The 57671-nt window shown below is 44.5% G+C and carries 39 protein-coding genes and 1 pseudogene (2 of these 40 running past the window's edge); 24 read left to right on the forward strand and 16 right to left on the reverse strand.

From position 1 onward, the window contains the following. Positions 1-814, reverse strand: the 5' portion of a protein-coding gene (locus R7F07_RS11885) for a DUF3360 domain-containing protein (protein WP_017635762.1). 644 nt of this gene lie to the left of the window's left edge; the window shows 814 of its 1458 coding nt (coding positions 1-814); its start codon is at positions 812-814; its stop codon lies off the left edge, out of view. Positions 815-1232: 418 nt separating this feature from the next. Here R7F07_RS11885 and R7F07_RS11890 point away from each other — a divergent pair, with 418 nt between their 5' ends. Then, on the forward strand, positions 1233-1649 hold the full coding sequence (locus tag R7F07_RS11890; protein ID WP_005375544.1) for a VF530 family DNA-binding protein: 417 nt from the start codon (positions 1233-1235) through the stop codon (positions 1647-1649). A gap of 151 nt (positions 1650-1800) precedes the next feature. Here the strand turns inward: R7F07_RS11890 and R7F07_RS11895 are convergent, their stop codons facing one another. Then, complete coding sequence (locus R7F07_RS11895) at positions 1801-3051, reverse strand: DEAD/DEAH box helicase (RefSeq protein ID WP_005375545.1); 1251 nt, start codon at positions 3049-3051, stop codon at positions 1801-1803. 576 nt (positions 3052-3627) lie between these two features. On the opposite strand from R7F07_RS11895, the gene R7F07_RS11900 reads away from it, so the two are divergent. Together R7F07_RS11900 and yidZ are read left to right on the forward strand one after the other, a co-directional pair. Beyond that, complete coding sequence (locus R7F07_RS11900; RefSeq protein WP_318110497.1) at positions 3628-4833, forward strand: MFS transporter; 1206 nt, start codon at positions 3628-3630, stop codon at positions 4831-4833. Further along, positions 4808-5764 carry an HTH-type transcriptional regulator YidZ gene (gene yidZ / locus R7F07_RS11905; protein WP_033907131.1) on the forward strand — a complete coding sequence of 319 codons (957 nt, stop codon included), beginning with the start codon at positions 4808-4810 and terminating at the stop codon, positions 5762-5764. The genes R7F07_RS11900 and yidZ overlap by 26 nt, the downstream gene beginning before the upstream one ends. A 251-nt stretch (positions 5765-6015) precedes the next feature. Here the strand turns inward: yidZ and R7F07_RS11910 are convergent, their stop codons facing one another. After that, positions 6016-6261 (reverse strand): hypothetical protein, encoded by a 246-nt coding sequence (locus R7F07_RS11910; RefSeq protein WP_017821096.1) that lies wholly within the window; start codon positions 6259-6261, stop codon positions 6016-6018. Positions 6262-6301: 40 nt separating this feature from the next. Next, positions 6302-6415: pseudogene (locus R7F07_RS11915) on the reverse strand (putative quorum-sensing-regulated virulence factor); the annotation flags it as partial. A 295-nt stretch (positions 6416-6710) separates the two neighbouring features. Between R7F07_RS11915 and R7F07_RS11920 the strand changes: the two are divergent. Continuing rightward, positions 6711-7784: an AAA family ATPase gene (locus R7F07_RS11920; RefSeq protein ID WP_318110498.1), complete on the forward strand. Its 1074-nt coding sequence runs from the start codon at positions 6711-6713 to the stop codon at positions 7782-7784. Between the two features lie 88 nt (positions 7785-7872). On the opposite strand, the gene R7F07_RS11925 is transcribed toward R7F07_RS11920, so the two are convergent. Further along, on the reverse strand, positions 7873-8169 hold the full coding sequence (locus tag R7F07_RS11925) for a hypothetical protein (RefSeq protein ID WP_318110499.1): 297 nt from the start codon (positions 8167-8169) through the stop codon (positions 7873-7875). A gap of 170 nt (positions 8170-8339) precedes the next feature. Here R7F07_RS11925 and R7F07_RS11930 point away from each other — a divergent pair, with 170 nt between their 5' ends. From R7F07_RS11930 to R7F07_RS11960, 7 genes are all read left to right on the forward strand, one after another. After that, positions 8340-9137, forward strand: coding sequence for a hypothetical protein (locus R7F07_RS11930; protein WP_318110501.1), 798 nt, complete (start codon positions 8340-8342; stop codon positions 9135-9137). Positions 9138-9869: 732 nt separating this feature from the next. Continuing rightward, positions 9870-10955: a thymidylate synthase gene (locus R7F07_RS11935; RefSeq protein WP_318110502.1), complete on the forward strand. Its 1086-nt coding sequence runs from the start codon at positions 9870-9872 to the stop codon at positions 10953-10955. Beyond that, the gene (locus tag R7F07_RS11940; RefSeq protein ID WP_318110503.1) at positions 10952-11506 is read left to right on the forward strand and encodes an adenylate kinase; all 555 of its coding nucleotides are present in this window, start codon (positions 10952-10954) and stop codon (positions 11504-11506) included. The genes R7F07_RS11935 and R7F07_RS11940 overlap by 4 nt, the downstream gene beginning before the upstream one ends. Next, positions 11499-12527, forward strand: a complete 1029-nt coding sequence (locus R7F07_RS11945; protein WP_318110504.1) for a nucleotide kinase domain-containing protein — start codon at positions 11499-11501, stop codon at positions 12525-12527. Before R7F07_RS11940 ends, R7F07_RS11945 begins: the two co-directional genes overlap by 8 nt. A gap of 29 nt (positions 12528-12556) precedes the next feature. Next, complete coding sequence (locus tag R7F07_RS11950; RefSeq protein ID WP_318110505.1) at positions 12557-13048, forward strand: TIR domain-containing protein; 492 nt, start codon at positions 12557-12559, stop codon at positions 13046-13048. Continuing rightward, positions 13042-13704: a hypothetical protein gene (locus R7F07_RS11955; RefSeq protein WP_318110506.1), complete on the forward strand. Its 663-nt coding sequence runs from the start codon at positions 13042-13044 to the stop codon at positions 13702-13704. Before R7F07_RS11950 ends, R7F07_RS11955 begins: the two co-directional genes overlap by 7 nt. Positions 13705-13804: 100 nt before the next feature. Further along, the gene (locus R7F07_RS11960; RefSeq protein WP_318110507.1) at positions 13805-15244 is read left to right on the forward strand and encodes an SIR2 family protein; all 1440 of its coding nucleotides are present in this window, start codon (positions 13805-13807) and stop codon (positions 15242-15244) included. A gap of 323 nt (positions 15245-15567) precedes the next feature. Here the strand turns inward: R7F07_RS11960 and R7F07_RS11965 are convergent, their stop codons facing one another. Further along, positions 15568-17430 carry a recombinase family protein gene (locus R7F07_RS11965; protein ID WP_318110509.1) on the reverse strand — a complete coding sequence of 621 codons (1863 nt, stop codon included), beginning with the start codon at positions 17428-17430 and terminating at the stop codon, positions 15568-15570. After that, a complete protein-coding gene (locus R7F07_RS11970; RefSeq protein ID WP_203535111.1) occupies positions 17408-17641 on the reverse strand; it encodes a DUF3820 family protein in 234 nt (77 codons plus the stop codon). The genes R7F07_RS11965 and R7F07_RS11970 overlap by 23 nt, the downstream gene beginning before the upstream one ends. 143 nt (positions 17642-17784) lie before the next feature. Here R7F07_RS11970 and R7F07_RS11975 point away from each other — a divergent pair, with 143 nt between their 5' ends. Continuing rightward, entirely contained in the window at positions 17785-18093 is a 309-nt protein-coding gene (locus tag R7F07_RS11975) for a cysteine-rich CWC family protein (protein ID WP_171342533.1), read from the forward strand. Between the two features lie 38 nt (positions 18094-18131). Here R7F07_RS11975 and R7F07_RS11980 read toward each other — a convergent pair whose 3' ends face one another. Beyond that, on the reverse strand, positions 18132-18476 hold the full coding sequence (locus tag R7F07_RS11980; protein ID WP_005375560.1) for a HopJ type III effector protein: 345 nt from the start codon (positions 18474-18476) through the stop codon (positions 18132-18134). Between the two features lie 199 nt (positions 18477-18675). Between R7F07_RS11980 and R7F07_RS11985 the strand changes: the two genes are divergently transcribed. After that, a complete protein-coding gene (locus R7F07_RS11985; protein WP_054574382.1) occupies positions 18676-20445 on the forward strand; it encodes a choice-of-anchor I family protein in 1770 nt (589 codons plus the stop codon). 70 nt (positions 20446-20515) lie between these two features. On the opposite strand, the gene R7F07_RS11990 is transcribed toward R7F07_RS11985, so the two are convergent. After that, entirely contained in the window at positions 20516-20854 is a 339-nt protein-coding gene (locus tag R7F07_RS11990; RefSeq protein ID WP_005375563.1) for a 4a-hydroxytetrahydrobiopterin dehydratase, read from the reverse strand. Continuing rightward, positions 20844-21638: a phenylalanine 4-monooxygenase gene (gene phhA, locus R7F07_RS11995; protein ID WP_005375564.1), complete on the reverse strand. Its 795-nt coding sequence runs from the start codon at positions 21636-21638 to the stop codon at positions 20844-20846. The genes R7F07_RS11990 and phhA overlap by 11 nt, the downstream gene beginning before the upstream one ends. Positions 21639-21860: 222 nt before the next feature. On the opposite strand from phhA, the gene R7F07_RS12000 reads away from it, so the two are divergent. Next, positions 21861-23834 (forward strand): acetoacetate--CoA ligase, encoded by a 1974-nt coding sequence (locus tag R7F07_RS12000; protein WP_171342532.1) that lies wholly within the window; start codon positions 21861-21863, stop codon positions 23832-23834. A gap of 149 nt (positions 23835-23983) precedes the next feature. Here the strand turns inward: R7F07_RS12000 and R7F07_RS12005 are convergent, their stop codons facing one another. Continuing rightward, positions 23984-24559 carry a class I SAM-dependent DNA methyltransferase gene (locus tag R7F07_RS12005; RefSeq protein ID WP_017821100.1) on the reverse strand — a complete coding sequence of 192 codons (576 nt, stop codon included), beginning with the start codon at positions 24557-24559 and terminating at the stop codon, positions 23984-23986. 171 nt (positions 24560-24730) lie between these two features. On the opposite strand from R7F07_RS12005, the gene R7F07_RS12010 reads away from it, so the two are divergent. Continuing rightward, positions 24731-25609 (forward strand): LysR family transcriptional regulator, encoded by an 879-nt coding sequence (locus R7F07_RS12010; protein ID WP_005375568.1) that lies wholly within the window; start codon positions 24731-24733, stop codon positions 25607-25609. A gap of 176 nt (positions 25610-25785) precedes the next feature. Next, entirely contained in the window at positions 25786-26679 is an 894-nt protein-coding gene (locus tag R7F07_RS12015) for a cation diffusion facilitator family transporter (RefSeq protein ID WP_171342531.1), read from the forward strand. A 151-nt stretch (positions 26680-26830) separates the two neighbouring features. Here R7F07_RS12015 and yddG read toward each other — a convergent pair whose 3' ends face one another. After that, entirely contained in the window at positions 26831-27733 is a 903-nt protein-coding gene (yddG, locus tag R7F07_RS12020) for an aromatic amino acid DMT transporter YddG (protein ID WP_005389394.1), read from the reverse strand. A 120-nt stretch (positions 27734-27853) separates the two neighbouring features. Between yddG and R7F07_RS12025 the strand changes: the two genes are divergently transcribed. The 5 genes from R7F07_RS12025 to R7F07_RS12045 all read left to right on the forward strand — a co-directional run bounded on the left by R7F07_RS12025 (position 27854) and on the right by R7F07_RS12045 (position 32131). Continuing rightward, complete coding sequence (locus tag R7F07_RS12025) at positions 27854-28003, forward strand: hypothetical protein (RefSeq protein ID WP_171342530.1); 150 nt, start codon at positions 27854-27856, stop codon at positions 28001-28003. A gap of 12 nt (positions 28004-28015) precedes the next feature. After that, the gene (gene elbB / locus R7F07_RS12030; RefSeq protein WP_154203939.1) at positions 28016-28666 is read left to right on the forward strand and encodes an isoprenoid biosynthesis glyoxalase ElbB; all 651 of its coding nucleotides are present in this window, start codon (positions 28016-28018) and stop codon (positions 28664-28666) included. 333 nt (positions 28667-28999) lie between these two features. Beyond that, positions 29000-30148, forward strand: a complete 1149-nt coding sequence (gene yiaY, locus R7F07_RS12035) for an L-threonine dehydrogenase (protein ID WP_171342529.1) — start codon at positions 29000-29002, stop codon at positions 30146-30148. A gap of 149 nt (positions 30149-30297) precedes the next feature. Further along, complete coding sequence (locus tag R7F07_RS12040) at positions 30298-31374, forward strand: PQQ-dependent sugar dehydrogenase (RefSeq protein WP_005388249.1); 1077 nt, start codon at positions 30298-30300, stop codon at positions 31372-31374. Positions 31375-31516: 142 nt separating this feature from the next. After that, a complete protein-coding gene (locus tag R7F07_RS12045) occupies positions 31517-32131 on the forward strand; it encodes an HAD family hydrolase (RefSeq protein WP_318110510.1) in 615 nt (204 codons plus the stop codon). Between the two features lie 108 nt (positions 32132-32239). Here R7F07_RS12045 and R7F07_RS12050 read toward each other — a convergent pair whose 3' ends face one another. From R7F07_RS12050 to R7F07_RS12065, 4 genes are all read right to left on the reverse strand, one after another. Then, entirely contained in the window at positions 32240-32719 is a 480-nt protein-coding gene (locus R7F07_RS12050) for a Dps family protein (RefSeq protein WP_005388254.1), read from the reverse strand. A 300-nt stretch (positions 32720-33019) separates the two neighbouring features. Next, positions 33020-35020, reverse strand: coding sequence for a methyl-accepting chemotaxis protein (locus tag R7F07_RS12055; protein WP_318110511.1), 2001 nt, complete (start codon positions 35018-35020; stop codon positions 33020-33022). Positions 35021-35141: 121 nt separating this feature from the next. After that, complete coding sequence (locus R7F07_RS12060) at positions 35142-35495, reverse strand: hypothetical protein (protein WP_005375589.1); 354 nt, start codon at positions 35493-35495, stop codon at positions 35142-35144. Between the two features lie 166 nt (positions 35496-35661). Then, positions 35662-53763 carry a tandem-95 repeat protein gene (locus R7F07_RS12065; RefSeq protein WP_318110512.1) on the reverse strand — a complete coding sequence of 6034 codons (18102 nt, stop codon included), beginning with the start codon at positions 53761-53763 and terminating at the stop codon, positions 35662-35664. A gap of 182 nt (positions 53764-53945) precedes the next feature. Here R7F07_RS12065 and R7F07_RS12070 point away from each other — a divergent pair, with 182 nt between their 5' ends. The 3 genes in view from R7F07_RS12070 to R7F07_RS12080 are tightly spaced (at most 9 nt apart) and all read left to right on the forward strand, a layout consistent with a single transcriptional unit that may run on beyond the window. After that, positions 53946-54314 (forward strand): hypothetical protein, encoded by a 369-nt coding sequence (locus R7F07_RS12070; RefSeq protein ID WP_031777210.1) that lies wholly within the window; start codon positions 53946-53948, stop codon positions 54312-54314. Positions 54315-54323: 9 nt separating this feature from the next. Then, positions 54324-55673 (forward strand): HlyD family type I secretion periplasmic adaptor subunit, encoded by a 1350-nt coding sequence (locus R7F07_RS12075; protein WP_033906830.1) that lies wholly within the window; start codon positions 54324-54326, stop codon positions 55671-55673. 3 nt (positions 55674-55676) lie between these two features. Then, positions 55677-57671 carry the 5' portion of a response regulator gene (locus R7F07_RS12080; RefSeq protein WP_042521473.1) on the forward strand. It continues 237 nt past the right edge of the window, so 1995 of the gene's 2232 nt are visible here — the first part of the coding sequence; its start codon is at positions 55677-55679; its stop codon lies off the right edge, out of view.

The following is a 57671-nucleotide window of genomic DNA, read 5'->3' on the forward strand; positions in this document are numbered from 1 at the left end:
GAGTTGGCCAGCCTAGTTGCCAACCAGTATTTTCACCCCACCAATAAAATGGACTGAAATTAGGCAGGCCCGGCTCTGTGGTAAAAGCAAACTCAGCGCCCATCAAATAAGCAACAATACCCGCGAGTGCAGAGCACAATGGGATAGCGAGCCAACGTTTATTGATCTTGGCTAAGTAAGCGTAAACCATAACGGTTAGGCCTATGACCACAAACGAAATGTAACCTTGGTCCGTACTTGCAGCCCACGCTTCCGTCTTATTAATTTGCCCGAGCAACCCAACGGCACCAAGGTAGATCAACAACCCTCCTCGAACCCCGATACCAGTCAGAGTCATGAGTTTAGAGCCACCTTTGGTTAAGGCGAGAATTAACCCAAAAACACATACCATCAAACCTAGCGCGAGAGGGTGCCCTCCTGCAGCTGCAATCATAGGAATCAGCGGTATCATTGGGCCATGGGTTCCCGCTAAGTTTGCATTCGGGTTTAGGATGGCAGAAAACAGGATGACGAACAGGGCTCCAGCGATAAGTAATTCGTAACGCACGTTTTCTGCAATGAATTCCGGAGATAAACCAAACTGAGCAGCAAAAGCGGAAACCATGGCAGTGACCATAACCACTTTACCAATGGTTGCTGCTAATGCCGGTACCCAGTCTTCGATTTCAATACTGTAATCACGTGAGGGCAAATGAATTCCCCAGCGACGGAAACTCATGACGGTTAAATCATGATTTAGAAAGTCTTCTCGGTTTTCAAATTCATGCGGTTTTTTGCGCACATCCTTGTAAAAAGTCTTACTTTTGTCAGACATTGAGTCATCCTTTTATGTTTCAACGTTGAACTACGTCAACTAGAGTTTCGCTTGGTAGACAGACCTTCGACCAATACGAGACAACACCCACATCAAACTTCTAGGCCATACTAAGAAAGCGGCATGAACCAATTTTGATTTTGAGCTTATTAAGCATGTGTTGCTATGGGTAGGAATATTAGACATTAGTAAAAGAACAACAAGAATCTCACTTATTATACAATAATTTAACATCGAGCTAGGACGCTTGAACTTTTATGAGTCATTTTTGAGCAGAGAGCCAAGTAGAACGGCTAATTCCGATTTATACTTTCAAGGTAGAGAGCACTGTGCTCGCATCCATCGCAAAGTAACTATCGATATCTCTGCATTGTATACTTTGTTAAACTCCGCCCTTTAATGAGTAAGGCCCTTAAAAATGATGACTGACGAAGAGAGAATCGAGCTGCAACAGAACAATCCACTGCACGGGTTGAAGCTAGAGACTATGTTGCAAGAGTTAGTGGATTTTTACGGCTGGGACATTCTAGATACAGCAATGCGCTTTAATTGCTTTAACACTAAGCCTTCGATTGCAAGTAGCGTGAAGTATTTAAAGAAAACCGAATGGGCGAGAGAAAAATTAGAAAACTTTTACCTTTATCGCTTTAAGCGCATGCCACGCGCGAGCGAAGAAGAATACAACTTACCACCAAGAGCTCGTACCTTCCCTCATGGCCTTGAACCTAAAGAGCCAATGCCGCTAACCGTTGACTCTATTCTTAAGTCACAAGCCAAAGCAGCGTCTGCATTTAAAAAGCGTTCACCTCGCGGACGCCCTGCTCGTCGCCAATAACACTATCTTGAAAAGCAATAGAGCCCTACTGGTAGCTCCAGCAGGGCTCTATTGTTCTTTAAAGGAATGGCTAGAAGCGAAGACTCAAGCTAGTGAGCATTCCTTTTCTCTAACAACTCCCGTAAGTAAACTCACATGTAGTTTACGTTTTCTATTGATTACGCTTTTTCTTCTTTTTACCCGTACCTGCCGGCTTCGCTCGCGGCTTCATTGGTAAAAAGTAGGCTTCACTCTGATCGTCTTCCACTTCAAAACCGACTACCTGCTCGCGTTCAAGTTGGAACTTATTTTTCTTTTCTATCACTTTGAAATGGTGGTAGTCGTCGTAATCGATAAGAGATAACCCTAAACCTACTTCACCAGCACGACCACTACGACCGATTCGATGCATATAATCAGCAGGGCTACGCGGAAGATCGAAGTTAATCACCACTGGAAGTTTTTCTATATCAAGGCCGCGTGCTGCGATATCGGTGGCAATAAGAACTTGAATCTCGCCAGACTTAAAACCGTCAAGGACACGAGTACGAGCGCCCTGCCCTTTATCACCATGGAAAACTTCAGCGGTAATACCGCGTTTTGACAACTTTTGAGCTAAATGATTACAGGCATTCTTAGCATTCACAAAAATCAAAGTCTGTCGCCACTGATGCTGTTTGATTAAGTGCGCGAGTACCGCCGTCTTCTCACCTTTATTTACACTAAACACGCGCTGCACCAAAGTGCTGGCTTCTGCGCTCTGCAACTGAACTTCAACAGGGTCGCGGAGCAACTGCTGAGCCAGCGTCGTGACTTTATCAGGGAAAGTAGCAGAAAATAACAGCGTCTGTTTCTTCTCTGGTAGTAACGCAAGAATCTTATTCAGTTCTTCGGTAAATCCGAGGCTCAACATACGGTCGGCTTCGTCAAGAACAAGCGTTTTTACTTGGTCCAACTTAATCGCGTTACTGGATACCAGATCAAGTAATCGACCCGGCGTTGCAACAATGATGTCACAGCCACCACGAAGCGCCAGCATTTGTGGGTTCACCGATACACCACCAAATACGGCAACCGTTTTGATCTTATCTCTGAGATGGTATGAGTAAGATTTGACGTTATATGCCACCTGTGATGCCAACTCACGAGTTGGTACTAAAATCAGGTGGGAAACGAAGTTGCCACGGCGATTGTTTGATTCGTCTTGCTGAACAATTTTTTGCAAGATTGGCAGCGAAAAAGCAGCGGTTTTACCAGACCCCGTATTGGCACCACCAATAATATCTTTCCCTTCAAGGATATCAGGAATAGAACGGGATTGAATGGGCGTCGGTTGGCTGTATTCCAACGCTTCTAGTCGCTCGACTAATGTTGGAATCAGGCCAAGATCGGCAAATGTCGCTTGCTGTGTTTTATCTGTCATTACAATGAGTGGCTCAGTGCTAGTAAAGGCCGTGTATCTTATGCTATTTCGCGTCTGGATGTTAGAGATAATGGCCCAAACAGAAGATTGGTGAAAGAAGCACTATAGGGTTCAGGAACTTCCTTTCACTAACATGAGTTAATGGTTTCGATAACCAATACTCTACGACCAAGATGGTAAAGCTCACGACAAGCAAAGTGAAAAGGAGTCAGGCATTCTGACTCCTGTAAAACAAAACACATTGTATTTTGGGGAAAGAGATTACAAAGGCAGGCCACACCCGAATCAAAGGCTTAACCACACTATTTAAGCTCTGCGGTTTTGAGAGCTTAATATAGCTTGAGAAAACTCCAGGTCACTAATGTCCATCGTTGTCTATTTAACTAATGTAGTGGACTCGGTTGTATAGATTACTTTCTCCCAATACCACGGTTCTTCTTAGGGCAAATTTGACTGCTATAGCCACAATCGTTACTGATGTCGTATATGGAAATACCTGTTGTCAGAAAGGTAACGCGCCAAGATGAGTAATGTTGCATATCATCCTCGTAAGCCCAATTCCTTCACGAGGTAGTAATGGAAAAAATTAATTTATCCCGATATCTGATATGTAGCTTCGCCTTTGTGTTGCTTTATCCTACGGCAATAGATCTCTACTTGGTTGCTTTACCACAAATCGCCCATGACCTGTCTGCCAGCGAATCACAACTTCATATTGCTTTTTCTATTTACCTCGCTGGTCTAGCATCGACTATGGTTTTTGTTGGGCGAACTGCTGATTGTTTAGGACGCAAACCTGTTGCCATTTGCGGTGCAGTGATTTTTACCCTTGCATCAATGTTCGCGGGCTCTGCTGAGACCAGTAATAGCTTCCTAATAATGCGCTTTTTCCAAGGCGTAGGTGCCGCATGTTGCTATTTAGTGGCCTTTGCCATTTTGCGTGACACTCTAGGGGACCCAGAGCGAGCTAAGGTTCTATCGATGCTTAATGGAATTATCTGCTCTATTCCAGTACTTGCCCCCGTGATCGGCAATCTGATTATGATCAAGTTTCCGTGGCCCGTGTTATTCACTGCCATGGCGATAATGGGTGTTGTGATAGGTTTAATTGCTTGCTTTGTCTTGAAAGAAACCTTGCCTAAAACCAAGCGCACAACTTTAAAGGTGAGTGAAGCTTCGAACGAATCACTATCTAACCGCTTTTTCATATCGCGCGTTATTTATACATCTTTAGGCGTCACAGCTATTCTCTCTTATGTAAATACGTCACCAATGATAATAATGGATTCAATTGGTTTTACTCGAGGCGAATATTCAACAACGATGGCACTACTCGCGATGGTAGGTATGACGACATCGTTTTCAGTTCCATTTGCTCTTTCTTGCTTCAAACAAACCACATTGATGTTCGCTGCACAAATGACCAATTTTCTGTCGGCTATCGTTATTCTCGCGGCTCACTTGAATAGCGATAGTCCGACACTTTATATGGTAGGATTCACTCTGCTCAGCATGAGTTTTCCAATGGGGTTTGGTGTGGCGATGAGCCAAGCGTTAAGCCAGTTCTCACGCAAAGCTGGACTTGCAAGCTCTATGCTTGGCATAGGTCAGGTTTCTTGGTCTGCACTTTACATTTGGTTGATGGCGACGCTAGGTGTGTCGGCCGTGATGATGTTAATGATAGCGTTGGTTGCTAGTGGCGTTATTGGACTCTCCGTAATATTATTATTTCCAAATCATAACGTTAGTGAGCCTCATGAAGAAATCTCTTGCCCGACTTGATCTTAATTTACTGCTCACTCTGCAACTGCTACTGCAAGAGCAGAGTGTTACTAAAACGGCGAAAAAACTTAATGTAACTCCCTCAACCGTGAGTAAGTCTCTAGGCAAACTACGCGCTTGGTTTGATGACCCGCTTTTTGTGAATACGCCGCAAGGCCTAAAACCAACAAATCTCGCGACAAACGTGCAAGTGCTTTTGTCAGACTGGATGCAGATCGGTAACCAGATTGTTTCACTCAGAGGTGATGATGTTCCAAGCGGAGTTAAATTTCATCTTGGAGTAGAGTCGCCATTGTCACTCATCATGGTCGACGAACTGACCAAACGAATCCATGACTTTTACCCAGACTCAACGGTAAAGTACCATAACTGGGATGAGGACTCATTAGATGCCATCACTAGCGGTGAAGTGGATATTGGTTTTACTGGCCGCGAAAGCCATCCTCGCTCCAAAGAGTCGTTAGAACTGCTACCGTATTTCATTAACTTCGAAGTGTTGTTCTCAGATTTACCTATGGTGTATGTCCGCAAAGATCATCCTGCGCTCAAGCAAGAGTGGAATTTGGATACTTTCTTAAGCTATGCCCATATCAATGTAGCATGGGAGAAAAATGACAGTTGGGTGTTGGATGAGATCTTGGCTGAGCAGGGACACACTCGAAACGTTAGCCTAACGATGGCGAGTTTCGAGCAAGCTTTATTTGTTGCAGAAAAGCCCGACCATCAAATGTTAACCACAGCACCAAAATATTGTCAGCGATACTGCGAACAGCTTCACCCCAACTTAATAGCGTTGCCTATCCCCGTTGCTGAAGATTATCAGCACAAGCTACTGATTCCATTTACTATGATTTGGCACAAGCGCAATAACCAGAACCCTAAAATCGTGTGGTTGAGGGAGACGATAAAGAGCCTGTATGGCACAAGTTGAACAGTTAATGTTTAAGTACATTTAAAGTAAAGGAATAGACATTCTCCCCCTTTATGTTGTCAATAAGCGTAGGAGTGTGATCTTGCCTTCTATTAGATTAAATACTTGAAAATCTTGAACTCTATTATCCACTTCGAAATTGATTTCAGCTCATTTGGGGACAAAAAAGAGTCAGCCTAACGGTCTGGCTCTTTTGAATGAAAAAATAGTCTGGTGGGAGAACTTGTAAGGCTGTGGCAGGTTACACTCACTTACTCCTTAGGCAGGTGACCAGTTTCCTTCGCAAGCTTTTGCATCGCCTCGGCAAACGTTGTTGTCCCGCCTTTAGCTTTAACCTGTATTACCTTATATCCCAACTTTTCCAACGCTTGGCGCTCTGCCAAAACAGCTTTGTCATCTTGCTGGCTACCTTGAGCTGGCTGATGAATGTAACATCCCTCTAATTTACCATCTTCGACCAATTGGTGGTGTTTCAGTGCATCGATATCAAAATTCATAATAAGTCTTTTCATCAAGAGTGGGCGTTTCTGTAGCTAATTACATGCGCTTCAAAGGCTTCACGACACTATCTAAGCCTTCAATTTTGAGCGCTAAACATAGCTTGAGCAAATCCCCTAGCTCGCCGCTTGGCCAGCCCTTTTTATCAACCCATTATAAAAGTAAATTCTTCGGGATTCGTCACATTTTTAGGTTCAGTAGGTAGAGTCATACCGCGTCTACTTTCTGAGCAATCTGCAAACAACCAAGAGCAACTGCCTAAATTTCGCACAAACCCATTCCCTAACATATAGAAAAGAAAGAAACCTTTATTTTCTTTCACTTCATAGTCTTATGAAATTTATGGAAAAAAAATGGCAAATTCATTTGCATTTCCCGTTTAAGAAATTCTATTCAATTGGTGTCGGCATAACGCTGAAACAGAAAAAACTAATTAAAAAAAACAAAAATGAATCAACTTTATTTAAATTTCGGTCGTGAATTTGAAGCAGTAAAAAGCTATGTAGAAACAGAAACATTCCAATACACCTATGGGTCGGAAGGTTATGAGCAACATGTAGATTGGCTAGTTAAAGGGCTTATACCGATGAATTCGACCGTGGCACTGGTTGGTGCGTCTGGCGAAGGTAAGAGCTTTGCTGTTCAAGAATTAGCTTGCTGCGTATGCACAGGTAAAAAGTTTCTAGGTAATAAAACAAAACTAGGCTCAGCACTAATCATTGCTGGTGAAGGTGCTTCTGGCTTTAAAAAACGTATTAAAGGCTGGGAACTGGCTAATAATAAGAAAGTAAAAAATCTTGCTGTTTTGCCCCACGGTGTTTTTGTAACAGAAGAAGAACAATCCTTAATGCTCGAGAAAACGCTAACACAAATTGAGTTTGAAACAGGCCTTCCGGTGGCACTTATTGTTGTTGATACATTAAATCGTTCTTTTAAAGGAGATGAAAATACACCTTCTGATATGTCAAAGTTCCTTCAGGACTGGGACAAAATACGCCTGAAGTTCCCAAATACTTCAATTGTTTTTGTCCACCACACAGGCAAAGATGCGACAAAGGGAGCAAGAGGACACAGCTCTTTTAAAGCGACAATGGATGTTGAGCTAATGCTTAAAAAGGGTACTACTCATCCATCGTACATTCTCACAAATACCAAGCAAAAAGATGATGATGAAGCCAAAAGCGTATTGGTTAAACTATCACCTATAGAGCTGGGAATTACTTGCGATGAAGGTTTTCCGATCACAACACTTTCACGCATTGAGCCAGCAGAGATTGTCTCTGAGAAAAACAATATTGATAAACCTTGCCCGTACTTAAACTGCATTAAGCAACTAGGGAGCGGCTGTACGAGGAGAGAGCTTAGGGAGTACATCCGCAAAGAGTTGCATCCAGACTTTACACCTGCGGAACGTACTAAGTTAAGTAAAGCTCTATCCAAGCTAATTGCAAATGGTAACATTGCACTATCAAAAGATGTTTTTAAGTCTGACGACGACAAGTTCATTTTATTAATTGATTAGTTAACCATGTAATATGTTACCCGTTACCTCAATATATATTGAGGTAACGGGTAACAACATACATTAGCTCTACTTAGTATACTAATTTTTATAGTTTTTTAATTCTTTCGGATAACTTTAATTCTAGAAACTTTGCCATTTGACTTAAAACATCACTAAGTAGATCTTGGTAGCAATCGTCATAGTTATTTTCATCAAACTCCATATTTTTTCCATTTTCAAGCCAAGCGATCGTAAATGATAGTTCAATAAGCTCATCTAGCTGATTTTTTGATAATTCTTCAAACAAAGGCATTATCAAAGGATTGCAAAAGTTATTCACATCTAGCAATACTTTCACCTTAACTCCAGATTTATTTATTTTCTCTAAAAAATCTTCACTCATTTTTTATTTTAGTTTAGCAATCTTTATGAATATTATTAAGGGGTGTCTGAGGGGTTTCCACTCAGCAAGAGGGATCAATAGCTATTTCAATATGCAATTGTCCTATCTTGAACTCCGCGTCACCAGCACTAATTTGTATTCACTGATCAAAATTCTTAAGCTAATAAAAAATGCTTAAGAATTGGATAGTAATCACCAAGCCCGTCAAGAATGGTAGTGACGGCATCATCGCAAGAGAAAGGTACTTAAATAGCAGAAAACATAAGAATCATACAAATACAGAAGCAATACTCGATATTGTTGGAAACGAATCAACATCAAAAAGAATTATTGTCGCTGGTGAAAAATATCGGCTGAGAAGCAAATTAAAATCTAACCGTCGTGGTAGGCCACTTTCTTCATTTGCAATAGAATTTTGTTTGACGCTACCAAAACAGTACCGCCCTACTCCAAATCAATGGCGCGCTGTTATTGCTGAGTGCTGTAGAGCCCTTGCTGATCACCTAGAGCTTTCAGGAGACGATAGAAAGACGTTTTTCAATCATATTCGTGGTGTATGCCATCAACAGCAACAAACAGGCACACGAGGTGCTGGTGACCATGTTCATCTCATAGTTTCAAAAGTACTAAAAGATAGGGTGCTCGCTGGACTTCAAAAGAAGGCCGCCACCAAAGTACTTAAAAGAGCATTCACAGCTGCCACTACAAAACATATAGGATTGTCTATCGATGAATACAAACCATACGAACTAGATAAAGGTCATAGGCTTGAAAAATGGCAGTATGAGTCGCAAAAGATGGAAGCGGCAAATGCCGAACACACTAAGCTACAAAAAAAGTTAGAAAAGCAAATTAGCAAGTGGGAGGAAGCCGTTAGGGCGGCAGATCTAAAGCAAATTAAGCGTCAGAAAAATCGTATTGATAAGTCTCTGTCACAACTTGCGAGCCTTAAACCCAATCTGAAATAGCAATTCGCTAGATTTTAATCACAGCGTAAAATATCTATGGACAACAAATCGCCCGGTCTCGCCGCTGGGCATAGGTGTCTTAGAGCTTTTGAGCGAATATGCTTAAGAATTTGTTCAATGAACAGCGGATAACTTGGATGTTCTAGGAAGATCTGGTACATGCACCGCAAAGTATATTATTATCTAGATTCACGAAATACCTTTGAGATTCTTACTAAATAAATTTTTGAGTTTATTTAACATGAACAACATGAATACCTCTAGTGACTTCCCCTTCCAACGAAAATCAGCTCTATATGAAGTCCTAATGCTCGCAATATAATGTTCATTATTTGTATGATTTGGTCAGATATTAAAGTTCTCCCCCCCAAAATGGCAACACATCAACGCAGCAACATAAGAACACCCTTACAACCTTAAACTAACATCCATTACAACTTCAACGTCTAAACTTGCACTGCTTAGTAGCTAAGCAACTAATTTATGTGATAAAAGTTGGTAAATATGCAACTAAGCCATTCCAAATCATTGCCCACACATATATGATATTGATTGACCATAAGCTGTCAACACTGGTTAGCGAATAGCTTTCAAGAATTTTGTGGCATGCAACAGAAGAAAATCACTTTGAATTAGCAGCAAGCCTTCTAACTTATGTTGCGATACTGCTAAATCCATGAAGGCACTTTGTTTACTTGGAATAAGTTTATTTCATAGCATGAGGTTTTGTTTATGCACGTCGTTTACGGAGAAACAATTAACGATGTTATAGTGAAGGTCCTAGAAAAAGTGCTCACTGAAGGCGTTAATGTATCTACTAGAAATGGAGATGCGGTAAGTCTCTATGATGTCAGTATGATCTTACAAAATCCTAGATCAAGACACCTAAGCCTAGTGGGGCGAAAAAACAACATATTCTCCACTTTCGCGGAAACAATGTGGGTTCTAGCTGGCGACAATAGAATAAAACCCTATTTGACATTTTTTCTTCCAAGAGCACCAGAATATTCAGATGATGGTATCACTTGGCGAGCAGCTTATGGAGAAAGGCTATACGCCTATAGGCAATTAGATAATGTTATAGAACTATTCAAAGAAGAAGGAATATTTACTAGACGTGCTGTCATTAGCTTATATATGCCTGAAAGAGACACGAGAGAAAGCCTAAAGACGGTATACAACTTAAACAACAGCTTAGATATACCCTGTAACAATCTCATACATTTCTTTATCACCCCAGACAAAAAGCTAAACATTAAAATTATTCAAAGAAGTGGGGATCTCATATTTGGTGTAAGTAACATAAACATCTTTGAATTTAGTTTACTTCAGGAAATGGTTCTTTACATATTACAAAGGGAAGTAGACAGTCAGCTAGAATTGGGTTATCTGCATCAATCCGTAACAAACCTACATATATACAATAACAGACTTCAACAAGCCAAGGAAATAATTAGAAACAAAGAACAGCAGATAACAAAACAAATTAATAATGATAAAATAGAATTCCCGCAGTCATTATCAAAAACAAAAAACATGTTTCAAGAAATAGTTTCATTTTTAGAGAAAAAAATATTAGCAAAACCTGAAGATATAAATAACTTTAGTGATGCCATTTCGGAAATGAAATGCATATTCAATAATCATTCTTTAAAAACTAAAGAAAACTTGCTTTGGGGGTATGCAGAAGCAACTCTATCATATATTTATCAAGAAAAGGTTAATCAACCAATCTTATTAAATACCAAATTTAGCGATGATTTTAACTTAAGTGTAGATTCAAATCATTTCAATCGTATGACTAAGGTAAGTAGATGAAAATCGCATTCATGGGAGTGTCCGGTAGCGGAAAAGATTTTTTAGCCGACTACTTAATATCAAATCATAACTTTATCCGATTATCATTTAGCGATCAACTAAAGAAACTAAGCAAATATATTTATCCATGGATGGAAGAAGACTACCCTCCTGAAAGAAAGATGCTGCCACTAAATATTACTCTCTCTACTGGAGAATCAATCCATCATTCACCAAGAGATATATGGCTGAATCTCAACAATCTAAGGAATATTGAAGAAAAAATATTCATCAGAATGCTTTCAGATGAGATACAACTTTTAGAAAAAACTGGAAATTCAGACAATAACATAATAATCACTGACATAAGATCCAATGAAGAGTTTTTATGGTGTAAGGAAAACCATTTTACTATAGTTCATATAAACAGGAATGATAATAATTATGAAACATATGATATTGATAAACACGTAATAGAGAACAAATCAAAGGCAGATTATCAATTTAATAATGATACGAAAGGAATAATCAGATTTAAATCTTTCTTTGAAAAGGTATTGTGTGGTGAATAATAAAAATGATCAGCTTTATTGTAACGTGCAAGAAAGAAAAATCAAACTTGCTAATCCTACTTTGAATGAAAATGTTATCAAGGAATGGTTTCATCATCAAAGGGAACGAACATCTATATATCATAAAAAAGAGATACTTAATCTTCCCCCATTTTGGACAAATGATGAAATATTAAAGACATACAAGTTTGTAAACACTAAAAGAACATGGGATAGAGAAACAAAATGGTTACTAAAAAATGTAATTGAAAATAATCTTGTAACATATGAAAATAAGTTACTAAATTCATTCTTGTTTAGAGTGATAAACAAAAGCAGTACCTTAGAAAAAATTAATGCTCCTTTTGATTTTTCCAATATGAATATAGATTATATCAATACGATAATCAGGGAAAAGACTCACAGTATATCTTTAATCAATCCAGACTATGTATTTTTCAGTGCAGCTTATATCCTAGGAGGGCCAAAAGTTAACTTTGGAAGATATTTGGAAGCAATGGAAGGTAGAACTGAAACAGACATGATTCTGAGGATGATAAAGTTTGTGTTTTATAACCAAGAAAAAATAGTAAAAGGCGTAAAATCAGCGACGAATCAACTCGAAGTATTTAATCACCTGAAATCATTCCCCGGAATAGGTAAATTTCTTGCATATCAGATATTTATAGACTTTACATACATTGTAAACTTTCCATTTACGGAAATGAACTTTGTTGTGGCAGGCCCCGGATGTGAAAGAGGGATAAATTGGATTTTTTCTAACAGAGACGGAATGAATAGCGAAGAGTGTTTATTTTGGTTCACTATAAACCAACACAGAATCGCAGAGAATTACAAAGAGAAATGGGACATGGATGAAATTTTCCACTTTCTACCTAAAGAAGAAAGAACTTACACCCTAATGGATATGGAAAACAGTGGCGCATGTGAAATAGATAAACGGTGCCGAACAAAGTTTAGCAACAAAAGGCCAAAACAAAAATATCACTACCAAGAGAATAATAACTTGAAGTTATTTTGATTTAACTAGTAACTTATGAAGGTTTATAAATGACTAAAGAAATTAAGAAAAACGTCTTTGTTAGTCATCATCACAAAGACGATGCTAGCGTTGATGGTGTTGCACGTTTAGCTGCTGCAAAGGGTTATCAACTACGAAATAGTTCTGTACGAATGAAACCAGAAAACCAAAGACGTGTAGAGGAAAAAAAGGTTAGTGATAGAACAATAGCACGTTTGCTTAGAATGAAAATGAGATGGGCTAGTCAAGTTATAGTTGTTATCGGCAAAGAGACTCATACAAGACCTTGGGTCAACTGGGAAATTAAAGCAGCTCACCAGCTTGGAAAACCAATCATAGGCGTATATGAGAATGGTTTAAAAGAGGATGTCAAGCTGCCGGAAAATCTAGAGAAATACGCAACCTCTATCGTAGGTTGGAGGGGGGACTCCATTATCAGCGCACTGGAGGGGAACACTAGCTTTCAAAATCCCGACGGTACAGAGCGAGATAAAATTCAAGGGGAGAATGTCGTATGCTAATCGAACCTGACTCCCACCTTTATGCCTATGCGATAACACGAGACTTCGGTTTTGCCCCTAACCCATTCCATGGCAGTTGTACGCTGGCCACATGCAAACCTAGAATTAGGAAATCTGCTAACGTGGGTGATTGGATTTTAGGTCTTGGTGGGGCTAAATTAAAATCAGTTCAAAAGAAGTGTATTCTGTTGATGAAAGTTACTGAAAAAATTAGCTTTCATGATTATTGGACAGATCCTAGGTTCTCTATAAAAAAGCCAGCTCGAAATGGGAGTCACGTACAGATGTTGGGTGACAATATCTACCATCAAGATGGCAACAATGAATGGATACAAGAAGATTCTCATCATAGTAATGCTGATGGTTCATTCAATATGACCAATTTGAAGCGTGATACTAGCTCTGATCAAGTATTGATTTCAGACCATTTCTATTATTTCGGTGCTAGTGCTGTTGCAGTAGATTTAGAGTCTATTGGATATCATAGAATTAGAGACTATAAGAAAATTCGCTTAGATAACTCTGTACCCGCCATTAACCTTATAAAAGAGATAGATCTAGAGTATCGAAGCGATAGAAATTTAGTCATTTCCGATCCATGTCAATTTTCTGATTTCTATAAGCGTGTTGATCAGAAAACTGGAGAGCTCTATTGAATATAAGAAGGTGATAATGGGATCACTCAACTATTCACCGATATCTTTATAGAAACTTTCTTTATCTTTCCAAAATTCATATTATAGTGGAATACTACGAATGAACTTTAAAAAACAAGCGTTCTTAAGAGATCTAGAAAAAGAACTCGCTGAAGAAAATGTAGCAGTTTTTGCTGGTGCAGGAATGTCTGCAGGAGCGGGTTTCGTGAATTGGGCTGAACTTCTACGCCCTATCGCCTATGAACTAGGCTTAGATGTAGATAAAGAAAATGATCTCGTAGCCCTCGCTCAATTCCATTGCAATGACAACGCAAACAACAGAAGTCAATTAAACCAAAGGCTTATAGAAGAATTCTCACGTGAATCAATTGAAACTGAGAACCACAGAATTCTTTGTCGGCTACCAATTCGTACTTACTGGACTACCAATTATGATAAGATAATTGAAACAGCTCTCGACAAATCGGGGAAAATTGCTGATGTAAAGCATACCAAAGAACATTTATCGACTACTAAACCTAAACGTGATGCTGTTGTATATAAGATGCACGGTGATGTCGAACATCCTAGCCAAGCAGTGTTGACAAAAGATGATTATGAGCGATATCACGTCAAAATGGAGCAATACTTAGCTAACCTCAAGAGTGATCTCATTTCAAAAACCTTTATATTTATAGGATTCAGTTTTACCGATCCAAACTTAGACTATATCCTAAGCAGAGTTCGAGTTGCTTACGAAAACAATCAAAGAAGACATTACTGCTTTATACGAAATGTTAAAAAAGATAAAGATGAGGAAGTGGTAGACTTTGAGTATAGACAAAGAAAGCAAGATTTTTTTGTCAAAGACTTAGAGAGATTTAATATAAAAACCATTCTGATAGATGACTTTGAAGAAATTACTGACCTTCTCAGAAATCTAGAAATAAAATATAAGTCCAGAACTATCTTTATTTCGGGTGCAGCTAGCGAGTATGGTGATTTAAAAGAACATGATGCACTGGAATTTGTTTATAATCTAAGTAGAAGCCTAGTAAAAAAAGGACTACGCGTTGTTTCTGGATTCGGACTCGGTGTTGGTAGCTCTGTAATTTCTGGTGCCCTTGAGGAAACTTTTCAAAATCCAAAAGCAAAAGTCGAAGACCATCTTGTATTACGGCCTTTCCCTCAATCTACGGAAGGTGAGCATCTTTTAAACTATTTATGGACCAAATATCGTGAAGACATGATCGATTATGCAGGTATTGCATTGTTTGTGTTTGGTAACAAAAAATCGGATAATGGCATTGTTCTCTCAAATGGTATGCGTGAAGAATACGAGATTGCGAAAGAAAAAGGGCTTTTATTACTTCCCATAGGTAGTACTGGATATATGGCAAAACAGCTTTGGACAGAGCTAAATCCAGAGATTCAAAACAATTCAAACATATCAGCACGTATAAAAGAGTTTTATTCAAAATTGGGAGCTGAAGAATTTGATGCCGACAATTTAATTAAATTAATTATCGAGCTCATTGCTTTAAAAGACACACAGCAATAGACACTATGATGCTGTTTTGCTATTTAGTATCAAACTTAATAGTAGTCGATATATTTATAAATCTGTATCGCTCTCGCTGTAATATATAAATGAGCAGGCATTTTGACCTGTTAAGAACAGATTATACAGAGGCAGTCTAACAAACTGCTCGACTGTCACTGTATAATCTCTAGCGGCGTTAAGTAAGGGCTTAATAAGCCTGAGTCTATTTCATCCAAGACTTGTTACGGCTTTATAACATAATGTCTAGTTAAGTACCTTAGAGTAGTTATTGTCCCTAAATATGAAAAAAGGAGGGGTAGCACCTCTCCTCAGTTCATCCATTAAATAACGTTCTTACTCAACACAGTATAGCGCGTCCCTTTGGCTCTTGCTTTATCCACCATATCCCCCCAAAAAGCATCTGGATCAGGGTCAGCAACGAAATTAGGTAGGAAATTATGCAAGCCAGTCTGAAATTCTCCCAATACAAACTCGAGCTTATCCCATTGATAGCGCCCCTTGCTCGGATACAGTTTGTTGAGTAGCTTTTTCTCATGCAGCTTTTTAATCATGTCAGGCACAAACTTTTCACCGCGGCGATTTTCCTCATCTATTACTGGAACGGTATACTCATACCTTACAGGAACAAATAACTTCTTATTCGAACCTGTGCCGATGTATCTAAACGGCTTGACTGAAATGCTACGAGTTTGATCGTTCTTGAAACGCCACGTAATACTTACGCAGTTTACTGTGCCAGTTTTTGTAAACTCACTGGCTTCAACTACACGATTGAGAGTCACATCAGATAGAACAGACTTCAGATTATCGATGATCTCTGCTCTAGAACTATGCTGAAAGTTTGTTCTCACTTCTTCAGTAAAAATATCACTGTTCAATAAGTGAAGATTATCAGAGAGATCAAACGTCTCAAATGACGCTAATTGTTGCTCAAGAACTTCAATCTTATCTTCCGTATCTTCAATAAGATCTAGCAAAGAAGCACGTGATTTTTGCTTGTATCTGCTTTTCAGATCTTCAAGTTGCTTTTTCTCTTCAGCCAATTCGTATTCAGCTTTGGCTTTTTTTTCTACGTCTAGTTGAGCATTGAAGCTATTAATAAGATATTGGTCTCTACAAACTTCAAGAGTTAACAGCTCCAGCAGTTCAGCACTAAAGACTTCTCGATTGTGAAGTGGCTCTCCTTTTACTGCCAGTGAACAAACATAGTTCTTGCTATGTTGAGCTTTGTCAACGAAGACCATAGCACTGCCGCAAATGCCACAGCGAGCTAATCCCTTTAAGAGATGAATACTACCAGTGGATGTTGAGCGACCCAATTTTGGCTTTTTTAGCCTAGTGAGTTTATTGAACTTCTCTAGACTGATGAGCGATGGATAGTAATTGCTTAGAACATGCTCTTGGCCTTCGATAGTCAGGCGTTTCTCACCAATCAATGATGTCTTTCGCCACAGTTGATCGATGACACCGTAATCCCAAGTCGGTGCTTGTTTTATAGATGTTTTGCGAGATCTTTTATAAGGGAAATTCTCATCCAAGTGTTGTTTAACTTTGATGGTACTCACCCCCTGCAATAACAAATCAACGGCTGCCCTAATGCCTACCGCATTATCATTAAAGCTGTTAGTGGGTTGATCTATCCAGAGGGGGCCTCTTCCAAGTGCACCTCTAGGCTTACCATCTTTTTTCCATCCCTTAAGAGCCTGTTTTTGTGCCGCAATTATACGCTTGCTCTTAGTCGCTGATTCTTCATTAGCCCTTTGCATAGCGATAAGCGAAAAAATCAGATCAGCTGTTAAGTTAGAACTCTCTGCATCGAACATTTTGCCATCGATATGCGTGTAAACTCTGACGCCTCTATTGATGATGCTCAGGAGCTGTTCCATCGCGACGTTGACAGTTTCTCGACTCAATCGATCCAGAGAAAAAACCACAAGAATTGAGCCCGATGATATCCTACCGCTATCGATTAGTGATAAGACACGCCCTAGCTGTCCATCTTTATGCTTCCCATGATATGCACTTACCCCTTCATCAACAAAGTTCTCATCATGAATTGGAAGCTCATACTTTCGAGCTAAATCTTCCAGTACGCTTCGTTGCTGCTGGGTCTCTAGGCCAAAGCCTTTAAGTTGTTTTGTGCTGCTGACGCGAGCATAGTTATAAATTTTTGGTGTGATCATACTTCAGTGGTTTAACAACAGAATCTAAGCCCTCAATTTTGAGGGCTAAGCAGAGCTGCATTAAATCACCTAATTCTCCCGAAGGGAATTGTTTTTTATTGGCAAACCACAGTAAGTATTCTTCAGGCAGGTCGATTAACACTCGCCCTGCATATTTCCCAAATGGCATTTGCATTCTAGCGAGTTTAATGAGGTTTTCTTTTTCTAACATAAGTGACAGAGAGTTAAGGTAACTCGCCCAAGGGTAACACTGGTTCTCCCTCCTCACCAGCAAATCGCAGTCACGTTTATTTTGGCGGCCTTGACTCGCTTTGTGCTAGAGTACGCGGCATAAAAAATGAGAACGAGAAAGCAATGAAGTCACCTTGTCGAGCAGCATGTAAAAATAACGCCGGAATATGCTCTGGTTGTCACCGGACGATGGATGAAATCATCCAATGGAAAGACAAAACCGATCTCCAACGAGATGTGATTATCGAACAAATCGCAGGAGAAGATTCAACGCACAGTTGTCCTGAGTGCGGGACTCAAGCCCATTGTGATATCGCCGCAGGCAAAGAGACATGCTGGTGCTTTACTATTGAAACCCGTGATTTACCCAAGCCAAGCGCCAACCAACTGTGTTTGTGCCGAAAATGTCTAGAAAAAAAGCCAGTCGCGTAATACGACTGGCTTACTGATCATCGTTTTCTGACTGGTGTTTATTTAGCGGTTAAAGCGGACGCTTCAAACTTAATGCCTTCCCACCCTGTCACCATAAAATTACGAATATTCTGGTGATCGCTGTTCTCTGGATGCTGCAATACATCTTCACGATAAAAACGGCCAAAGCAGGCTAGCGTCGCTTCTTTGTCTAGGTTGTTTAGCAAACCGAAAGCGAAGATCTTACACGAACCGTTGTTCTCGCCTGCATTGTTTTGTGTCTCACCATTTACAAAAGCGGTTGGCTCAAACGTATAGTTATCTTCGATCACCGCCATCGTTGCTTCAAATTCGACCTGCTCTGGTGACGCTGCCAATAAATCTAAAAACGATTTTAATTCCATTATTCCTCTATCCCTACTTCATCATATTGATGACATATTAGTTTCATAAAAAGCCAATATAAGAGTCATCAATCATACATATATTCAGAGCCTTACCAAATCACACGTCATTCAGCGCTCTATCATTCCAGTTGCGGAAATGGACAGCAGCATAAAACACATGCTGATTGACAACCTATCGGATTGATAAGGAGATATCATGATCACCCCTTTAAAGGCAATCGGTGCACTCGCATTGTCATCACTTGCCATCGCGTGTTCATCACAACCCGAAGATACCGTGGCTTCATTCGCTACACAATGCAAACCTACCACTGCACCCGTTACTGGGGAAACGTCAATTCAAGGTTTAACGTTTATCGGAACATCCGTTGCTGATGCACCATTCGACACATCGGCAGCTGAAATCGTGAGTTATGACGCCTGTACAGATAAGCTCTATGTGGTTAATGCTCAAGCAAAACGTGTCGATGTAATGTCTATGGATGACAACGGCGTACCAACGCAAAGCGCATTCATTGATCTCAACAGCGCTGGCGAAGCAGCGGGCATTGAAATTGGCGCAGCAAACAGTGTCGCTGTATTCAATGGTTTGGTAGCTGTTGCGATTGAAAACAGTAATAAACAAGCGAATGGTATTGTTGGCTTGTACCGCTCCGACGATTTGTCATTAGTCATGACGTTTCCAACAGGCGCATTGCCAGACATGGTTGGCTTCTCGAAAGATGGCCGATACATCGCAACCGCTAATGAAGGAGAACCAAACAGCGATTACAGCATTGACCCTGAAGGTAGTATCACTTTGATCGATCTGAGCCTTGGTGTTACTCAAGCAGAAGTGACACAAATTGGCTTTAACGAATTTGATGGTTCACGAAAAGCAGAGCTCCCAATGAATGTGCGTATTTCGGGGCCAAACGCCACCGTCGCACAAGATCTAGAGCCTGAATACCTCACTTTTGCAGATAACGGTAAAATCTATGTCGCGCTACAAGAAAATAACGCCATGGCAATCGTCAATCCAGAGAGCAAATCGGTAGAAAAAATTGTTGGCTCAGGTGAGAAGTCTTGGTCGGGCGCTAAACTCGATGCATCCAACAAAGACAAAATCATTGGGAACTTGAAAAGCTACCCACAACTGGTTGGCTTATTTATGCCTGACACTATCGACAGCTACTCAGTGAATGGGAGTACTTACATCGTATCGGCAAATGAAGGCGACGGGCGTGAGTACGGATTCAAAACCACTCAAGAACTGTGCGACAAAGCTGGCTTTATGTGGGATGAAGACGATTACCTCGGTACAGATGAATATACATCTGAGCAAGGAGCCTGTTTAAGCCATATTGATGAAGTGCGCGGTAAGAAGCTGAAAGTGGCAGCAGAACACCCATTGGCAGAGGCACTAAAAGACAACAAACAACTCGCGCGTTTAAAAGTGATTAAGCCGGAACAAACGCTTTCTGCACAAGAGAATGTTCAATCATTTGGCGCGCGTTCATTCTCGATTTGGGATGAAAACGGCAAGTTGGTCTTCGATAGTGGTGACGATTTCGCGACTATCGCGCTGCTGAATGAAGGCAAGAACTTCAACAGCACCAACGATAACAATAATAGTGGCGATGACCGAAGTGATGATAAAGGTATTGAGCCAGAGGCGATTGAAGTAGCACAAATTAACGGTCGTCATTACGCGTTTATCGGCTTGGAGCGTCAAGGCGGTATCATGATTTATGACATCACAGACCCGAAACAAGCGCAGTTTATGCATTACGTCAACCGCCGTGATTACAATCAGCCAGTATGTACAGAAGTCGAAGATGGCGAATGCATGAACGACACATACAATCCAAAAGCAGGCGATTTAGGTCCAGAGTCCATTAATTACTTTACCCGTAACGGTGGTCATTTTATCGTCGTTGGCAATGAGGTATCGGGCACGACATCCGTCTTCCGAATCAATCTATAAAGTAATGTAAAAGTCATTTAGAACCAAAACGCCCGACGTAAGCCGGGCGTTTTTTGTATGAGGTAATGTCCTACTCTGCCGATGCTAGCGCGTCACACTTTGATGCGCAGATAAAATCGTTTTTATGCAGACCTTTGATAGAGTGACTCCACCACGTTACGGTAACCTTACCCCACTCCAACAAAATAGAAGGATGGTGGAACTCATCTTCTGCCAGTTCCGCGATTTTGTTACTGAAAGCCCATGCTTGTTTGAAGTTCTTAAATTTATACACCTTTTCTAGTTGAGGTATGTCTTCTCTTTCAATGATCTGCCAATCAGACAATTGCAGCAGCAGAGATTGTTGTTCTTCTTTGCTTAGTGCAATGGCATCGATACTACAAGCTTCGCATTTTTGTTCATTCAACATGAGCAGGTTCCTTTGGTTCAAAAAGTGGAGGAAGCAGTCCAGCTTCAATCGCTAGATCGGCTTGTTTCAATAAATTCAACTGACTGATTTTAAAAAGCTGAGAAAAGTCATCAATCACGTAGTACTTCGGTTGCATGATGTCGATACGATAAGGCGTTCTCAGCACAGTTTGTAATTCAAATGGGTCGCGAATTGCTGCATCACTCTCTAATGCGTAGAGGGTTTCGCCAGGAGATGAAAGAATACCACCACCGTAAATTTTGGTTTTGTCCCCTTCTTTCACCAAACCAAACTCTACGGTAAACCAGTAGAGACGAGCGAGATAGGCTCTTTGTTTTGGGGTAGCGGCTTGCCCTAGTTGACCATAATGCTCGGTAAATGCAGCAAAGTCTGGGTTGGTTAACATCGCGCAATGACCAAATATTTCGTGGAAGAAATCTGGCTCCTGTAAGTAATCGAACTCATCTCTTGTACGCAAGAATGTGGCGACTGGAAAGCGCTTATTACCGAGTAGATTAAAAAATCGGTCGAAATCAATAAGCGCGGGAACGGGCTCCACTTGCCAACCTGTTGTCTCCATCAAGACACGATTAATTTCTGGTAACTGAGGAACGCGGTCTTGAGGTAAATCAAGCAGCGTCAAACCGTGTAAATAAGCCTCACAAGCTCTGTTTTGGATCACACCCATTTGTCGTGTTACCAAATCTCGCCAAATGGCGTCTTCTTCACGGCTCCATTCAACCCTGCCTTCCTGGTTTACGGGTTTAGAACGATACTGCGTCATGGCTCATCTCCATTAACAAATCCTTTACATTAAGCCTATCTGTAGTCTTAAGAGCTTCCAATCCCTGCGCGATTTTCTCAGCACCATCCCGATGTAACATATTGTTTACAATGCATCGTAACTGCATGATTTTTATGACACGATATAATCTCTGGCTTGTTTGACTTTATCGTGTATTCCTCTCAAACTAAAACCTGTTATCACTTTGTTATAGAGGGACCTATGCGCGAGAGCAGCAAAGTATGGCAACCGAGCGAAAGTCGTATCGAAGAAGCCAACATTACACAGTTTATTGAACACATTAATCGACAAGGAAATACCCTTGAAAGCTTCGCTGATCTGCATCAATGGTCACTCGATCATGTAGAAAAATTTTGGCAAGAAGTTTGGCTATTCTGCGACGTCATTGGCACTCAGGGAGAGACCATAAAAGAGCGAGCAGAAAGTCGCTGGCAGCAACCTGTTGAAAATAGGGATATAAAATGGTTCCCAAACGCGCAAATTAACTACGCCGAAAATTTGCTAACCTACGCGTGTCACCAACCCGATGATCTCGCGATTTGGTTTGAAAATGAACGTGAAGAAAAACAGACCTACACCTGGAAACAATTGTGCGAAGAAGTTTCGAGTGTGCAGCAATGGTTGAAAGAATGTGGAATTAAGCAAGGTGATGTCGTCGCTGGTTATTTACCTCACCTACCTCAAACGGTGATAGCCATGTTAGCAACCACCAGTTTAGGGGCAACCTGGACTTCTACCTCACCTGATTTTGGCGTTGAAAGCGTTTTGGAGCGCTTTGGTCAAGTGAAACCTAAAATCCTGTTTACTTGTGATGGCTATACATTCAATGGCAAAACTTTCGATATGTCTGAGAAAAACCAGCATATTGCGGATCATCTTGATGGTCTTAAACAGGTTTGCCAAATTAGCTACCTGAAACCACACATTTTTGAATGCGACGTCTGCACTCAAGATTGGCAAAACGTCCTGAATCAATACACACCCGAAGCGCTGACTTTTACTCGTGTTAATTTTAACGATCCGCTATTCGTGCTCTATTCTTCAGGCACGACAGGCAAACCGAAATGCATCGTTCATTCCGTCGGCGGAACAGTGCTTAACCATTTGAAAGAGCATCAACTGCATTGCGACATCCAACCGAACGACAGAGTGTTTTATTACACGACCTGTGGCTGGATGATGTGGAACTGGCACGTTTCTTCACTCGCGAGCGGCGCATGTTTAGTAATTTTTGATGGTAGCCCTGTTTATCCCACTCATAACGTGCTTTGGGACCTCGCTGAACAAGCCGAAGTGACGCTGTTTGGAACTTCGGCGAAATACCTAGAGGCATTGGAAAAAGTTTCTTTTTCTCCGCCGAAAAGTGATGCATTTCCAAGTCTGAAAACCATTTGCTCAACGGGCTCAGTTCTGTATCCAGAACAGTTTGATTATGTCTATCAGCACATTAAAGAAGATGTCCACCTCGCATCGATCTCAGGCGGGACAGACATTTGTGGCTGCTTTGTGTTAGGCAACCCTATTTCTCCCGTTTATCGAGGAGAGTGCCAATCAGCGGGATTAGGGGTCGATGTCAGAGTCTTTAACCCGCAGGGTAATAGCGTAATCGGAGAGCGCGGTGAGTTGGTTTGTGCCAATTCATTGCCCAACTTCCCCGCTGGCTTTTGGAACGACACCGGGGAGAGATATCATCGTGCTTATTGGGATAAGTTCGACAATATTTGGCACCACGGCGACGATGTTGAACAAACCAGCGTTGGTGGATACGTGTTTTATGGTCGAAGTGATACCACGTTGAATCCCGGTGGCGTAAGAATCGGCACGGCCGAAATCTATCAGCAAGTGAACAGTATAGACGGTATTCTAGATTCCATCGCAGTAGGAAAAGAAGTCGATCGCAACGAACAAATATGGCTGTTTGTCCAATTAGTCAAAGGGGTAGAGCTCAATGACGAGATGATCGCTTCCATCAAAGCACAGCTAAAGTCTGCATGTTCTCCAAGGCATGTACCTAGTGCGATTTACGCAATAAGCGATATACCTAAGACACGCTCAGGAAAGCTGGTCGAGTTAGCCGTTAAGCAAGTCGTTAACAACCGAAACGTCGAAAATTTAGGCGCAATAGCCAACCCTGAAGTGCTGGAGGAGATACGCAGGATAGTCGTCTCAAAATAACCTCCGAAGACTTAGTTGTTCGAGTATGTCCTTGCCTGCACCACGACGACTTGTTTAGAGCAAGTGAAGTTACATATACCCTCAGCAGATAAGAAAAAAGCGAGCTTGTTAGCTCGCTTTTGTCATTTTGTGTTCTTTATTCAGCAGTATTAGCGACGACCAAGCCCCATTAATACCGACATTGTTTTACCATCAGATGTAATGTCAAAAACGTGTTGCGATTCAACTTCAGTAAAGCCTGCTTCTTTCAGTGCACGCTCAGACTTCGCAAGGGTAAAACCGTCTTGTTCACATTCTGCAATCCAATCAAAATGAACAAAATAGCCGCCGTGGTTAAGTAGAGAATGCGAGATCGTTAATGACGCGTCTAAGTCTTCCACAAACGCTAAAACTGATGATGCAACCACCAAGTCGAACTGTCCACGAAACGCAGGGTGCTGAGCGACCAAGCCGCGAGATAATGCATCTACCACAGGTTCTACGTTGACGAGCTCTTTTTTATCGAGTTCCTCAATCATGGCTTCCGATGCGTCTAATGCTACGATGTCTTTAACCATCGGTGACAATCGTTGACTTAACTGCCCTGTTCCGCATCCAAAATCTAGTACTTTAATGCCATCAAGCTGAGTTAGCTGTTGTAACTGCTCAAACACCGACTGCGCAAATTGCTCTGTTGCTGGATTTGATTCCCAGTTTTTTGCTAAGCCGTCCCAATCTTGTGCCATCGTGGCCTCCATGTTCACTTTTTGTAACCCACATAGATTACCGCAAAACCGTTAAAAGACCATAGACTTATCTGGCGGATTCGCGTTTTTTTCGATAATCTTTCATGGCTTTGGGAGCGCATCTGCATAATACCCAAATTATTTGAATTCATTTATTGGTTGTGTCAAATCATGAACTTAACTCAAGTAGAAGCCTTCTGCACCATCGCTGAGTGTGGTTCTGTTTCTGAAGCGGCAAGGCAACTCGACTGCAATCGCACCAAACTCAGTATGTCGATTAAGGCATTAGAGAAAGATCTCGACGTTGAATTGTTTAACCGAACTGGCAACCAGCTCACCCTCTCTGAAGCTGGGAAAGCCATTTACAAAGATTGCGAACACCTACTTATCATCGCACAACGGGTCAGAAAGACCTGCGCTCAAATCTCGGAAGGGTTTAACGCGGAAGTTTGGGTAGCACGTGACGACTCCTTACCTGATGATCTCTGGCAAGAATTATCTCATACATTGAATAACCGCTTTCCTTCAACAACCTTCAACTTAATCTTGGCATCCAGTGGCGACTTAGCCAACTTGGTCAGTACCCACCAAGTAGATTTTGCTTTCGGCGTTGATTATGAGCGAGTAGACGATCCTCGTATCGTATATAACCCATTAGGCAAGATACGTATGATGTCAGTATGCAGTGTAGAACACCGCCTAAGTAAGATGCGCCGTGTCTCAGACGAAGATCTACGTAGTCAGATGCAAGCACTAATGGTGTACCTAAATGAGAAAGACAACCCTGAACTGCAACCTTTCTCGACTCGATATATTGGTTTTTCGAGTTTTGACTACATGCTGAACACCATCTTAGAAGAAGACGCTTGGGGCGTGCTTCCAGAACCATTAATCCGCCATTACCTTCGTCAGCAGAAGCTCGCCGTTATCAAACACACATACGGATTGACGCAAGAAGACTACTGTATGTTTTCACCTAACGGCCATACTGAGCATCCAGCAATGACGTGGTTAGCAGATAAATTGAGCGAGTATTTATTTGACTTCTAAACATTTTATCAGTGAGCGTCAATTTTACTGACACCAAAAAATCACAGTAAGCCATTGTTTTATAGGAATATAAATAAAAACGCAATTTTTTAGATTAGTTACTGGTCACTTTGTGGTTGCCTAAATTACCTTATGAGCGAAGAATAGTAAGGTATTAAAATTCAAAGGCATCTTTTATGTGTGACAGGACAAGCAAAAACGAAAACCGTATTCTAACCATTTCAGCCCTTTTGGCATCTGGGTTCGCTGCTGGTGGTATGGTACTTGGCTTGCTTGTAGGATCAATTGTCATCGTGTTTGACGGTGTTTACTCTTTGGTCAGCTTACTGTTAACTTTATTGTCACTGGCCGCTTCTTACTATATTAACAAGCCTTCAAAATCTGTATTCCCATTTGGAAAAGCGGTCTTAGAACCAATCGTTATTGCGATAAAAGCAGCCGTCATTTTAGTGGTTGTAAGCTTCTCTCTCTACTCTGCGATATCAGCATTGATGTCTGGAGGTCGCGAGGTCGATGCTTCTATTGCGACCTTATTCGGCATCGTGAATGTTATCGGTTGTGGTTACGCTTGGTGGCTTATGGCGAAACGCAGCCGCCGCTTCTCATCAGGCTTGATTGAAGCGGAGAAAAAACAGTGGCAAATGGATACTTTGTTGAGTGTGGCGGTGACCGTAGGATTTATCTCGGCTTGGGCTGTTTCACTAACGCCATTCTCTGAGTATGCGGTATATGCCGACCCCATGATGATGGTTTTAATGGGCTTTTACTTCCTCAAAGTACCGTTCGATATGCTAGTAGGTGCCCTACGTGAACTACTAATGATGACACCAAGCAAAGAGCTGTGTCAGAGCGTTGGCAAAGATGTTCTTGAGATTGAAAAAGTGACTGAGCATCAATTGAAACTGGCTGGCGTAACGAAGGTGGGCCAAGAGCTACGAGTAAATGTGGACGTACATATTGATGACGACACATTGGAGCTTGATACACTAGAGCACACTCGTAAGCAGCTTATCAAGCGACTGTCGAAGCACAGATTCAAGCTTCAACTACACTTGAACGTCGCTTATTAGAGCGCCACCAAAGAGCCGTTAAAACTCAATAAAAAGCTCCCAATCTCGGGAGCTTTTTTAATTTTTTCGATTTAGTTTCTTCGTATTCGAATACAGCTCGCAAGGGAGATCTGTTCGTTGCTCACTTAAATTCTCTGATCTCGTTGGTAACTTACCCAGCCGCTTCGCGCTTCTCTTTGGTGACTAACCAACACATCAGCGAGCCCACCGTTACCATCACAACGCCCTGCCAAAAGCTATGGCTCAGAGTTACGCCAAGAATAATGGAAGAAAATAAAGCGGAAAAAATGGGTGTGAAGTAAGACAAGGTGGCGAGAAAAACCATATTGCCGCCAACGATCGCGATATTCCATAAACCATAACCACCAGCCATTAAAGCCGCAGAGGCCACTAAGTACCCCATCGCTTCCCAACTGAATGTCATTGGTGGCTCATCCGTAAACGCGTATTTGACCCAAAGCGAAACAGCTGTTGCAATGAAAAACAGGGTAATCGCATTATGTTTAGATTGCTGCCTTTGGGTTAAGTTGCAATAAAAAGCCCATATAACCGCGCCAGCGAAAGCCATAAAATACACCAGAGGGTTACTACTAACATTGGACATGATCTGAGTTATGGATAAGCCATTCTCACCGCTCACAGTCCAAGCAACCCCAACAAACGCCAGCGTAACTGCGGGATAAAGCAACCAGTTTGTTTTTTTATTGCTGCCAAGGACCGCAAATAAAACCGTCAGTGCGGGCCAAAGGTAATTGACAATCGACACCTCAATTGCCTGCGCGCGCGAGTTGGAATATCCCAAAGATAGAGCGAGAAATATTTCATAACAGACGAACATCGCACCACCAAGCGCAAGATACTTGGGAGAAAAGTAAGACAACTTTGGAATACCGACCACGATAAGAAGGAAAACAGAGCTAAGAGAGTACAACATGGCTGCCCCGCCTACAGGACCTAAACTCTCCGTAACCAACCTCGCGATGCCAAGCAGACAACTCCAAGAGAGAATCGCGATACAACCATAAAGTGTGAAACGAAATTGCACTGATTTCATGTGACCTACCACTCACGAATGCCAAAGGAAACGTCAGCTTAACTCAAAAATGATCAGGTTCAACGTACTGTTTTATAAAAATCAGTATAAAAATCATTCTATTAAGCCGTTGGAGTCGATATGAAATATTTTCTGCCCTCTAGTGTTATGCTTACACCCTTTGTTGTGCGCTACTATGATGAAGATGACAACGAGAGTGAAAACGTTAAAACACATTCGGAAACGCATGGTCTAGATAGCGAAGAGCAATCTAAGGAACGTTCAGAGTAAAGGAATCCAAACATGAAAAAAGTCGCAGTCATTTTAAGTGGTTCAGGCGTTTACGACGGTTCTGAGATCCACGAAGCCGTATTGGCGCTCTACGCCATCGAGAAGGCAGGTGCAACTTGGCACTGCTTTGCACCTAACATTGACCAACTCCATGTCATCAATCACCTAACTGGTGACGAAATGGATGAAACCCGTAACGTATTGATCGAATCAGCTCGTATTGCACGCGGAAATATTGACGATGTCGCCAAACTTAACGTTGATGAATACGATGCCCTACTGCTTCCAGGTGGATTTGGTGCTGCGAAAAACTTAACCGACTTCGCCGTTTCAGGTGCAGAGTGCTCCATTAACACACACGTAGCTCAAGCTTGTCGCGCGTTTGCTAATTCGAAAAAACCAGCTGGCTATCTGTGTATTTCTCCTGTCATTATTCCGATGATTTATGAGCAAGGCGTGAAAGGAACGGTGGGCAACGATGAGGCAGTCTCAATAGCATTTAATCAAATGGGCGGTGAACACACCACGTGCCCTGTCGAAGACATCGTTTTTGATGAAAAACACCTCGTACTTTCAACCCCTGCTTACATGTTGGCAGAGAATATCTCTCAAGCAGCTTCAGGTATCGAAAAGTTAGTATCAAAGCTGATTAAAATAGCTTAATTATTAGTAGTTATCTTATAAAACACTTCTCTATCCCCATTGATAATTAAGTTATTAATGGGGATTTTTTATACTTTAGTCGAATTTAGAGATATATCCGCGTCAGAAGTCAATTTCTGCCAATCGTTTGCGTCCATAGTTTCATATTTGTTCTACTTTATATCAGTGTTGCACTTATACGCAGTGCAACAAGATCACTGTCACAGTTTTTCTCTTGCAAGTACCTCTAAGTAGGTAAACTTGCTTCAGATCAACTTCAATCTGGAAACGAATGTGCGACAGTAAATGGCAAATTAAGAAAGATTATTAAAAATAACGACGGAGCTATCCAATATGACAAGTGCATTTTTTATCCCTACGGTAAACCTAATGGGCGCTGGTTGTTTGAAAGACGCAGCAGACAGCATCCAATCTCAAGGCTTTAAAAAAGGTTTGATCGTTACGGATAAGATCCTTAACCAAATCGGTGTAGTCAAACAAGTTCAAGACCTTCTCACTGAGCGCGATGTAGCAACCGTTGTGTTTGATGGCACTCAACCAAATCCAACTATCAGCAACGTTAACGACGGCTTAGCACTTCTTACTGATAACGAATGTGACTTCGTTGTCTCTCTAGGTGGTGGTTCACCACACGACTGTGCGAAAGGTATCGCGCTTGTTGCTTCTAACGGCGGCAAAATCGCAGATTACGAAGGCGTAGACCAATCTGCAAAACCAATGATGCCACTTATCGCAATCAACACGACGGCAGGTACTGCATCTGAAATGACGCGTTTCTGCATCATCACTGACGAAGAGCGTCACATCAAGATGGCTATCGTTGATAAGCACACAACACCGCTTATCTCGGTAAACGATCCAGAGCTAATGCTCGCTAAACCTGCTTCGCTAACTGCGGCAACAGGTATGGATGCCCTAACTCACGCGATTGAAGCTTACGTATCTATCGCGGCAACACCAATCACTGATGCGGTAGCAATCAAAGCGATTGAGCTTATCCAAGCTTACCTACGCACAGCAGTGAAAAACGGTGAAGATCTAGAAGCTCGTGAACAAATGGCATACGCACAGTTCATGGCGGGTATGGCGTTCAACAACGCTTCTCTAGGTTACGTACACGCAATGGCACACCAGCTAGGTGGTTTCTACGACCTTCCACACGGTGTTTGTAACGCGATTCTTCTACCTCACGTACAGCGTTACAACGCGCAAGTATGTCCTGAGCGTCTACGTGATGTAGCGAAAGCAATGGGCGTAAACGTAGCAGGCATGTCTGCTGAAGAAGGTGCAGCGGCAGCAATCGACGCTATCGTTACTCTAGCGAAAGATGTGGGTATCCCAGCAGGTATTAAAGAGCTTGGTGCGAAACTAGAAGACATCCCAACACTAGCAGACAACGCACTGAAAGACGCTTGTGGTTTCACTAACCCTAAACAAGCAACTCACGAAGAAATCTCTAAGATCTTCGAAGAAGCGATGTAATCTCGCTACATAAACAATTCTCTAGCCTTAATTCAATCCCCGATCTCGTATCGGGGATTTTTTACATTCATATACAAGTGAATCTCTGCCAAACATAGTCTTTTAGTGTTAGCTTTTAAGTATTAACACGATTCATATTGGAAGGAACCATGAGAACGATTGCTGCTATCCTACTCGCTTGTTTATCCTTTTCTGCCAACACTGCCGAATACCGCGCCAACGAAGTGGCGAATGGATTTCAGATCCCTTGGGGGATCGAGTTCTTAGATAACCAACGCGTTATCGTCAATGAAAAGAACGGTACGGTTTCGTTGCTGGATATCACCACAGGCAAACCTCAAAAGCTGTTTAACGTCCCCAATGTGAACACCAGTGGACAAGCTGGTTTATTGGATGTTGCACTCGCACCGAATGCCGATAAGCAAAACCCGCAACTCTTCTTTACCTACAGCAAGCGCACGAGCAAAGGCAATACGGTGGCGTTAGCGACGGCGCAATTGCAAAACAATCAGCTTGTGAGCTGGAAAGATCTCTTTGTTGCTGATGCCATCACTGACACAGGGCGTCACTACGGCAGTCGAATTTCATTTGTTGACGACAAAGTTTACTTCTCAATCGGTGACCGTGGCGAACGTGATAATGGGCAAGACACTCAAACCCATGCTGGCAGTATTCTTCGCCTTAACCTTGATGGTTCGGTTCCACAAGACAACCCATTCAAACCTTCCGAAGCTCGTCCTGAGATATGGAGTTACGGGCACCGCAACCCACAAGGTATGTTTTACGACGAAGCAACTAAACAGCTGTGGTCGATTGAGCATGGACCACGCGGTGGCGATGAAATTAATCTAATCAAGAAAGGCGCAAACTACGGCTGGGCAAAAGTCTCTCATGGTAAAGAATATTGGGGACCGTTGGACGTTGGGGAAGCTAAGTCGTTACCGGGAATGGAAGATCCCAAGCTGGTATACATCCCTTCTATCGCACCCAGCAATATGATTTTGTACCGTGGTGATAAATACCCAGAGTTAGATGGGAAAATCCTCGCCGGTGCATTAAAACTGGCGCACATCAACGTGGTTTCTATTGATAATGGCAAGCTTACCGAATCAAAAAGATTAATGGAGAACCTTGGTGAGCGAGTAAGAGATATAACCATCAGCCCCGATGGTTATATCTACTTTTCTACCGACAGCGGCAAAATCTTTCGTCTTGAGGAAAGGTAATCAAACACTAAAATCGTTAAGACTATTTAATTTGTGACGTACTAGTGATTTATTTTCGTACAATCTAAGCAGAAGAATCTAAACTTAACAATAACCTTTTGTTTTTTAAAACGATAGTTCGGTTAAGTTGTACGAGGTCATTATGATTCCATTCCCTTTACAGCTCGATAAAATTAAAGCCGTGGTGTTTGATTTAGACAACACCTTGGTGAGTTCTGATATGAACTTCGGCGAATTGCGACAACAGCTAGGTTGTCCGCAAAGCGAAGATCTATTGGATTTTGTCGACGCACTTGAGCATCCTCATCATCGAGAGCACGCTCATAACGTGATATTTGATTACGAGATTTCTGATGCTGAGCAGTCTGCTCCAATGATTGGCTGCCATGAATTGCTCGCCCACTTGCATCAAAATGAAATCAAAACCGCTATCGTGACGCGCAACTGCCAAATCGCCACGCAGCGCAAACTAGAACACAACCAAATCTCAGTGGAGCGAGTCATCACTCGCGAATGCTTCCCGCCCAAGCCAGACCCTTTGTCTCTGCAGATATTAGCGAAAGAGTGGCGTTTGATGCCGGATGAAGTGCTTTATGTCGGCGATTACCTTTACGACTTACAGGCAGCGTATAACGCGCAGATGCCCTCTTGCCTTGTTCATCACGGTAATCAAGAAACCTTCAATGACTCAGCCTCGTTGGCGCTTAATGAACTCAGTGATTTATTGAGCCGTTTCGAATCCTTACCACGCAAATAAAGCACACATATAAAATACGCAAACAAAAAAAGGGGCACCAACGTGCCCCTTATGACTTATTCCCGATTGTTTCATGCGTTCCCAAGGATTACTTGGGTGATGCGCCACTTAGCCTTGTAGGTAAGCGTTAAGCATCCACATTAATTTTTCTTGCTCACGGATGTAGTCACCCATCAATGCCGCTGTACCTTCGTCATCTGCTTCACCCGCGTTTTGTAGAATCTCACGCTGTTTTAGAAGTAGAACGCTAAAGCCTTGAACCAGACCTTGTACACACTCCTCACCAGAAGTCGCGTTTTGATGTTCTTTAATTTCACTTGCTTCCAAGTAGTTGCTGAATGCATGCGCTGGCGTATGACCCAAAGTTAGAATACGCTCTGCAAGCTCATCGATTTTTGTTTGTAGATCAGTATAGATTTCTTCAAATTTTACGTGCAGTTCGAAGAATTGCGCACCTTTAATGTTCCAGTGGTAACCGCGAGAGTTCATGTACAACACTTGGTAATGCGCCAGCAGTTGATTTAGCTGTTGAGCTAGTTGTGCTGATTGTTCGCTGTCTAGACCAATTAGGCTTACTTGTTTGTTCATAATCTTGCTCCTAGAAGGATGATACCAATCGTAGTAACGAACGATTCTCTTACCGGGATTGGTATAAAGTTTAAAAATTCTTTTGCAGTATTTGCTGCCGATGGAGTCATATTACGACTCCGGCTCGGTGAAGAAAATTTGGTTTTAACTATGATTTAAATAGCTAAATCCAATGAGCAAGTAGACGAATATCGGCGTATCATCCAACAAAAAGCCCCAACCCTTTTTGTGTCAAAAGGATTGGGGCTTTTTTACTATTTGGTTAACGTTCAAAAGTAGATGAACAGACGTAAATCTTATCTACGCCGTTGTAAAAGTTGCCATCTGTTGATTCAGCTCGGTAACTTGCTCTTTTACTTGCAATGATGTCTCTGATGCGCGTTGGCTGTTATTCGAAACCTCATCCACTGATTGAGTAATACCGGACATCAATCCAGTGATCGAATTGGTCGCATGAGATTGCTGCTCTGCCGCTGCCGCAAGCTCTGCCATTTGTTCATTCAAGGAACCTATTTGCTCGGTCGTGACGAGCAAACGAGTTACCGCTTTTTCAATGTGCTCAGCGCCCTGCTCCGCAAGTGATTGACTGTGTTCAATCTCCTCAACCACCGAATTGGTCGAGCGTTGAATCGCATTGATAATGCCGTTTATTTCTGTCGTCGATTGAGTAGTGCGCGTCGCTAACATGCGTACTTCGTCCGCCACAACCGCAAAGCCTCGTCCTTGGTCACCCGCACGCGCTGCTTCTATCGCGGCATTCAATGCCAGTAAGTTAGTTTGTTCTGCTAAGCCTTCAATCACTTCCGTCACTCGACCAATGGCTTCGCTCTCTTTGCTTAACTGCGTCACTTGCGTGCTCGCGGTTTCAATGCTGCCATGTAAGCTTTCCATGGTGACTTTGTTTTGCTCTAAAGCATCACGACCTTGTTCAATCTCGCCTTTTGAGTCAGAAAGCTTCTGCACCGATTGATTGGCTTGATCTAGGGTGTTACGCGCGGCTAAAGCGATTTCATCCAATTGGCTTCCCATTTCAACAATGCTGGTCTGTTGCTGTTCAACATTCGATGAGGTGACTTGCGCCGATTCCAATAAAGCCCCCATGCTGGTATCCACTTGGTGCGCTTTTTCACTCACCCCTGCCACGATGCTCGCTAACGATTGGTTCATGCGGTTAATCGAATCGGTAAGGTCTGCCAATTCATCTTTCCCAACAACAGTTAACGGAGGCTGAGAAACATCTCCTGAAGCGATCGTCTTGGCTCGCTCCGATAAGTTTTTCACTCGGCGACCAATGGTGTTGCCCATGTATTTTGAAATCGCTACTGCGGCAAACAAAACCAATGCCGCTGCAATCAACATAGTGGTGAGTACGTTCTTGATCGACTGATTAATACCCTGTCCACTTTGATCAGCACGACTTTGCTGAGCCAATACGATCGTTTCTAAGCTTTGGTCTAGTGCATCCGCTGCTGGCAACAGTTCGTTCGCCATCAGCAAGTTTGATTCGTTCCACTCTGGTGACTGACGTAATGCAATCACCTGCTCTGCTAAAGGAAAGTACAGTTGCTGCATTTCTTTAAACAGTGACCACAGTGATTGGTCGTTATCGGTAAGTCTGTCGAGTTTGCTATCGATTTCCGCTACAGACTGATTATGGTACTTAATCAAGTCGTGGTATTTGTCTAGGTGATCTTGCTGCCCGTACAACAGGAAATCTCGCAAGGCGGACAGAGCATTGGCGAGCGAGGTATAGCTGTCGGCGTAGACTTTAAACAGACGCTTTCTATCTCCACCAAATGGGTTTCCCGACTCTTCATTGATTAAGCTTTGAAGCTGGTCAAGTGCCACTTCTGCAATGGGTGCCGCTTCGTTAATAAAGAGGTTGTGTGCGGGTAAGTTCTCATCACTGTGGCTAAGTTCAATCAGCTTGTTTAGAGAAACTTTTACCGCATCCCACTGACTTTGAATCGCTTGAAAATCCTGTTCAGAGATCAAAGCCTGCAACGTTGGAAGCGACTCGTCTGTAGATGCCATGATATTGCGCACGTCCTCACTCAGACGTGCGCTCGCCTCTTCATCGCCACCTAGCAACATGTAGGCTCGAATAGAAGACAGCGACGCTTGAACGGACTGTTGGATACCGCGACTTGTGTCGACGGTCGGTAAATCGGATTTAAGTAACGAAGAGGCATATTGCTCTACGGTGGTGACGTTGCGATACGTGAATACCGCTGATGCCATAAAAAGTACGGCTAGCAGCACAAAACTGAGCTGCAACTTCCCTGATATCGTAAGGTTCATCCATAAACTCCTGACAACGATGAGCCTTAAATATAACGATGTTTACAAAAATGTTAAATACGGGTATCAAAAGTTACCAAGAAAACCATGTAAACCACTATTTCAAGCCAATAAATGGGACTTATTCGAAGTATGGTATGCGCTCACTACGTAAAATCAGATAATTAACGTAAGTGGTTTCTAAGCAGTCTTGCTCCCACAACGAAAGAATCCGCTTGGTGGCGAAGTAGTAATCTTTGTTACGCAGTAGCACGCCCACCGTACGGCTGAGCTGCTCAAAGCGCTGCTGCTCATTAGCAGAAATGTAATTGTCTTCATTCTGAATGATGGGCGCCAATCCATCGGCAAACCAATTGTTCAGAATTTCACGCATCTCTAGTTCTGACTCCGGCACATCGATACTCGACAACTCACGATGCTGTGGTGGTGGCACTATGTACTTCGATGCTTTTGGCGAACTGACATAACGGTACATATCGCTCCTCCTTATAACTCACTCTTTAACTAGCTAAGAATACTTTTTTCAATTTCCAAGTTTTTTCTAAAGCTCATAGAAAGAAGACCAACAAAAAAGCCATGCAAAGTAGGCTCTGCATGGCTTTGATTTGGGCAGCAATGACACTGCCCTCGTCTATGGTTGGTTACATTGAGCTTTGATCGAAATCGTTGCCTTGGTCAGTACCCGTTTGAGTATCCGAGTCGAAGCTGCCAGAGTCATCCGTGAAGTCAACACCTTGATCTTGACCTCCCGCACTTGTCCAGTCGCTGCCGCCAGATTCCATACCCGCCATGTCTGGTTGCTGATCTTGCGCAGAACCTTGCATCGTGTATTGATCATCGACTTCAACTTCAACTGTGCCACTCGCACCTTCTACTGCGCTGCCCAATTCGTCGTAACCTTGGAATTGGATTTCGCTCGTACCTTCGTAACCTTCTGGTAAGTCAACCGATACTGGTTGGTTCAGGTTGCCACTTAATGTGAAGCTGCCATCGCCATTATCCAGTGCGTTGCTTACTGATGCACCATCAGGTAGACCGGACATTTCTGCATAATCCACCGATTCGTTACCACTGACCTCATCTGGAACCGAGATAGAAATGGTATCGCCTGGTGCTGCAGTCACATCAGCTGCGCTCTCCTCTTCACTGTCTGCACCGTTTGCTGCTTGCTCTTCAGGCTGTTGCGCTTCGCCAACTTGCTGCTCTGATGATGCTCGAGCAGTTTGGATTTGTGGCTCGTCACTTTGCGCTGAATCGTCCGCAACTTGGATGCTCAGATTCTGAGTCGATACTTCACCGTTGTCGTTGACCTGAACATCCATAGCCAAATTGCCATCGAAGTCATCGTTCGGCCAGTATGTCCACTCTTCGTCACCTGATTTCGCGAAGAAACCTGCATCGTTTGCATCGGCGACATCCAACACTTCTGCTGAAGGGCTAATGCCAAGCTCATCAATCAACTGTGCTTCCGTTAGTGTTAGTGAACCATCATCAGCGAGTGCGTAGCCTTCGCTGGTAGTGGTTTCACCTTCACCTTGGATGTCGACATTAAAGAAGCTCTCAATGCGGTTTTCACCGTCAGTTGCAATAAAGCCAACTTGAACATCTCCGGTGTAGCCTTCTGCTGGTGTGAATTGGTAGTTACCTTGGTTATCGGTCTCTATCACACCTTGACCTTCCATTAGGCTCACTGACTCAATGCTCAAGCTGTCGCCTTCTGCATCGCTCAAGGTCGATAGCATGTCATCATTGGTGAACGACAAGGTGCCATCCGCTGCCATTTCTGTGGTAGAAATGCTGTCGATTTCTGGAGAAGCATTCTCTTGTGGTGCGTCTTCTTTCACGACCACGCCTGTTTGCTCATCATGAAGCACACCGTCTTTATCAATCACGTAAGCGATATCCGCTTCACCAGTAAAGCCTGGTGCTGGATTGAATGTCCATGTGCCATCACCGTTATCGACAATCTCACCTTGGCTGCGATCAGCTAGGTGAACGAATTTCACTTCATCACCCGCGTCAGCGTCTACGTTCTCTGCCAATCCGATTAGGTCATCTGCGGTTAGGATAACAGGTTCACCCGCTAGGGTTTCGAAGTCACCTGAATCGATGCCATCTTCGAACTCTTCTGGCTCGTCACCATAATCCACCGTTGTTGCGGTCACGGTTACGAAGAACTCGCCATTAAAGTCAGCCGGAGGCGTCATTTGCAGGTCTGAAATATCCCACTCGTTCAAGTCGATGTATTGACCCGGCTCCGTAATGGTAATGGTATTCACACCATCCGTAACTTCGAAGCCAACAGGGAAACCAGTCATCACTAGGTTACTTAGCGTTTCTGAATCGTCGATTAGACCGACATTCAAGCCTAGGTGACCTGTTTCGTCTTCACCGAAGACTAATGGACCATCATGGTCGGTTGTGATGACCGCGCCATCCGCAACAGGGCGAACAAACACAGGCACATCAAGTACTGTTTCAAACTCACCGTCACTTACCACGACTTGCAAGTCAGAAACCCCTGCAAAATCGCCAGTTGGTGTGAATGTCCAAGTACCGTCACCGTTGTCTGTTACCTCACCACCATCTTCACCTTCTGCGGTGATAATGCGTGATACGACTAGGTTTTCAGTGTCGATATCGCCGAACAAGTTCATCAGGTCGCCAGCGTCGAAGGTGAATGCGCCATCCTCGTCAGTTGCCATAAAGGCATTACCCACATTGAATGGAGCATCGTTGACTGGAATGACATCCACATTCAACGAGCCTTCAACCACTTCTTCACCATCCGTCGCGGTGTAGCCCAGTTCCACCAAACCATTGAAGTCTTGAGTAGTTACCAAGTGGTACATACCATCTGGTTGCTGGGTTAATGTCGCGTTTGCAGGAGCACGAACCGTGATGCTTTCTACGCTGATTTCGTCACCATCAAGATCCGTAACTTGATCAGCGATGTAAGCTGGGTCAATCACCATGACCACATCTTCTTCGCCTTGCATCTGGATGGTTGGCGCTTCTGGTGCATCGTTAACCGCTTCGACGTTTAGATTGCCTTCAACCGGCGTAACTAAATCACCATCGCTAACACCGAACGACATTGGCACATCACCATTGAAGTTCTCAGCCGGAGTGAATGACCAAGTACCATCACCGTTGTCTAGCAAATCACCGTATTGCTCATCAATCACTAGGTCGACAGCAGACAGTTCATCGTAGGTGTTGTCGATGTCTGTCGCGTTAGCAAGCAACATGTCCTGCGTAATAAGAATGGTGGTATCTTCGGTGCCAGCAATATTCACTGGCGTTGATTGCGGCGCATCGTTAATTGGGTTTACCGTTAGGTCGACGCCCACTTCCACGCTCGCACCATCGTTATCAATCAAGTCGAAGCTTAGGTCGATATCGCCATTGAAGTTCGCATCAGGCGTAATCGTAAAGCTACCATCTTGGTTCTCAACAACGGTTGCATTGGCTACCGCGGTTAAGTTCACTGCTTCTATATTATCGCTGTCGACGTCACCCGCTTGAGCCAGTAACTGCTCTTGACTCAATGTGATTGAACCGTCTTCATCGACGCTGTAAGCCAAGTCGCCAGATACCGGAGCATCGTTGACTGGCAATACATCAATGTTCGCGTTGGTTGTCGCAGTTGCACCGTCTTCATCAGCGACGACTACGTCTAGGCTTACGCCACCGTTGAAGTTTTCATTTGGTGCGAAGCTGTAAGTGCCATCGTCATTCGCCGTTAGAATGCCGTCGCTACCACTGTAAGAGACGCTTTCTAGGCTCACGTCACCTTCCACATCGCTTGATTGCGCTAGCAGTTGCTCTTCCGTGAAGATAATGACTTCGTCTTCATTGACAGAGTAACTTGTCGCACCTGCGATTGGTGGATCGTTCACCTCAAGAACGGTAATACCCGCAGTGGTTGAATCTGTCGCACCCTCTTCATCGACAACTACAACGTCTAGGCTGACCTCGCCATTGAAGTTCTCGTTTGGAGAGAAGGTGTACGTACCATCACCATTGTCTTGGAAGACGCCATCGTTGCCACTGTAAGTCACACTACTGATGTCTACGTCGCCTTCAATATCCGACGAATTAGCCAGTAGTTGCTCGTCACTGATGGTGATCGAGTTGTCTTCATGAACGGTGTAGGACGTGCTGCCCGCAACTGGTGGATCGTTCTCTGGCGTCACACTCACATCAATGTTGGCAGAGGTCGTATCCGTACCGTCTGACACATCGAACGTAAAGTTCACATCGCCATTGAAGTTCTCATTCGGCGCGAAGCTGTACGTGCCATCGCCATTGTCGGTGAGAACACCGTCTGCACCTGTGTAAGTCACGCCTTCAACTGTTAGGTTGTCACCTTCTACATCAGTCGCGCCTGTTAACAAGTCAGCATCTGTGAAGGTAAGAAGACCGTCCTCACCCACGGTGAACGCTTGATCTTGTGGCTCTGGAGCGTCATTGACTGGTGTTACTGTTAAGTCGAGACCAGCCGCCACCACTTCTTCGCCATCCGTGACATCGTAACTAAACTCAATGTCGCCGTAGAAGTTCTCGCTCGGAGTAATGGTGAAGCTGCCATCCTCGTTCATTTCAACCGTTGCATTTTCATCATTGGTGCTCAGGTTGATTGCGCTTAGGTCGTCACCATCAATATCAACGGCATGCTCAAGTAACTGCTCTTGAGTTAGCGTAATGCTGTTGTCTTCGGCAGTGACTGCGCTGATGTCACCCGTCACTTCTGGTGCATCATTGGTTGGCGAGATATGAATCGTCACATCTTGCGTCGCTGTCGCCGTGGTTCCGGTATCTACATCCGTAGAGGTTGCATTCACGGTTAGCGTCACATCGCCATTGAAGTCCGCAGAAGGGATAAACTCTAGTCCTTCTAGCTCGCCTGGTTGTAGTGACCAAGTGCCGTCGCCATTATCAACACCCGCTGATAATGCGCTGCCTTCTGGCACATCTTCAATCAAGATAGCGAGGTTTTCTGAGCCATCGGTATCGGTCAATGCTGCATCGATATCAAGCGGCACAGGTGTATCTTCGGTACCAATGATTTGGTAATCCGCATCCGCTACCGTGATTTCGATGTTGTCGATACCGAACGATTCATCCCAAACGTCTTGATTCAAGGTTGAGCCGAAGCCCAGTTGCAATTCACCATCCTCGACAGGAACCGTTAGGTTGATTTGGTGAGCTTGGTCATTCCAACCACTGAAGCCTTCACGTTGAGAGGCTCCGTGGATCACTTCACCCACTTCATTACCATCTGAGTCGTAAAGCGTTGTCGTACCATCTTGAGTACGGAACGCGGAGTTTTCCAAGGTGGTTAGCTGTTCACCGCCCACAAAGATTTGGAACGACTCGCCATCCCAAGAATCGATTTCGTAGAAGCTAAACGAGATATTCACTTCGTTGACATCGCTTGGGATCTCGTAGGTTTTGCTGACCGCTTCATCACCGCCAGTGCCACCAATACGACCCAGCATATCACCCGTTTCGAAGCCTTGTGAACTTTCGGTGTTCGCGTTCCAACCGTTCGAGCCAGACTCGAAGTTATCAGACGCAATCACCAAGTCTGAAGCAATAGACAGCTCTGGCATATCAACCACAGATTGAACATCAATGTTCGCTTCTGCTGGCACGGTTGCGGTGCCATCGTTGACGTCAAACGTCACGTTCACGTTGCCATCGAAGTTTTCATTCGGAGCGAAGGTGTACGTGCCGTCACCGTTATCAACCAAAGTACCGCTGTCAGAAGCAACGTTTTCAACCGTTAGGTTATCACCATCGATATCACCTGCATTTTGCAGCAGTTGCTCTTCGGTAAAGGTGAAGCTGGTGTCTTCTTGCGTGACGAACTGTGGCTGACCAACCGTTGGTAGGTCGTTTACTGGATTCACAGTCAGATCGGCAGTCGCTTGAATGGTTGCATCGCCGTCCGTAATGTCGAAGCTCAGGTCAATGTCGCCATTGAAGTCCGCATCCGGTGTGATAGTGAAGCTACCATCATCGTTCGCAACAACGGTCGCATTACCGTCAACAGTCAGGTTGGATGCGGTTAGGTCATCACCATCTACGTCGCCGGCTTGTGCAAGAAGCTGTTCTTGGCTGAGAGTGATAGAGCCATCTTCATCCACGCTGTAAGCCAAATCACCTGATACTGGAGCATCATTGATTGGCAATACATCGATGCTTGCATTGGTTGACGCAGTTGCACCGTCTTCATCAACAACCACAACATCTAGGCTAACATCACCGTTGAAGTTTTCGTTTGGTGCGAAGCTGAATGTGCCATCGCCGTTGTCAGTAAAGATACCGTCGGAGCCGCTGTAGCTGACGCTATCAATCGCGACGTCACCTTCAACATCAGAAGCATTCGCCAATAACTGCTCAGAGCTAATGGTGATGACTTCGTCTTCGTTGACTGAGTAGCTAGTTGCACCGGCAATTGGTGGATCGTTTACCTCAAGTACTGTAATACCCGCGGTGGTTGAATCCGTTGCACCGTCTTCATCGACGACCACAACGTCAAGGCTCACTTCACCATTGAAGTTCTCGTTTGGCGAGAAGGTGTAAGTACCGTCACCATTGTCTTGGAACACGCCATCTGCGCCACTGTAGCTGACGCTGTCGATTGCTACTTCGCCTTCGACGTCAGATGAGTTAGCCAATAACTGCTCGTTACTGATGGTGATCGAATTGTCTTCGTGCACCGTGTAAGACGTGCTGCCTGCAACCGGAGGATCGTTCTCTGGTGTGACTGTCACATCGATATTCGCGGTCACGGTATCCGTGCCGTCAGAAACATCGAAGGTAAAGTTCACGTCACCATTGAAGTTCTCGTTTGGCGCGAAGCTGTAAGTGCCATCACCATTGTCGGTTAGGACACCATCTGCGCCAGTGTAAGACACACTTTCTACCGATAGGTCATCGCCATCGATATCCGTTGCGCCATCAAGCAGATCTTCATCAGTGAACAGCAAGACGCCATCTTCGCCAATAGTGAACGCTTGATCTTCTGGCTGTGGTAGGTCGTTAACTGGATTAACCGTTAGGTCAGCCGTTGCAACAATAGTGTCGGTGCCATCGTTGATATCGAACGTGATATCAATGTCACCATTGAAGTTCGCATCAGGCGTGATGGTGAAGCTGCCATCATCGTTTGCCGTGACCGTTGCATCACCGTCAACCACTAGGTTAGATGCGGTTAGCGCGTCGCCTTCTACATCCGATGCTTGAGCAAGAAGCTGCTCTTGGCTTAGCGTAATTGAATTGTCTTCATCGACACTGTAAGCCAAGTTGCCCGATACTGGCGCATCGTTGATTGGCAATACATCGATGTTTGCGTTAGTTGCCGCAGTTGCACCGTTTTCATCAACAACCACAACATCTAGGCTAACATCGCCATCAAAGTTGGCGTTTGGTGCGAAGCTGAATGTGCCGTCACCGTTATCAGTAAAGATACCGTCAGAGCCGCTGTAGCTTACGCTATCAATCGCAACTTCACCTTCAACGTCAGAAGCGTTCGCCAATAACTGCTCAGAGCTAATGGTGATGACTTCGTCTTCGTTCACTGAGTAGCTGGTCGCGCCTGCGATTGGTGGATCGTTCACCTCAAGTACTGTAATACCTGCGGTAGTTGAATCCGTCGCACCGTCTTCATCGACCACGACAACATCTAAGCTCACTTCGCCATTGAAGTTCTCGTTTGGCGAGAAGGTGTACGTACCGTCACCATTGTCTTGGAACACACCATCTGTGCCGCTGTAGCTAACGCTATCAATCGCGACATCTCCTTCGACGTCTGATGAATTCGCCAGTAACTGCTCGTCACTGATGGTGATCGAGTTGTCTTCATGCACTGTGTAAGAGGTGCTGCCTGCCACCGGAGGATCGTTCTCTGGTGTGACTGTCACATCGATATTCGCGGTCACGGTATCCGTGCCGTCAGAAACATCGAAGGTAAAGTTCACGTCGCCATTGAAGTTCTCGTTTGGCGCGAAGCTGTAAGTGCCATCGCCATTGTCAGTTAGGACACCATCTGCGCCTGTGTAAGTGACGCCCTCTACCGATAGATCATCACCATCGATGTCCGTTGCGCCATCCAGCAGGTCTTGATCAGTGAAGGTCAACACGCCATCTTCACCAATGGTGAACGCTTGATCTTCTGGCTGCGGCAAATCATTAACTGGGTTAACGGTTAGGTCCGCCGTTGCAACAATAGTATCGCTGCCGTCGTTGATATCGAACGTGATATCAATGTCGCCGTTAAAGTTCGCATCTGGCGTGATAGTGAAGCTACCATCGTCGTTTGCCGTAACCGTTGCATCGCCATCAACCACTAGATTAGATGCGGTTAATGCGTCGCCTTCTACATCCGATGCTTGAGCAAGAAGCTGCTCTTGACTCAACGTGATTGAGTTGTCTTCGTCGACGCTGTACGCCAAGTTGCCCGATACTGGTGCATCATTGATTGGTAAGACATCGACTGTGATGTAAGTATCGACCTCTGCACCATCTTCATCGCGAATGGTCACATCCAACTGCACTTGGCCGTTGAAGTTTTCATTCGGTGCAAAGCTACAAGTACCATCACCGTTTACTGAGAAGATGCCATCTGGACCGTCGTAGCTGATGCCTACTAGCTCGACATCCCCTTCAACATCCGAAGCATTCAGTAGCACTTGCGATTCACTGAAGGTTAGAACTTGGTCTTCATCGATAGTGTATGCAGTAGGACCTGCGATTGGTGGGTCATTTACCTCAATCACAGTAATGCCTGCAGTGGTCGAGTCCGTTGCACCATCTTCATCGACAACGACAACATCTAGGCTCACCTCGCCGCTGAAATTTTCGTTTGGTGAGAAGGTGTACGTACCATCACCGTTGATTTCTAACACACCATCGTTACCGCTGTAGCTCACGCTATCAATCGCCACTTCGCCTTCTATATCAGACGAGTTAGCCAACAGCTGTTCGTTACTAATGGTAATCGAATTGTCTTCATGAACGGTGTAAGCCGTGCTGCCTGCAACCGGTGGATCGTTCTCCGGCGTCACGCTTACGTCGATATTCGCCGTCACGGTATCCGTGCCATCGGAAACATCGAAAGTGAAGTTCACGTCGCCATTAAAGTTCTCGTTTGGTGCGAAGCTATATGTGCCATCACCATTGTCAGTAAGAACACCGTCCGCGCCTGTGTAAGTGACGCCCTCAACAGATAAGTCATCCCCTTCAATATCGGTAGCGCCTGTTAGGAGATCCGCATCAGTAAAGGTCAGCACACCATCTTCACCAATGGTGAACGCTTGATCTTGTGGTTCAGGCGCATCGTTAACTGGTGACACCAATAACTCAAGGTTGGTTGAGACAACATCATCGCCGTCAGACACATCGAACGTAAAGGTGATGTCACCATTAAAGTCCGCATCTGGTGTTAACGTGTAAGTACCGTCACCATTGTCTGTGATGGTGATGTTTTCATCATCCGTTGCCAAGTTCAGTGCTGTCAGTTGGTCTCCATCCAAGTCACGCGCATTAGCGAGCAAATCTTCTTGCGTGATTAGGATTGAACCATCTTCTTCAACCACAGCAGAAACAGGCAATGCTTCAGGTGTATGTTCAATGTGAGCACCCGTTGCATTGACGTAGATGGTTTGAGAAACGGTTTCAGAATCATTATTTGATAGCTCTGTCGCCGTTGCCGTTACATTGATTTCTAGCTGTTGGTTAAAGTCTTCTGGCAATTGAATCTGTAGCTCTTGTTCAATTGCTGTGGTTGGAAGCGTTACAGAACCATCTGGACCGACTGTTACTTCACCGCTGTAGATCTGGCTGTTCACTTCACCTACATCAATGGTGAAGTTGAAGTCACTGTAATCGGCATCGCCGCCACCGTAGAGATCTTCAAAGCCGTAAACCAGTTCACCGTCTTCGTTCACAGTAGTTCGAGTATGTTCAATGCCATCTTGGTTGAGCTCTGAGCTTGTGCCGCCATGGAAGACTGCATCACCAAATTGGCTTTGAATCACGGTTTCAGAACCATCAGCACCCACAAACACGAGTTGTGGGTCGACCGTATCCATGTTCGCAGGAGAGCCATCTGCTGCACGGAACTCGTACTGACCATCTTGCATGGACGCAAAGTCATTGAAGTTGTGACCGTTAGGAATCAAGAATAGGTTGAAGCTTTCCCCTTCCGAGATTTGGAAGCTGAACTGATCTTGTCCCGGAACTAGGTCACCGCCTCCGCCAACTTGAGAGGCGTTTTCGTACACCACTTCAACGCCGGTGATATTGCCGTCTTCATCAACTTTGTAATAGCCAGCTGCGTTTTGGTAACCCGCGGTTTCACCTTCAAAGGTAACCGTGATTTCAGTATCGTTAAAACTGGTGATACCGTTGTCTTGATCGTTAAGTACCCCTTCGTTGTCGTAGCTGATCACCGAACCTTCTGGAACACCATCCACGGTCACAGTCAGCGTTTCTGACAAGTCTTGGTCAACCAATGCTGCAGCAATGTTCACTTCAACAATACCGCCTGGCTCGACCAAGATTGCTTGGTCATCCACGTTTCGACCATCGCCATCAGTGATGACTAGGTCTGGCGCATCTGCCACGGCTTCGATATGGACATTAATGTCTTGCTCAACTTCATCAGTGCCGTCAGAAACCGTAAAGCTGAATTGTAAGTCACCACTGAAGTGCTCTTCTGGTACGAAGCTAAACGTACCGTCACCGTTGTCCGTTACAGTACCTTCATCACCCGAGTAGTTAATGCTGGTAACGGTGAGGTCATCACCATCAATATCAATCGCACCACTTAGAAGATCTTCTTGCGTGAACAGGATGCTGCCATCCTCTTCAATGTGGTACATGCCAGGCGCAACAATTGGAATGTCATTGACTGGGTTCACCGTCAATGTCATTTCATTGACAACACTCAATTCACCGTCGCTTACTTCATAAGTAAACTCGATGTCTCCGTTGAAGTTCTGTGAAGGCGTAACGGTAAAGGTGCCGTCACCGTTATCCACGATAGAGGCATTCGGATCATTGGTTTCTAGTGCCGTTGCGTATAGGTCATCACCATCTTGATCGCTGGCGTTTTCAAGCAGCATTTCTTGTGTTACGAGGATAGAGCCATCCTCGTCCACGTCTGCCACGATTGGTGCTGCTTCTGGTGCATCGTTAACGAACTCAACTTTCAAGTCGATGTTTGCCGCCACCACATCGGTGCCATCGCTCACATCAAACGTGAGGTCAACATTACCAAAGAAGCCCTGCTCCGGCGTTAACGTGTAAGTGCCATCGCCATTGTCTGTCACTTGAACCATATCGCTTAGGCTCGTCACGTTCACAACAGATAAGTCATCGCCTTCGATGTCCGTCGCTTGAGCCAGCAGCTCTGCTTCAGTAATCGTGATAGCTTCGCCGTCTTCTGTGGTAAAGGACAAATCAGGTACATCTGGCAGGTCGTTCACTGGGTTAACGGTGAGGTTTAGATCCGCAGCGACGGTTTCAATCGCGTCCGTTACGTCATAAGTAAATTCGATTTCACCAAAGAAGTTTTCGCTCGGTGTAATCGTGAAGCTACCATCAGCGTTCTCAACGATGGTTGCATTAGGATCGTTGGTCGACAGGTTCACCGCTTCAAGGTTGTCACCATCCACGTCCGTCGCGTTCGCTAATAAGTCTTCTTGAGTGATGGTAATTGAGCCATCTTCATCGACGACCGCATCAACTGGACCGCTAACCTCTGGACCTTCGTTGACGATCTCAACATCGATCTTCGCTGTGCTTGGTGCACTTGCTTGACCATCGCTGATGTCGAAGGTCAGGTTCACTTCACCATAGAAGTTCGAAGTTGGTTCGAAGGTAAAGGTGTTGTCGCCGTTGTCTGTCAACGTACCTTGTGACTGGTCAACAAGCAGCAGATTCTCGATATGCAGAATGTCGCCATCCACATCGGTCGCACCTGATAACAGGTCTTTTGCTTCGATGATGATCGTGCCGTTTTCTAGCATTTGAGTATGCAGCGGTGCACCAGGGACTGGCACATCGTTGATCGGAATAACGGTCAGATCTAGATGGGTATCGACTTCATCGGTACCATCGAAGACTTTGTAATCGATGTCGACTTCACCATTGAAGTTTTCATTCGGCATAAAGGTGTAAGTGCCGTCGCCATTGTCGACGAGCTCACCGTTATCACCGCTGTAAGAGATATCAGAGATAGACAGTGCATCGCCTTCCACATCACTTGTATTCGCAAGCAGATCGTCCGCGCTAAACGTAATGCCCACATCCTCATCTGTCGACAACACAATCGGACCAGAAACAATTGGCGCATCATTTACTGCTTCGAAGTTGATGTTGATGATGTTGTCGTCGGTGAGTTCACCATCCGTAACTTGGTAACCAAGCTCAATCTCACCATAGAAGTTCTCATCCGGTGTGACTGTCCATGTACCATCGCCGTTGTCGGTTAACGTAGCGTGCTCCGCGTTATCCCCCACCAGCTCTAGGTTTTGAATATCAAGAACGTCACTATCGATATCACTCGCTTGTGCGAGAAGCTGCTCTTCAGTGATAACCACAGAGGCAAACTGCGTAGAACCTTCGGTATCGATGGTCACATTTGGCAGATCAGCCGTCAGTTCGATTTCACTGTCACCTTCACGGATATTCAGTTCTACCGTTTCCGTGATTTCCGTGCCGTCCACGCCAATAGATGTGAACACCGCTTCATCATGACAAGTTTGCGAAACCGTCATGTTTTGAACCACGTAAGTACCGTTACCTTGAATCGTACCTAGCTCAAAGTAAGATACCGGTTCGTTCACCGTTAGGGTGTAATCCGTCTCATAGCTACCACGATCTTCTTTGTGGTAAGTCATCGAGTCGATCAAGTCACCATCAGAGTTAAAGGCGCGAATTTCGACTTCCGTAAAGTGGCGAGACTCTTCCATAAACCAGCCGCCTAGACCATCTAGGTGGAAGCTGATTTCGTTGATGTCTTGGCCTTCAACGGTCACAGTCAGTTTTTCATCACCGCTCAAGCCTTGGCGGTCAGTATCGCCAATACCGTGACCGATGTGTGTTTTACCATTCCACGCACCGAGTGGGTCGTCATTACTTTGAACGGTAACTTTCAAATCACTATCAACAAACTCACGTGTGTAAGGGTCAACAGCAGTCCCCCAATCATCGAGGCTAGCGTTGTCATCAAAGGTACCAATTTTACTCGTATGCGTACCGTTCGCCAATGCATCATCGTTTGGAATGAAGCGCACTTCCGTGTCTGCAGGCACCTCCTGCCCGACTTCTAGCTGTACCCATTCGTCATTTAGATTTGCTTCAATGATGCCGTTTTCAGGGGCTTGGTCGAGACGTAACGCAGGCTCTTCACGCAGAGAAACACCCACTGTTTGGTCTTCTTCTGCTTGAATAAAGATCTCGTCGCCCGCTTCTGGCGCATCGTTGACAGGATTAACGGTCAGATCCAACGTGGTCAGAACATCATTTTCGCCATCGCTGATGTTATAAGTGAAGTCCAACTCACCGTTAAAGTTTTCCGTATGCGTAATGGTGAATGAACCATCATCGTTGGCTACGATCGTCGCATCTGGGTCATTGGTTTGTAGATTGCTGGCAACAAGGTCATCACCTTCAATGTCTGTCGCATTCGCAAGCAACTGTTCTTGCGTGATGGTGATGGCGTTATCTTCATCCACTTCAGCTTGAATGCCTGATGTTTCAGGAGCGTCGTTCACCGCGATAACATCGATGCCTGCGGTTGTCGTATCCGTTGCACCATCTTGGTCGATGACCGTAACGTCGAGCGAAATGTTACCGTCAAAGTTCTCATTTGGTGTGAAGGTATATGTGCCGTCGCCATTGTCCACGAAGCTACCGTCGTTACCAGAGTAGCTAACATTCGCCAAGGCTACGTCGCCTTCCACATCAGAAGAGTTGGCTAACAACTGCTCGTCACTGATGGTGATTTGACCATCTTCTTGAACCGTGTACGACGTTGAACCTGCAACCGGTGGATCGTTCACTGGTGTCACGCTGACATCAATGAATGCAGGTGTTGAACCTGTGCCGTCAGACACATCGAATGTGAACTGGACGTCACCGTTGAAGTTCTCATTCGGCGCAAAGCTGTAAGTACCATCGCCATTGTCGGTAAGTACACCATCCGCACCTGTGTAGAGAACGTTTTCGATAGACAGATCATCGCCATCAATATCCGATGCACCTTCCAATAGGTCTGCATCCGTGAACAGCAAGGTGCCATCTTCTTCTATCGTGAACTGTTGATCTTGCGCTTGTGGCAAGTCATTCACAGGATTAACCGTAATATCCAGACCAACTTGTACCGAGCCGCCATCGTTATCAATGATATCGAAGGTCAGATCTAGGTCGCCGTTGTAGTTTTCATCCGGTGTGATGGTGTAACTGCCATCATCGTTGTATTGAATTGTCGCGTTGTCATCTGTCGATAGATTGATGGCTTCAAGGTTCTCGCTATCAATATCGCCCGCTTTGGCAAGCAACTGCTCTTGGCTTAGCGTAATTGAGCTGTCTTCGTTGATGGTGTAAGCCAAATCGCCCGATACTGGTGGATCGTTGATTGGCAATACATCGACATTGATGTGCGTATCAACGGTTGCCCCATTCTCATCTTGAATGGTCACATCCAACTGAACTTGGCCATTGAAGTTCTCGTTTGGCGCAAAGCTACAAGTACCATCGCCATTAACGGTAAAGATACCATCCGAGCCTTCATAGCTGATACCAACAAGCTCTACATCGCCCTCGATATCAGATGCGTTGGCAAGAATTTGTGACTCACTGAATGTCAGAACTGAATCTTCATCAATCGTGTAAGACGTTGGACCGGCAACTGGAGGGTCATTCACTTCAATGACGGTAATGCCTGCGGTCGTTTCGTCAATCGCACCTTGCTCATCCGCAACAATCACATCAAGGCTGATATCACCGCTGAAGTTCTCATTCGGCATGAAGGTATAAGTGCCGTCACCGTTGTCTTGGAATACGCCATCGGTGCCTGAATAGGTCACGCTATCGATGGACACTGCGCCTTCCACATCCGAAGAGTTAGCCAGAAGCTGCTCGTCAGAAATGGTAATTGCGTTGTCTTCATCAACCGTGTAAGACGTAGAACCCGCAACCGGAGGATCGTTCACTGGAGTGACGCTCACGTCCACATTTGCTGGTACGGTCTCAGTGCCGTCAGAAACACCAAAGCTAAAGCTGACATCACCGTTGAAGTTTTCATTTGGTGCAAAGGTGTAAGTACCATCACCGTGGTCAGTCAGCACACCATCGCTGCCTGTATAGCTAATGCCGTCAACCGTTAAGTTATCGCCATCGATATCGGTCGCGCCAGCAAGTAGGTCTGCGTCGGTAAACTGAAGCGTGCCGTCTTCTTCAACACTGAACTGCTGGTCTTGAGGGACAGGAAGATCGTTAACTGGATTAACCGTTAGATCCGCCGTTGCTTGGATAGTGTCTGTGCCATCTGTAATGTTGAATTGGATATCAATGTCACCATTAAAGTCCGCATCTGGTGTAATCGTGAAGCTGCCATCATCGTTCGCTGTAACGGTTGCGTTTCCATCGACAGTCAAATCGCTAGCAGTCAGGTCATCGCCTTCAATATCAGACGCTTGAGAAAGAAGCTGCTCTTGGCTGAGTGTAATCGCACCGTCTTCATCAACACTGTAAGCCAAATCACCCGATACTGGCGCATCATTGATTGGCAATACATTCACATTGATGACGGTATCAACTTCTGCTCCATCTTCATCTCGAATGGTGACATCAAGCTGAACTTGTCCGTTAAAGTTCTCGTTTGGCGCGAAGCTGCACGTTCCATCATCGTTAACGGTGAAAATGCCATCCGGACCATCGTAACTAATGCCAACAAGCTCTACATCGCCTTCCACATCAGAGGCATTCAACAGCACTTGCGACTCACTAAACGTCAGAACTGAATCTTCATCAATGGTGTAAGAAGTTGGTCCTGCGACTGGTGGATCGTTCACTTCCAGCACCGTAATGCCAGCAGTGGTGGCATCCGTTGCGCCTTCTTCATCAGCGACGACAACATCAAGCGTCACTTCACCATTAAAGTTTTCATTTGGAGAGAAGGTGTACGTACCGTCACCATTGATTTGCAACACACCATCGCTGCCAGAGTAGCTCACGCTATCAATCGAGACATCCCCTTCTAAATCCGAAGAATTTGCCAACAGTTGCGCGTCAGAAATGGTAATAGAGTTGTCTTCGTGAACCGTGTAAGACGTTGAACCAGCCACCGGAGGATCATTCACCGGCGTGACACTCACATCTACATTCGCTGAAACCGTATCTGTGCCATCAGATACGTCGAAGCTGAAGTTTACATCGCCATTGAAGTTCTCATTTGGCGCAAAGCTATACGTGCCATCGCCATTGTCAGTTAGAACGCCGTCGGTGCCTTCATAGCTGATTCCCGTTACAGAAAGGTCATCGCCTTCAATGTCGGTCGCACCAGCAAGCAGATCCGCATCAGTAAATTGCAGTGTGCCGTCCTCTTCCACACTGAATTGTTGGTCTTGAGGAACAGGCAGATCGTTGATTGGATTAACGGTTAGGTCAGCGGTTGCTTGAACGGTATTCGTACCATCTGAGATATCAAAGCTAATGTCGATATCACCGTTGAAATCTGCGTTCGGCGTGATGGTGAAGCTACCATCGTCATTTTGAGTCACCGTCGCGTTGCCATCTACCGAAAGGTTAGTAGCCGTCAGTGCATCGCCTTCCACATCAGAAGCTTGCGACAACAACTGCTCTTGGCTCAGACGAATCGAGCCATCTTCATCCACTGAGTAAGCAAGATTGCCAGACACTGGCGCATCATCGACAGGCGTGACGCTTACATCAATGTTAGCAGAAACCGTATCTGTGCCATCGGACACATCAAAGCTGAAGTTCACATCACCATTGAAGTTTTCATTTGGCGCAAAAGTGTAAGTCCCATTACCGTTGTCGGTCAGGATGCCGTCGCCACCATCGTAGATCACACCTTCAACTGTTAGGTTATCGCCTTCAATATCCGTTGCGCCAGTAAGCAGGTCAGCGTCCGTAAAGATCAGCGTGCCATCTTCTTCCACGTTGAACTGCTGGTCTTGAGGAACCGGCAAATCGTTGATTGGGTTAACGGTTAGATCAGCGGTTGCTTGAACGGTGTTCGTGCCATCTGAGATATCGAAGCTGATGTCGATATCACCGTTGAAATCTGCGTCCGGCGTGATGGTGAAGCTACCATCGTCATTTTGAGTCACCGTCGCATTGCCATCTACCGAAAGATTAGATGCCGTCAGTGCATCGCCTTCCACATCGGAAGCTTGCGACAACAACTGCTCTTGGCTCAAACGAATCGAGCCATCTTCATCCACCGAGTAAGCAAGATTGCCCGACACTGGCGCATCATCGACAGGCGTAACACTGACATCAATGTTGGCAGAAACCGTATCTGTGCCGTCGGACACATCAAAGCTGAAGTTCACATCACCATTGAAGTTTTCATTTGGCGCAAAAGTATAAGTCCCATTGCCGTTGTCGGTCAGGATGCCGTCGCCACCATCGTAACTCACGCCTTCAACGGTTAGGTTATCGCCTTCAATATCGGTAGCGCCAGCAAGCAGGTCAGCATCGGTGAAGATCAGGGTGCCGTCTTCTTCCACCTCAAAGGTTTTATCTTCAGGCACTGGTGCGTCATTGATTGGACGAACAGTTAAATCAATCGAGCTAGAAATGGTTTCTTGACCATCACTGATATCAAACGTTAAGCCGAGTTCACCATTAAAATCAGTATCAGGTGTGACGGTATAAGTGCCATCACCATTATCCACAACCGATGCATTAGCACCCACTTGCACGTTGAATGCGGCAAGATCATCGCCATCAACATCACTCGTGTATCCGAGAAGTTGTTCTTGAGTGAAGGTAATAGTGCCATCTTCATCCATGATGTATGCCAGATCTTGCCCTACTTCTGGCGCGTCATTTTCACCTTCGACTTTAATCTGGAACGTTTCGCTCGTAGTTTCGGAGTCGAAATCGTCTTCTACTTGCGTCGTAGTTTCTTCGCTGGTGTCTTGTACATCCACCGCGAAGCTCTCTTCAGTGGTTTCTGAATCTAGCTCGTCACCACCTTGAGAACCTTCAGAGTCTGAAGAAGCACTTGGCGCAGATGAAGTTTGTACCGCTTGTCCTTGCGCTTCATTGCCTTCTGCGTCCGAACCACCTTCAGAGCCAGAGGCATCACCACCACCGACCGCTTGGGCACCCGCCCCAGAATCCGAACCACCGCTGCCCAGAGCCTCGTCACCTGATTCTCCGCTAGAAGCTACACTATCAACAACATTGGATTGTGCAGCGTCAGAGTCGCTGCTACTTTCAGTATCCTCTTCTTGAACTGCGCCACCCGAGCTCACTGCTTCTTCTTCCGTACCCGCGCCACTAGGATTTTCTTCCATCGCACGATTGGCTTCATCAACAGCATCTGCACTTTCAGCACCGGTCGCTACAGTCGAAGAGACGGTCGACTGCTGTTTTTCTTCTTTTGTCCCCGTATCCTTCGTTTCTGTTTGCTCTACCGCATCGTTAAGCTTTTCATTGTCTTTTTCTTGATTAGTGTCGCCTGCCATTACAGCCTCCGTTGCTTTTAGCTAACTGATCGTATTTAGAGGCAGTAAAGGACACCATTTTTAGAAACCAACTTTTTTATACAACTTTTTTCATACCTTTCGAGTTCCATAAAAACAAAAAAATTTGAAAACCCAGTATAAAGATCCTTACTTGTTGTCATTAAAGCAATTAGTGCGGTGGGATAATGATAAATATGACAAATCTGTTGCGCTCAGTCGACAACAGCCATAAAGGGCTGCAATTGCTATTAGGCGATTTTTACCAAGATTTCAGTGACGCAGGGATTGATATTGAGATGCTGCATAAACAAAACCGTTTTGAAGCACTCAGATGTTATTCAAAAAGACTAAAGACCATTCTCGTCTTGTTATGTGATGACGACTTACCACCAAAATTGGCAAAGCTTGAACACTTAAACAAACACCATTTCCCTGCTCCTAATGAATTGATCGAGGATGTTAAAACCGAGCTTAACAACGTAAACAAACAAATTAGCCAGCTGTTAAAAATCGAAAATTCAATCGATAGCCGCACAGGTAGTGAATCGTAGGGGTGGCTCATGAGCAATAAGCAAATAGAACATCACCTCAAAAAGGCGCTCGTTTCGAACAACGAAGCTTCGAAGGTAACAGCAGACGATACAATCGTGCTAGCCAGTGCAATGACCAGCGTACACAAAACCTTGCTGGTTATCTTTTTGCTTTCCATGGTGGCTATCGCCGTGGCATCTCAGGCTCGTATCGACATTGTGGTGTCGGTGCGCGGTGAGCTATTGCTCGAATCTGACATCGAAAAAGTGCAACACCTTGAAGGCGGTATTCTAGAAGAAATGCTAGTGCGCAAAGGCGAAGTGGTTTATGAAGGTCAGCCTATTGCACGCCTTCGCTCTCTGGATAGAAACACTCAACTTGATACGGTAAACACAGAGATCATTCAGCTTGAGCTAGACAAGATTCGTTACGAAAGCCTGCGCGATATGGTGGAACCCGATTTTTCTGCCTACATCGAAAAGTACCCAGAATTAGTGCAAGTCAACATGAATACCTGGCAGCAAGAATTTTCTAAAAACCGTTCCAATGAAGAGTTGATCACTCACGATATCCAACATAAGAATTCGCTTATTGATTCAATGCTCAAGCGCCGTAAAAGCTCCGAGAATCAACTTTCTTTGATTCGCAAGCAGCTCAATATCAAGAACACCTTGTACAAAGAAGAAATGGCATCTTATGTCGATGTTCTGAATATGCAGGTTCAAGAGTCAAACATGGTGCGTGAGATTGAAAATCTCGATGAGTCGGTCATGAATGAGCGCTTCCAACTCGACAAACTAGAGAAGCAGTACCGAGACTTGGTGGAGAATCGTAATGCCGAGTATCAAGCACAAATCATTCAAGCAAACAAGGACTTAAAGTTGAAACGTATATTACGTCCTCAACACTCAGATAAAGTGGATCGCCTCGTGGTTTACGCCCCTATTGACGGTGTAGTAGATAAAGTGCACTTCAACTTCCGCTCCGCTGTGATACCGCCAGGTGAAAGCATCGCGGACATTGCACCGATCAATAACGCCCTTCATGGAGAGGCGAAGATCCCGCGTAAAGACATGGGTTTTGTAGAAATCGGACAAGCGGTCAAAGTGAAGATGGATACCTACAACTTTGCCAAATACGGATTTTTGGAAGGTCGAATTGCATCGATCAGCCGTTCTTCTTATGAAGAAGAAGACGCTGAATTCTACCTCGCGGAAATCCAAATCAGTCAAAACTATCTAGAGCGCGGAGGCACACAATACAAGCTGTCCCCTTATATGGAGTTTACCGCAGACGTGAAAACAGGTTCACGCCGGGTTATCGAATACGCAGCGAAGCCGGTTATGTCGGCTATCGAAGACGCATTCGATGAGAGGTGATGGATGAGTAGCAAGCCTTCTTACAATATTTCCGTTCCTGTTATGCGCCTAAGCATTGCTTTCAGCTTGATGCTGGCTGCCCTCGCCTTTTATTTGTATATCTCTTGGGAAAAAGTGGATTCAGTCGAGAAAGTGCAAAACGCGCCTCTTTTGGTTCAAGCTCAACAGCTCAACCAAACTATCGAGTTTGATATTCAAACGCTTCAACGCTGTTTAAGCGCACGTTATTGCAGTACAACAGAGCTTGATTTTGAGGTTCTGAAAGACGAAATTGACCAATTTAAGTCGCTCGCGTCACTCAACAAAACCGAGTTTAGCTTGGTGGGCGCGACCGAATACACGCAGCTTGAACTGGCAATCAATCGCTTCTCAGACAGCCAAAAAACACGCGACGATGTGTTGGCACTGTACCTCTCGCTCACCAATAACTACCTACAAATGGACGACAACTACCGGACCATATTTAACAACCATGCGAGCGACCTAATGATGGAGAAAAACGAGTTCTTCATTTGGTTGTTTGTGGTCGTTGTCGTACTGGTTGGTATCGCAGTGCTATCGAACTTGGTGGCAATCCTTAAGCTGAAAAAATCCAGCTCGAATGAGCGTGACATTGACCAAGAATTCGATGAGCTTTATCAAGAGCTCAAACAACTGGATTTACAAAGGTTGGAAGAGTTGCTGAATGAAGTGAGCATCAATCCGAAGCAGCGTCAGATCTACTCTCACCTAAAACTGATTTTCAGCAAACTCGAAGAACAAAAACGCAATAACGATCTCTACAAGCAGCTCTATGCTCTGATTGGTTACGAGATTCGTGGCATCACCAACACCATTAACGGCGGCGTGCAATATCTCGTTCAAGAGACCGATGAGAGCGGCGTGTTGATGGCGCAAGATATAACCTCGGCTGCCAATACCCTGTCTGAATTGGCAGAGAACTACAACCGACTCATTTCACAAGGGACCGAGAGCAAATCGAAAGAGTTTTCACTGCTGAATGTACTGTCTGAATTGATGATTCACATCAGTTCAAAAGTGCAGCGAAATGAAGGTGAGCTAGACTGCTTTATCTCAGATAACTTACCAAACCGTGTTGAAGGACAATCCACCAGCTTATTCTGGGTGTTGTTCCTACAGCTATCAAATGCCATCCAACTCAAAGCCGACAAGAAACTGTTTGTCACCATTGAATCAGGTGCGGCGTCAGACATTGAAAATACCCGCCTGACCATCAATCTAAACTTCTTAACCACGCTGGATGTGCCGCTTGCCAAGCTCAATACCCTACACTGGAGCGACCATAAACAGCACACTGCAACCAAAGACGATTTGGCGAAAAGCGTGTTGAAAGATTATGGCTATTACGAGAGCCATTGGTATCAATCGGGCAATCAGGAACGTTTTCAAATTCAGCTCGATTTGAAAGCCAAAAGCTTCCACACCGAGAAAACTCGCTTCGACAATAAGCGCCTATTACTGTGTGCCAACTCTCAGCTGCGCATTGATGTGATGAGCAAAATGTTAGTCAACTTGGGCTTAGAGATTACGCCAATTCGAACGCCGAACGAACTCTTCTCTGCGGCAAAAACCTTTGGCGAATACGATGCCATCATGCTGACCGACACGTTCGAGCCAAACAAGCTGCCCTCACTGAGCAAAACGGTGAAATCGCAACTGCGCAATCACCCGAACACGAAGTTGTTGCTTTCAGTCACTAGCACTCAGCAAGCACAAGAGAGTCATACCTTTGTCGACAAGATTCTGAACTCCCCCGCGATTCCGTATGAGTTCATCCCTAACCTATTAGCAATCATGGAAGCGGAAGCCTCTGAAGAACAGATGGAGAACAGCTCATTCCTGATTGTGGAGGATGACCGTGTTCAACAGATTCTACTCAAACGTATTTTGAGCAAGCAAGAATACGAAGCCGACACCGTTGGCGATGGCGCAGACGCCGTTCAGCATTTCATGAATCAGCGCTCAGACATCATTTTT

The sequence above is a fragment of the Vibrio sp. YT-16 genome, from assembly GCF_033337405.1.
GTDB classification, from domain to species: domain Bacteria; phylum Pseudomonadota; class Gammaproteobacteria; order Enterobacterales; family Vibrionaceae; genus Vibrio; species Vibrio alginolyticus.

Bases quoted from the DNA above. Each gene is read 5' to 3' on its own strand.
- R7F07_RS11955 (WP_318110506.1), top strand. From the start codon at position 13,042: ATGCTAATCGAACCTGACTCCCACCTTTATGCCTATGCGATAACACGA.
- R7F07_RS11960 (WP_318110507.1), top strand. From the start codon at position 13,805: ATGAACTTTAAAAAACAAGCGTTCTTAAGAGATCTAGAAAAAGAACTC.
- R7F07_RS12010 (WP_005375568.1), top strand. From the start codon at position 24,731: ATGAACTTAACTCAAGTAGAAGCCTTCTGCACCATCGCTGAGTGTGGT.
- R7F07_RS12055 (WP_318110511.1), bottom strand. From the start codon at position 35,020: ATGAACCTTACGATATCAGGGAAGTTGCAGCTCAGTTTTGTGCTGCTA.
- R7F07_RS12025 (WP_171342530.1), top strand. From the start codon at position 27,854: ATGAAATATTTTCTGCCCTCTAGTGTTATGCTTACACCCTTTGTTGTG.
- R7F07_RS12065 (WP_318110512.1), bottom strand. From the start codon at position 53,763: ATGGCAGGCGACACTAATCAAGAAAAAGACAATGAAAAGCTTAACGAT.
- yidZ (WP_033907131.1), top strand. From the start codon at position 4,808: ATGAAGAAATCTCTTGCCCGACTTGATCTTAATTTACTGCTCACTCTG.
- R7F07_RS11900 (WP_318110497.1), top strand. From the start codon at position 3,628: ATGGAAAAAATTAATTTATCCCGATATCTGATATGTAGCTTCGCCTTT.
- R7F07_RS12060 (WP_005375589.1), bottom strand. From the start codon at position 35,495: ATGTACCGTTATGTCAGTTCGCCAAAAGCATCGAAGTACATAGTGCCA.
- R7F07_RS11925 (WP_318110499.1), bottom strand. From the start codon at position 8,169: ATGAGTGAAGATTTTTTAGAGAAAATAAATAAATCTGGAGTTAAGGTG.
- R7F07_RS12045 (WP_318110510.1), top strand. From the start codon at position 31,517: ATGATTCCATTCCCTTTACAGCTCGATAAAATTAAAGCCGTGGTGTTT.
- R7F07_RS11930 (WP_318110501.1), top strand. From the start codon at position 8,340: ATGCTTAAGAATTGGATAGTAATCACCAAGCCCGTCAAGAATGGTAGT.
- R7F07_RS11970 (WP_203535111.1), bottom strand. From the start codon at position 17,641: ATGTTAGAAAAAGAAAACCTCATTAAACTCGCTAGAATGCAAATGCCA.
- R7F07_RS11895 (WP_005375545.1), bottom strand. From the start codon at position 3,051: ATGACAGATAAAACACAGCAAGCGACATTTGCCGATCTTGGCCTGATT.
- yddG (WP_005389394.1), bottom strand. From the start codon at position 27,733: ATGAAATCAGTGCAATTTCGTTTCACACTTTATGGTTGTATCGCGATT.
- R7F07_RS12005 (WP_017821100.1), bottom strand. From the start codon at position 24,559: ATGGCACAAGATTGGGACGGCTTAGCAAAAAACTGGGAATCAAATCCA.
- R7F07_RS11935 (WP_318110502.1), top strand. From the start codon at position 9,870: ATGCACGTCGTTTACGGAGAAACAATTAACGATGTTATAGTGAAGGTC.
- R7F07_RS11965 (WP_318110509.1), bottom strand. From the start codon at position 17,430: ATGATCACACCAAAAATTTATAACTATGCTCGCGTCAGCAGCACAAAA.
- R7F07_RS12000 (WP_171342532.1), top strand. From the start codon at position 21,861: ATGCGCGAGAGCAGCAAAGTATGGCAACCGAGCGAAAGTCGTATCGAA.
- R7F07_RS11980 (WP_005375560.1), bottom strand. From the start codon at position 18,476: ATGGAATTAAAATCGTTTTTAGATTTATTGGCAGCGTCACCAGAGCAG.
- R7F07_RS12040 (WP_005388249.1), top strand. From the start codon at position 30,298: ATGAGAACGATTGCTGCTATCCTACTCGCTTGTTTATCCTTTTCTGCC.
- yiaY (WP_171342529.1), top strand. From the start codon at position 29,000: ATGACAAGTGCATTTTTTATCCCTACGGTAAACCTAATGGGCGCTGGT.
- R7F07_RS11990 (WP_005375563.1), bottom strand. From the start codon at position 20,854: ATGTTGAATGAACAAAAATGCGAAGCTTGTAGTATCGATGCCATTGCA.
- R7F07_RS11910 (WP_017821096.1), bottom strand. From the start codon at position 6,261: ATGAATTTTGATATCGATGCACTGAAACACCACCAATTGGTCGAAGAT.
- R7F07_RS11940 (WP_318110503.1), top strand. From the start codon at position 10,952: ATGAAAATCGCATTCATGGGAGTGTCCGGTAGCGGAAAAGATTTTTTA.
- R7F07_RS11975 (WP_171342533.1), top strand. From the start codon at position 17,785: ATGAAGTCACCTTGTCGAGCAGCATGTAAAAATAACGCCGGAATATGC.
- R7F07_RS11890 (WP_005375544.1), top strand. From the start codon at position 1,233: ATGATGACTGACGAAGAGAGAATCGAGCTGCAACAGAACAATCCACTG.
- R7F07_RS11950 (WP_318110505.1), top strand. From the start codon at position 12,557: ATGACTAAAGAAATTAAGAAAAACGTCTTTGTTAGTCATCATCACAAA.
- phhA (WP_005375564.1), bottom strand. From the start codon at position 21,638: ATGACGCAGTATCGTTCTAAACCCGTAAACCAGGAAGGCAGGGTTGAA.
- R7F07_RS11920 (WP_318110498.1), top strand. From the start codon at position 6,711: ATGAATCAACTTTATTTAAATTTCGGTCGTGAATTTGAAGCAGTAAAA.
- R7F07_RS12015 (WP_171342531.1), top strand. From the start codon at position 25,786: ATGTGTGACAGGACAAGCAAAAACGAAAACCGTATTCTAACCATTTCA.
- R7F07_RS12050 (WP_005388254.1), bottom strand. From the start codon at position 32,719: ATGAACAAACAAGTAAGCCTAATTGGTCTAGACAGCGAACAATCAGCA.
- R7F07_RS12075 (WP_033906830.1), top strand. From the start codon at position 54,324: ATGAGCAATAAGCAAATAGAACATCACCTCAAAAAGGCGCTCGTTTCG.
- elbB (WP_154203939.1), top strand. From the start codon at position 28,016: ATGAAAAAAGTCGCAGTCATTTTAAGTGGTTCAGGCGTTTACGACGGT.
- R7F07_RS11985 (WP_054574382.1), top strand. From the start codon at position 18,676: ATGATCACCCCTTTAAAGGCAATCGGTGCACTCGCATTGTCATCACTT.